Genomic DNA, 57,671 nt, shown 5'->3' on the forward strand with positions numbered 1-57,671 from the left:
GCCCACAGCATAAATCATTTTTTCAAATGGACTGAAAAACCGATCCAGTCCGGTTCTGTCGTAATCGAATGCTTTAGCAATATAAAGACCTGTCGGACGTGCCAGCAAAAGGACCAGCAACAGCGTAACGACAATCGCGATAATAGCGGCCATAAATTGTTAATCCCTCCTGAAACGGCTGATTTAGAACTTTTCCGGATTTACCAATGCAAAGACCAAGTAAATAAACGTAAGCATAATAACAACACCCAGCGCCCACATCATGAGTGTTCACTCCCTTCCTCGACGGTCTTTCCCGCCCAGGTAACCAAACCAATCATAGCGGCAATCAAAACAAGAAATAATCCAATCATGCCAACATCCAACACTTCAGATCAACCTCCCGTTTATCGAAATTGAATTTATTCCAGCAGAAACGACAAATACTCGCTACGGGAATGGATAACATAATTCGCTCCAATTCCTTTGTAGATCATTCTGGCATTGCCGCTTTGCGTAATGACGTAAATCGGCTTGCTGGTCCATGCCCGACAAATCTGGATGTAGCGGCAGCATAATGTCAGGCTATGTTCAAACATAAAGACCTTGCCGATCTCCAAATCTGGAATCTCCCATGTTTTAACTGTAGTATCAACCATAAGAATATGATTTACTCCCAATTTCTCCAGCTGCTTTTTTTCCGACTCGTTGTTCGTTATCGCCGCGAAGGGAATTCGCTTCATTTGAAGCATTCGGATAAACGATTTCCCGGCTAGCGTTGGAGCAGAAACCAAAATAAATTCTTCTTGCGTTTTCATGGCTGATCTCCCTCCTGTACAAGGACGAGAAGCAAACAAAAAAAAGCTGCCGATAGAGGAGCTCTTCGTCAGCTTCCTTAGGCACACGAATACCTTGTGTCTATGGATGACATGGTTGCCTCTCTTGCGACGCTTGCGAGGTTAGCTGACGGATTNNTTAGCTGACGGATTCGGACAGAAGAGTCGCCCTACGCCGGAGTTCCGGCGATTCACCCCACGCAGCCTGGTTGGCTGCTTTGGTTCCCCCGCTCCTTCATATAAGGTGAAGGATTCAGCGTATCTTGATCTTGCAAAAATTTCATGTTTTTTCAAAAAGGAACAAACGAATGCGCCTCAGAAGCGTTTCGCCCTGTGGTCATACATATACATTCCGCTTCATCATCCCTCTCAACCCAAGCAGCTAGGCAAACACAGCTGCAATTACGCTTACGGGGTTAGCTGACGGATTCGGACGGTGAGAGTCGCCCTACCCTTCGCTGATGAGAGCGAAAGGATTCACCCCTAGCTAAAACGGACGGTCTGCTCTCACACAAACATCCGCTTCGCTGTTGGTTCCCCCGTTTGCTGTTAAGCAATTAAGCGAATAAGGATTTCAATATCAATTTGTTTCATGGATTGAATCTTACGCTTTGCTCAAAATACTGTAAAGCAAGTCAGGATGTAAAACCGAGGATATTCGTAACCCTACGATTATTGCCAGTTAACTTTCATATGAAATCTTTCGTTTTCTCGATATATCTCACGTTTTTTATGTATTACTCCATTTTTACGTATTTTTTACGGCCAGTCTCATTTATTTTACTCGTTTTTTACAGTACGCTATAGGAGTAAAGAAATACAGTTGGTATATGGCTAGGAAGTGAAGAGACAATGAAAAAAATGAAGCAACTGTGGGATATTTGGAAACCTTATCTGGTTACAACATCCATCGTGACTCTAATGACTCTCGTATTAAAGCATGTCGGGCTCTCCTTTGATTTGGTGAATATTGCTTTGGTTTACTTGTTTCCTGTGCTGTTAAATGCCGTCTATTGGGGACTCCGTCCCGCATTTTTTGCTGCTGTATTAGGCGTCATGTCATTTGATTTTTTCTTTGTCCCTCCGTTTTTAAGCTTCACAGTCGCAGACTTGCGTTATTTAATTTCATTCGGTGTTTTTTTGTCGGTTGCCGCACTAACAGCTAGCCTGGCGGCAAGACTCAAACAGCAATTGCACTACTCTCAACAGAAAGAGTCGCACACAGCCTTGCTGTATGGACTAAGCAATCAAATAGGGGCGATTTCAGATATCCCGACTTTGCTGCATAATATCTCCTTGCACATCACGCATACAATCGGAACTGAAATTGCCATTTATTTGCCAGATGGACAAAACAAGCTAGCTTTATCCTACAAATCAGCTGCAGCTACAGACTGGGGTCAGGGGGATGCTGAACTTGTCATCGCCAAGTGGGTATTTGAGCACGGGGAAACGGCCGGATTAGGAACGTCAACCTTGAGCAAATCCTCCGGCTATTACGTACCGCTTCGCACCGAGAAGCAAATTGATGGTGTACTGGCACTGAACTTAAAAGAAGGAAGTCATGAAATTTCCTCCGAGCAAAAGCAATTATTCGAGGCGCTGGGCGGCTTGGCCGCTACCGCCATTTCTCGAATAAGGCTAGCGGAAGAAGCAAAGATCGCTCATTTAACTGCGGAATCGGAGCGTCTTCGCACCGCAATTCTAGATTCCGTCTCGCACGAGATGCGCACGCCGCTCGCAGCCATTATCGGATCCGCAACAGGTCTTATCGAAAATGAACACCTTTTTTCCTCCGAAGATCGTCTGGAGCTTCTGACTACGATTCGAGACGGCGCCCTTCGAATGAATCGCCTTGTCAAAAACCTGCTCAGTATGGCCCAACTGGAGAGCGGTATGCTTCAGCTCAAGAAACACTGGTGTGACGCGGCAGATTTGATAGGCGTTGCGCTGTCTCAGGTCAAGGACTTCCAACAGCATCGTGAACTGCTTGTAAAGCTACCAGAGACTCTTCCCATGGTTCTGGGGGATGAGGTGCTTCTGGAGCAAGTACTGGTCAACGTACTCAGTAATGCAATCAAGTACAGTCCAAACGACAGCAAAATCATTTTGGCAGTCTCATCCGAAAAAAACTCCCTTGTCATCTCCGTGTCAGACGAGGGAGTCGATTTAAGCAAGGAAGAATATGCTCGCATTTTTGAAAAGTTTTATCGCGCGGAGGCAACGAAGCAAGTAACGGGCACCGGCCTGGGACTCGCCATTTGTAAAGGGATCGTGGAGCTTCACGGTGGAGTCATATCGGCAGAGCGCAACGAACCGCGAGGGACTGTCGTCACGATTAAGCTGCCGGTTGTACAAGAGAATCAGCCATTCATACAGATAGAAGGAAGGGAGAACGCCATACAATGACTGAGCTGGGAACACATATATTGGTTGTCGATGACGAGCCACAAATACGCAAGCTGTTGAAAGTGAACCTTGGAGCCCACCGTTATGTGATTCATGAGGCCTCAACGGGCGAGGAAGGTGTACGAAATGCGTCCTTGACTGTTCCCGACTTAATTGTGCTCGATTTGGGACTTCCAGATATCCCTGGCATGGAGGTTCTATCCCGCATACGGGAATGGTCGAATGTGCCCATCATCGTGCTGACCGCAAAGGATCGTGATGAAGATAAAATTGCAGCACTGGACAGTGGTGCGGACGATTACGTGACAAAACCATTCAGCATGGGGGAGTTGGTCGCAAGAATACGCGTGGCGCTGAGGCATGCAGCGAAGACAACGAACGAGCCGATCCTGCGAATCGGTGAAATGATCATTGATTTGGCGCAGCGCATTGTAGAACTAAAAGGTGAACGAATTAAACTGACACCTACCGAATACGATCTCCTGAAAGTCCTTGCTTCCAACGCCGGTAAAGTAGTTACACAGCGCCAACTGCTCCAACAAGTATGGGGTAATCAACTTGACGAAAGCAATAGCCATTACTTACGAATCTATATTGGCCATTTGCGTAAAAAGCTGGAGGAAGACGCGATGCAGCCCAAATTTATCGTAACGGAACCAGGGATTGGGTATCGATTTCTACCTCAAGATTAATGCAATAATCAGACTTGCTTAAATCTAGCAAGTCATTTGCTGTAAGTGACGAATACATGCAAACAGCAGTAAACTGAAGCAAATAGGTAGTTCCAATGCGATTTGATCGTATGAATTCGTTTCCAATTCAGATTTACCGTTAAAAAAGGAATACCATTGTTCCGCTTCGATGTTTACTTCCCGTAGGAACAGGCGTAATATTTCCATCAACATACGCATAAGGAGTTTGAGAAGCATGGAGCTGCCAGAAGCTGGGGAACTAATTGATCAAAGCATTTTGAAGGAACATCGGATCAGATCGATGGAAATATTCCGGTACGACTGTAATTGGTTAAAGACATGCGTTGAAGAAAATGTTAACAATTGTGAATGCGGTTTATTTAAAATTTCGTGCGGTCCTTTGCATGGCTATGCAGAGTTTCGTTTACCCAGCAAGCAGCAAACCGGTGATCTAATACGATTCGCTTCCGTTTTCGGATCATTAAAAGGCCGCACAATTGATGAATGCATTCGCCTTATTCAAGTCTATGAGGGCTTGTGGGGGCCAGCTAGAAAAGAACTGGTTGAAACTGCATTAAGCAATTTAATCAATAAAATAAAGCAATCTGGGCTAGTAAAGGCTAAGATTGAATCAAAGTGGGAGTCCTTTATTTTGTTCGATTATTCAGAATCGTATTTCTCGTTTTAAAATGGCACCAAGAAGCCCTCCGACATGGCTTCTCAGCACCAAACTTATTTCCTCGCTTCGTGCACCTTCAGCTGTTTGCCTTTAATCGTCGTGTGCTTCATCCTCGCCAGCACCATCGGCCCTTTGCCGTTCAGGATGTCTACGTACGATGCCGTGTCGCCGATCGTAATAATGCCGATATCCTCGGCAGTCACCCCTTCGAGCTTGGTCAGCGTGCCGACAAAGTCGACGGCGCGGAGCTTCTTCTTTTTACCGCCATTAAAATACAGCTTCATGATGCCCTCATTCAGCTGCTCGTTACGCGCCGGCTTCAGGGCCAGCGCTTCCTGCAGTTTGCGCTCCCAGGCAGGCAACGCTGCCGCAACTTCCGCTGCGGTCGGCAGCGCCTGCCGCGGAATATCGAAACCGAGATACGCCTCGATCTCAGGCACAAATTTTTCCTCGTTCGGCGTCATGAACGTGATCGCCTTGCCCGCTTTGCCGGCGCGGCCCGTCCGGCCGATCCGATGCACATAGCTTTCCTTCTCCAGCGGAAAATCGTAGTTGATCACGTGGGTGATCGCCTCCACGTCAATGCCGCGCGCCGCGACGTTCGTGGCGACGAGGAAGCGGAACTCGCCGCGTTTGAACGCGTTCATCACGAGGAAGCGGTCGTCCTGCAGCATGCCGCCGTGAATCTCGTCGCACGGCAGCCCGAGCTCGTCCAGCCGCCGGAACAGCTCGTCCACGCCTTCCTGCGTGCGGCAAAACAGGATGCAGCTCTCCGGATTCTCCATGACGAGCACATCGTGAAGTGCTTGCAGCTTCTCCGCCGGGAGGACGGCGAGAAGCCGATGTTCAATCTGCGCCATGGCCTCCTCCGGCGCCTGAATCGCGATGTCGACGGGGTTCTGTTGGTACCGGTGGCAGAGCCGCTCCACATCCTCGGGCAGCGTCGCCGAGAACAGCATCGTTCTGCGCGCGGTCGGCAGCTCATCAATGATCGCGCTGACCTGCTCGATGAAGCCCATGCGCAGCAGCTCGTCCGCCTCGTCGATGACGAGGAAGCGCAGCTTCGATACATCCAGCGTTCCTTTCTGGATGTGGTCGAGCACGCGGCCGGGGGTGCCGACGACGACGTGGCATTTTTGCCGCAGCTCGAGCTTCTGGCGGGCAAACGGCTGCTTGCCGTATAGCGCCACCGACTTGATCCGCTTCAGGCGGCCGATGTCGGTGACGTCGCTGCGAATCTGATCCGCCAGTTCGCGCGTCGGCGTCAGAATCAGCGCCTGCGGGCGATTCTCCTCCCACTGGACGCGCTCGCAGATCGGGATGGCGAACGCCGCCGTTTTGCCGCTGCCGGTGCGCGCTCGCACGGTGACATCCCGCTCCTGCAAGGCGATCGGAATGACGGCCTGCTGCACATCCGTCGGCTGCGTGTAGCCCAGGCTCTGCAAAGCGCGCAAAATGTCGGTGCTCAGGTCAAATTGAGTGAAACTTGTTATAGGTATTGTCACGTGCCGTGCTCCTTTTGGGTAATCGTGGTTCCATTGTACTACAATTCGGCATGGGGATTCACGCAGCGTGATCGCGGGCAGGATGTACAGTGAGCGGAGGGTGAGTGGAGGGCGAGGGATCGGACGATGGCGAGCACGCCGCACATATGGCGCCGAGCTGATGCTGCGATCTACGACGCTCAACACTGGCATTCGTTACCGAGCTATTAAGGGAGCAACCTGAACGCGCCAGCGACCATAACCTGCAAATCCTACATCTAATTTGCCTCAAATAACCGAAATGGAGGAAGCACCTGCAAAAACTACAGCAAATCTGCCGCCAATCTTTCCAAACTCCCCGATTTCGGCATCTGCGCAAATTTGACTGCACAAAATACAGGTTCTTCCCTCAAATTGCCCCTCCGCCGCTGATTTTATTGTACAAATTACAGAAAGTTACCGTACAGCCATCTCTATATAAAAAGCCCAGCCAGCATTCGCTGGCCAGGCTCGCTCCACGCACCTTAATCTCGTTAAAACTTCAAACTTAACGTGCTTAACGACCCATGCTCAATCGTGTCGTGGAGCACTTGAACCTCCCGCGCCGGCGATCCGGCACCGAGTGCAATCAAGAGCGGCACGAAGTGCTCCGCTCGGGGAACGCCGCGCCGCGCATGGGGCGCCAGCGCCACGTACTCGCCGAGCGCTTCTACGTCGCGCGCCAGCGCCTTTTCGCGAATCCAGTCGCGAAACTCTATCGCCCATTGGCGGGGCGGCGCCGCATCCGACATATCGATTTCATTGAAGTTGTGCGTCAAAAACCCGCTGCCAACGACCATGATCCCATCCTGCTCCAGCCCTTGCAGCGCTTCGCCAATAGCGATTTGCTGCCGTGCAGGCAGGAACGGATTCACCGAAACCGGCACGATCGGAATATTCGCTTCCGGATAAGCGTGCAGCATAATCGGAAACACGCCGTGATCGATTCCTCGGTATTTCAGCTCAACCGGGATGTTCCGCGAACGCAAGCGCTCCGCCACGATAGACGCCACAATCGTGGAGCCGCGAGCCGGGTACTGTACTTGATAATACGCCGGCGGGAAGCCATAGTAGTCGTAAACCATTTCATGGACTTCGTCCGTCGCGGCGATCGTTGTTACATGATTTTCAAAATGCGCCGAAAAAATCACAATCGCCTTAGGCTTATTCTCCTGACCAAAGCGATTCAAGAATCGCGTAAAGTCCGAATCCTCGAATATCGTCATCGGCGAGCCGTGCGCCAAAAAGACCGGTGAAATCACCGTCCATCCCTCCTAACTTGCCTGTACAGCCAAACGCAACCTCGCGTTTACATCCGCCCAATCGCCACAAAAATCGCAAGTGCCAGCAGCACGATATTCATTGCAACCGCCTGGTTTTCTTTCTGCCTTGCATGCACGCTGATCGCAAGTACCATGATAATTCCCAGCCCGATCGCCGCAATCGGCGTCAACACAAGCGCAATGCCTGTCGCATAAGGCACGATCAGACCGATCGCTCCAAGCAGCTCGGAAAGCCCGATAAAGCGAACATAGCCATTTGAAGCGTTTTTCGCCCACGGCATCGTGGATTTGACTTTCGCGACTTGCGTCGTTTTCATAAGACCGCCCATCAGAAACATAGCGGCGAGCAAAATTTGTGCAATCCATAAGGCAATATTCATTAGCGGCATTCCCCTTTTCGTTATTTTCAACATGCCTGTATGGACGTATAATAATCCCTAGTCACACAAATAAGAAGTAGGCACCTGAAATAAACCTAGTATACAAAAAGATACCGAAGGAGAAATAAAGCGATGCACACGGATTGCAAATTTGAAACCGTTCTGGAAATTCTCGTCGGAAAATGGAAGCCCGTCATTATGTTCCAATTATTTACCAATGGTACGATGAGATTCAGCGAATTGCAGAGAGCGATTCCGGCCATTACCAAAAAAATGCTGACCCAGCAGCTCCGTGAACTGGAGTACCACGATATTGTCCACCGCAAGGTGTACCATCAGATTCCGCCGAAGGTCGAATACTCCATTACGGAGCACGGAAGGAGCATGGGAACGATCATGGAAGCCTTGAACGACTGGGGAAGATTTCACACCGCCCATTTGAATCAACTTTACGGTGAGGACGAGGGGCGTCAGAGCGAGACTTTTGTCGATGCGATCGATAACGCGGCGGAATAACCGCCTATCCCCGCCTTAATCCGCCGCTTCGCGCAGTGCCTCAGCGAACTTCGCGATGCCGGGGCCAATCTCCCTCGGATCCCGTGGTCTTGCGTACGTAAACCGCACATAACCGTCGCTCGAACCATAGACACTGCCCGGCACAAAAACAACCCCCCGCCGGATCGCCTCCTCCAGCAGCTTGCCGTCATGCACCTTGGGAACAAGCTTGCACCAGAGATGCAGCCCACCCTGCGGCGCTACATACGTCAGCAAGCCCGGCAGTTCTTGCCTTACTGCCTCGAGCAGGCTGTCCCGTCGAAATTGCAGCTGCAGGCGCAGCCGTTCCAGATGCGGCTCAAAATAAGCCGACGTCAGAAACTGTGCCACAATCTGCTGCGGAATCACGCTCAGCCCGAAGTCCATCTGCTGCCTGGCGTCGGCCAACCGCTCCACGATGGCATTCGGCGCGACCATCCAGCCGATCCGCATGCCGGAGGCGGCAATTTTGGAAAAAGAGCCGATATATATCACCGAGCCGCCCGTATCCATCGCTTTGAGCGGGGGCGGAACCGGACTGTCGTAGGCAGTCAAGCTGAACGGATCGTCCTCCACGATCGGAATCCCCAGCTCGCTGGCAACATCCAGTAGCTGGCTGCGCCGTGCCATATCATACAGCGTGCCCGTCGGATTTTGAAAATTCGGGTTCATGAATATCATTTTAATGCCATGCTTTTTCACCAATTTTCGGATCTCGTCCACATAGCCCTCGGAACTGCCCACTGGCAGGCGAAAGAGCCGCAGGCCCGCAGATTGGAACATTGGCAGCGAATAGCAGTACGATGGATCCTCAATCGCAACCGCATCCCCCGGCGATAGCAGACACTGGGCGATCAAGAACAACGACTGCTGCGACCCCGAAGTAATCAAAATCGATGACTCCGTCGTCTGAATGTCCCGATAACGCGCCAGATACGTCACCAACGCTTCTCGAAGCGGCACGTAACCTTGCGGATTATCGTAGCCCAAGTACGACGTGTACGTATGTTCGCGCATAAGTTGCTGGATCTCCTCGGTCGGAGCCAACGATCCCGCCAATTCCCCGCTGGCAAAATCAATCAATGCAGGCTGCTGATGCAGTGCTTCCCGGATGCGGCGCAGGAACGGCACATTCGGTAGGAAATTGCCGCCCTCGGCATACTTCCGCCAATTCAGCGCATACTGAGGCGTAACGCCCCATTTGGTCTGACTTACACGCGTTCCGCTGCCGAGCTGGCTCTCAATCAAGCCGATTGACCGCAGCTCAGCGAAAGCCTGAATAATGGTGCTCCGATTCACGCCAAGCTGCTCCGCCAGTTTACGTTCCGACGGCAGCAGACTGCCAGGCGGAAATTCACTGCACGCGATACGCTGCTCAAGATGAGCGGCAATTTGTTCATATATCGGTTTTTTACTGTCCCGGTCGGGTTTCCACATCGGATGACAACCTCTCTTTTCTGGCCTGCCGCGCCGCCGTGCTTGTCCATTTGTAGCAGAATCGACACATTTTCCGCCAAGTGGTTGGGTCAGTTGGCTGAAAAACATGCATTTTCCCTGTATTCTAAGCGAATTGGATGGGTGCTGCAACGAAAAAGTGGATGATGTGTTTTCAATGACCGTTCGCTATAATGAATCTCGTAGTCATCGTTTTCAAACCCTTTGGCAGGATGGTGATTCTTCTATGAACTTGTATACGTATTATGCGATTTTCTTCATTCTTATATTGTTCGGGCTCGTCAGCACCGTGATGATCGGTTTTTCCCGCAAGAACGCCGAAGGCGACCAGACTTACTTTCAAAAAACGGGAACCAAATGGGCTCGGCTAACCGCCCTGTACGTGGTGTCGATTGCGGCTGGTTTGCTCGCTTTAGGGGCTTTTATGTATTATGCGGTGAAATAAAGTTAAACAAACACACCCTCAGCACCTTTTCGGAGCTGAGGGTGTTTGGTGTTGCCGCCTAGGTGGATACCACGACGGCCGTGAAGGCCGTGAAGGCCGTGAGGGCTGCAGCGGCGGCGGCTGGACTTGCGCCAGACACAACGCTACCAGCACAACCATCGCAACCAGGAGTATAGCGATCACCTAGATGAGACGCATCGCGCGCATCGGATTCAGGCCCCGGAAGCCGGCTGCCCAGTACCCGTCATACACTTGCCGCTTGCGGGGATGCCACCTGCGGACGCATATCCGTCCAGTTCTCTTCAATATAAGCAAGGCACGCATCACGTCCCGCTTCATACTGCTTCGTCCAACCTGCCGGCACGTGGGCAAATGCCGGCCAAAGCGAATACTGCCCCAATTCATTTACAAGTACATAAAATTTATCTTTCGCAGCTTCAAAAGGATTGCTCATGGGAAACCCTCCTCTTCCTGTTAGTAGTGCGAACGTTAGGGTGTCGTTCGTTCTGCATCGTTTCGGTTTCGGCGGACTTAGGGAGTCCACTCCGCCTGAGATCGCAAAGCCTGCAATTCAGCAGGTTTTTGGGAAGTTCAGCCGTGATTCAGAAGAAATGCCTGCAATTAAGCAGGTTCTCCACTTTATTTCTTTGAAATCCGGCAGCTTTTTCAAAAATGCCTGCTTAATCGCAGCTTTTACCTCAAATTAAGAAGGTCCGTGAGTGAATTCCTGCTTTTTCGCAGGCTTCAGAAAGGAAGCGGTGGGGAGAATGCCCCGAGGATGCCCCCTTCCCAATTCCTGGGCCATTTGACCGTCCCGCACCTTGTCACCTTTCCCCACCGTGCATCTCCGCCAATTTCCGGGAAATAATCCGACCTATTTCGGTCAGCGGTCCTGGCTGGCACAAATCTTTATGCCGGCAGGCCAGGTCATGCTGCTCGATGGAGCCGGTGATGTAAGGCTGCCACGTACCGGGGGAAATCGGCGTGAACCAGTCCGGAATAACCGTTGAATGGACAAAAAGCAAATCACCCTTGTACTTCCCCGGACGATAAGCGCCAAGAATTCTTACGGAGTTCACATACGTGTCCTTAAGGCTCATGATGACCTCAGGCGCCAGACTCGCCAGCGCACTGCCGTCGCTGCGCAAAATGTCCACTGCAGCGTCCATATCCAGCTTCCGGTCGCCACCTAAGCTGTCCGGGTCATAGCCTCCCAGCGCGAGCAATGCGATTAGCGCCTCTTCCTCGTTCGGCCCTTCGCTGATCGGCAAGAAGTGGCTCGGGAAAGCATCCAGCATCACGAGCAATGCGATTTCCTCGCCGTCCGCTTGCAGCAGGGACGCAATCGCCTGCGCCACGTTGCCGCCGAGCGACCAGCCGAGCAAGTAATACGGGCCGTGCGGTTGTACCGAGCGGATGTGCGCGATGTAGTCCGCCGCCATCTCCATCAAATCGCCCGGCAGCGGCTCCGGTCGCGCAATGCCTCGCGCCTGCAAGCCGTAGATCGGATAGTCCGGTCCGAGCGATTTCATCAGCCCCGCGTAGCACCAGCTCAGACCGCCCGCTGGGTGGATGCAGAAGAACGGCGCGTGCTTCCCGCTGCGACGCAGCGGCAGCAGCACTTCCAGTGCACCCTCGCTGTCGCCGCCTTCGAGACGAGCGGCCAACCCAGCCACCGTCGGCGCCTCAAACAGCGTGCCGATGCTAAGCGACACGCCCAGCGCTTCGCGAATGCCGCTCATGAGCTTCACCGCCAGCAGCGAGTGGCCGCCGAGATCGAAGAAACCGTCGTCGATGCCGACTTTCGCCAAACCGAGCGTCTCGGCGTACAAGTCGCACAGGATTTCCTCCTGCGGCGTCCGCGGGCCTCGGCCCCCTGCCGCCGACGAGAAGTCCGGCACCAGGAGCGCCTTGCGGTCCAGCTTGCCATTGACCGTGAGCGGCAGCTCCGGCATGACGACGAACGCGGAAGGCACCATGTAGTTCGGCAGCGCCTCCGACGCATGCTGGCGAAGCGCGTTCGTATCCAGCTCGGCTCCGGCTTCGGGAACAACGTAGGCGACGAGCCTTTTATCGCCGGGAATGTCTTCCCGGGCGATGACGACGGCTTTGGACACGCCGTCTACCTGAGCCGTAACCGCTTCGATTTCACCGAGCTCGATGCGGAAGCCGCGGATTTTAACCTGGTGGTCGATCCGTCCGAGATAATCCAGCGTGCCGTCTTCGAGCCAACGGGCCAAGTCGCCCGTCCGATACATCCGCGACCCCGGCGGGCCGTACGGATCGGCAAGGAACCGGTCCGCGGTCAGGCCGGGACGCTTCCAATAACCGCGCGCCAGCCCTGCGCCGGCAACGTACATCTCACCCGTGACGCCCGTTGGCACATGCTGCATGCAGCTGTCGAGCACATACACCTGAAGGTCCGGGATCGCCCCGCCAATCAGGCTGCTCGCCTTGCTCTCCGTCAGCGCCCGCGACAGCGGGTAGTAGCTCACGTGCACCGTCGTTTCCGTGATGCCGTACATGTTCACGAGCAGCGGCGCTTTCTCGTCATGCCGATCATACCAATCGCGCAAATGCCCGAGATCCAGCGCCTCGCCGCCAAAAATCACGTACCGCAGCGCCAGCTTTTGTCCGAGCTCCGCATTTTCTTTGTCCGCCTGCATGAGCTGATAAAAAGCGGAAGGCGTCTGATTGAGCACCGTCACGCGCGCCTCGCAGAGAAGCTCCAGGAATGCCTCCGGTGAACGCGACGTCCTGTGCGGGACTACGACTAACTTACCGCCGTACAGCAGCGCCCCCCACATTTCCCAAACCGAGAAGTCGAACGCATAGGAGTGGAACAGCGTCCATACATCCTGCGGGCCAAACCCATACCAATGGTCGGTCGCCGAGAACAGCCGTACGACGTTGCTGTGCGGGATGACGACGCCTTTTGGCTTGCCCGTCGAGCCCGAGGTGTAGATGATGTACGCCACATTCTCCGGCGTCAAAGGCATCACCCGGTCGCCGTCTGCCGGATCTGTCTCCAAATAGCGGCTCAGCAGCTCGCTCGTCTGCGGCTCGTCAATTAGCAGCACCTCTTCTCCGGCCAGCACGGACGCGGTGTCGAGGCAGCCAATGATGCAAGCCGGCTGCGTATCCTCCAGCATGAACGTGAGCCGATCGATCGGATAATCCGGATCTAGCGGCAAATACCCTGCGCCTGCTTTGAGTACTGCCAGCACCCCCACCATCATGTTCGTCGAACGTGGGAGCAGCAATGCGACGATCTGCTCGGGGCCAACCCCCCGCGAGATCAGGAAGTGCGCCAGTTGGTTCGACCGCACATTCAGCTCGGCATAGGTCAACACCTCGCCCTCATACGTCACAGCCAGTGCATCCGGATGCTTCGCAACCTGCTCATGGAACAGCTCTACGAGGTTGCGGCCTGCCCAAGCGTCCTCTATAGGCGCAGCCTGAACCGAACGAGCGGTGAGCTCCTCAGCTGTCAAAATATCAAGCAATCCGATCGGCTTATCCGGCGCCGCCCAAGCTTGCTCCAGCAGGAGCTGAAGGCGGGCTGCCAGCTTTTCAACTGTAGCCCGCTCATACAGATCGCTGCTGTATTCGAACCAGCCGTCAATGCCGTCTGGCGTGCCGTCAGCAAGCTTTCTCTCCCTGAATTCGATGGTCAGGTCGAATTTTGCCCGGCCAACGGTATCCAGCCTTAAGTCCGCCGTCACGCCGCTAAAAGGCAGCTGAGGCTCCGGTGTATTTTGGAAAGCCAGCATAATTTGGAAGAGCGGATGTCTCGCCCGGGAACGCGGCGGATTGAGAATCTCTACCAATCGTTCGAACGGCACATCCTGATGCTCGTACGCAGCCAGATTCGTCGCCCGCACCCGCTCCAGCAATTCTCTGAAGCTCGGGTCGCCGGACGTATCCGTACGCAAGATAATGGTATTGATGAAAAGACCGACCAAGTCGCTGAGCGCATCATCGTTGCGACCGGCAATCGGGCTTCCGAGCGGAATATCCGTCCCTCCGCCCAAACGGGTGAAAAGCGCAGCGAGCCCCGACTGCACGACCATGAACAGGCTCGTGCGCGTTTCTCTGGCAAGCGCAAGCAGGCGAGTGTGCAGCTCGGCCGGCAGCCGCACGGCAATCGTATCCCCGCCATGCGTGGATTCCGCAGGACGCGGATGATCCGTCGGCAGCTCCAGCTGATCCGGCAGCGCCCGCAGCGTCTCCTTCCAGAAGGCGACTTGACGCGCGATCAAGCTGTTCGGGTCGCTCTCGTCGCCAAGCAGCTGCTCCTGCCACAGCGCGTAGTCGGCATACTGCAAAGGCAGCGGCGACCAAGCCGGCGCCTCCCCTTTTACGCGGGCCTCGTAGGCAGCGGTCAAATCGCAGGTCAGCGGGTCCAGCGACCAACCGTCGCCGACGATATGGTGCAGCAGCAGGAGCAGTACATGCTCCTCCGGTCCAAGCACATACAGATGCGCGCGGAACGAAAGCTCCTTTGCCAGATCGAAGCCGTAACGCACGGCGACCGCCAGTTCATCAGCCAGCTCTTCCTCCGTCACTTCGGCGACGAGCAGCTTCACTTCACAGGCGTCTGCATCCAGCACGAGCTGCGCAGAAACGCCATTTTTCTCCGGAAACATCGTCCGCAGCGTCTCATGCCGCCGAACGACATCCTGCAAAGCCGCCGTTAGCGCAGCCGGATTGAGCGGCCCGCTAAGACGAGCGACCAGCGGGATATTATACGTCGGGCTCGGCCCCTCGAGGCAGTTCAAGAACCACAAGCGGCGCTGGGCAAAAGAGAGCGGTACTTCCGCCGGACGCATATCCGGGCGAATCGCCGGTCTCGCCGCAGCAGCGTTGTCGATGCGCTTCGCGATGCCCGCCACCGTCGGCGCCTCGAACAGTGCGGCGATGCCCAGCTCGACCTGCAGCCCTTCGCGGATGCGGCTGACCAACCGTCCGGCGAGCAAGGAGTGCCCGCCGAGATCGAAGAAGTCGTCGTCGATGCCGACTTTCGGCAATCCAAGCACCTCGGCGAATAGTTCGCAGATAATCTCTTCCTGCGGCGTGCGGGCAGCGCGGCCCGCTGATCCCGCCAAGTAATGCGGCGCCGGCAGCGCCTTGCGATCCAGCTTGCCATTCGGCGTCAGCGGGAACTCCTCCATCGCGACGAACGCCGAAGGCACCATGTAGTCGGGCAGCGCCGCCGCCATATGGTCGCGCAGCAGCGCGAGGTCTATCGCTTCGCTGTCGCTGGCTACGAAGTAGGCGACCAGCCTTTTATCCCCCGGGTGATCTTCCCGAACCACGACAGCCCCCTGCACTAGGCAGGGATAGCTCGCCAGCACCGCTTCAATCTCTGAAATTTCGATGCGGAAACCGCGGATTTTGATCTGATGATCGGCACGTCCGCAGTAGTCCACCGTCCCGTCCGGCAGCCAACGGGCCATGTCGCCGGTGCGATACATCCGGGAGCCCGGGGGCCCGTACGGATTCGCCACAAAACGCTCCGCCGTCAGACCCGGACGCTGCCAGTAGCCGAGCGCCAGACCGTCGCCTGCAATGTACAGGTCGCCGGTCACGCCGAGCGGCACTGGCTGCAAGCCGCTGTCCAAAATGTACAGCTGCGTGTTCCAGAGCGGCCGTCCGATGGACGGCCTCGAGACGTTGACGCTCGGTCCGTACGCGATGCTCGTCGACCAGATCGTCGTCTCCGTCGGGCCGTACAGATTCGTCACTTCGCAGCCGAGCGCCTGCAAATCGTGCAGCAGCCCGCCGGACAAGGCCTCGCCGCCAACCAATACGCGGAGACCGCGCAAGCCTTCCGGCGCCTGCTCCACCAAAGCATGCCAAAGCGAAGGCGTCGCCTGCATGAGCGTGGCACCCGATGTCTGAATCAACTGCGATAGGGCTGCAGCATCCTGAATCGTCCGTTTGTTGGCAACGATGAGCTGCGCTCCGCTAAGCAGCGGCATAAAAATTTCGAGAATCGAAATATCGAAAGAAATCGTCGTTACTGCCAACAAGCGGTCCCGAGTCGTCAACTTGAACTGCTCGCCCATGGAGAGCAGGAAATTCGTTAGCGCGCCGTAAGGGATGACAACGCCTTTCGGTTTACCCGTCGAACCGGACGTATACAGAATGTATGCCGGATCGCTCAGGCTTGGCGCCGCCAGCCGCTCCTGCTCCGTCATGTTCGACTCCGCATAGCGGCTCAGCTCAGACCGAACAGCCGTGGCATCCAGCTCTATCTGCGCATGGCGCGCTGTCATAGAGGCAGGCTGCGGCAGCTTGGCGGCCACCTCTGCCGTCGTCAGCGTCACCAGTGCCTGCGCATCCTCTACCATATAGGCGATACGGTCAGCCGGGAAATCGATGTCCAGCGGCAAGTAGCCTGCGCCAGTTTTGTGCACAGCGAGCATGCTGACGATCATGTCCACCGACCGCGGTACCGCAATCGCAACGATACGCTGCGGCCCTGCCCCGCGCGCGATCAGGAACCGCGCGAGCCGGTTCGCACGAGTATTCAGCTCTGCATAGCTGACCGCCTCTTCCTCATGGACAAGCGCAACCCCGCTAGGCGTGCGCAGCACCTGCTCCTCGAACAGATCGACCGTACGCGCTTGCGGCACCAGCCTCGCCGTATCGTTCCAACGCGTCAAACCGTCTGCACGTTCTCCTTCTTCCAGAAGCTCAATAGCGCCGACCGATTCATGAGGCTGCGCAGCGGCAACATTGCCCAGGAAATGAATGAATCGGCGGTGATGCGCGCGCAGCTCTTCTTCTGAATACAGCTCCGGGTTCCCGTCGAAATCGATTTGCAGTCCCGTGCCCTCAGCATGGGGATACACGTTAATTGCCACATCATCGACAGGCCCAGCCGATAAATGATGGTTATAGCCCGGCGACCCGTTAAACTGCAATCCGCTGTCAAAAGGCATCATATTGACCATTGGGCCGAACAATCTGCGGGCGTCGCCGACCCGTTTCAAATCGCGGCGCAGCTCCTCGTGACGGTAGCCTTGATGCTTGCGCACCTCACGGATTTCAAGAGCAATTTGGCGCACCAGCTCCGACAGCGCCATCGCAGGCCTGACGTGCACGCGCAGCGGCACAATGTTCATGACCATGCCCGGTGTGTTGAGCGACACCGAGCCGAGTCGGCTCATCATCGGCAAGCCAAGGATGACGTCCTCCGCGCCCGTCAGCCGGTGCACGTATGTGGCCGCTGCCGCCAGTACGACCTCCGGCCAAGCTGCCTTATGCAGCTGCGCGGATTGGCGCAGGCTCGACGCCTCAGCGGCGGAAAGCTCCGCCGACTGCCGCACCACTCGGTGCGAGCTGCGCGGAGTGCGGTCGGACAAACTGACGGCGTCCGGCTCGTCAGCGAAGCGATCCAGCCAGAACCGGCGGTCGGCTTCCGCTTTGTCCGAGCTGCGGTAGCTCTCATCTTCGTCCAGCACGCGCTGCCAGGAACCGAAGCCCCCATTCAAGTAAGGCTGATGCTGCATCATAGCCGTATACACCTGTGCGACGCGCTTCGTCAGCAAGGAAAACCCATATCCGTCGATGACGATATGATGAATGCGCTGATACCACAGGAAGCGTTCCGGTCCGATTTTAAACAAAGCTTCGGTAAAAAGAGGCCCTTCCGTCAACTGGCGCGGCCGGCTTAAATCGGCGTTCATCCATGCCTTCGCCTGCTCGAAAGAATTCGGATCTCCGCTCAAATCCACATATGCAAGCGTCCATCCGGCATTCGGAGTAAACACTTGCCATGGCCCTTCGTGGTCCTCTTCGAACCGGACATGGAGCGCCTCCGCCTCCGCCAGCACCTGACGAAGCGCGGCCTCAAAGGTCGTAAGGTCCACGAGGCCGTGAACATCGACATATTCGCCCGTGTTATACATCGGATTGTGCGGATCGAGCTGCTGGGCGTACCAAATCCCCGCCTGAGCCCCCGATAACGCACGCCGAATCGTTGAAGCGACTAGCATCGCGGTCATCTCCTTCCCGTTCTAGGCGTGGGCGCCCTCTTTGGTTTTGGCTTGCAAAAGCTCGCTCCAGCTCGCGAGAGTCGGCTGCTCCGCCAGCTGGGCGAACGTCACTTCGGCCCCTTGCTGGCGCCAAGCTTCAACCAAGCTCATGACGCGGATCGAGTCCAGCCCGTGTGCATCGATCAGATGATCATCGTCGCCGAGACTTTCCGGTGCTTCGTACAGCAGTTTTGCCACCTGTTCGCGCAGGGTATCGACATGGAAGTGAGCGCAATCGGCGGTACCCACTGCAGCTCCAGTTTTTGCTCCTGAACCTGCTTCAAATCCAACACCAACTCCAGATTCAGCTCCGGCTCCCAAATGCCCCTGCACCTGCGCCGTCGTCAGCACGACCGCACAGCGGTTTGCCGCATAGGCAATCGCCATCGCGTGGTTCTCCAGCGAGAAGTCCGCCAACGCATCCGCCACCATAAACGCCTGAATATCCTGCATAAACGCCTCGGCCGCCGTCATCATGCAGCCGATATGCGCGTAGATGCCGGTGATGATGAGCTGATCGCGCCCTTGCGCTTTCATCAGGTCAGCCAGATTGGATTTGCGGAATGCGCTGTACCGCCATTTGTCCAGTACCGTGTCGCCTTCCGCCGGCGCCAGCTCCGGTAAGATATTTTTCAGATGAGGCGCTTTGTTGATGCCCTCGCCCCAAAAGTCGAACAGCAGCCCGCGTTCGTCGCGCGATTGCTCACCCGGCTGCGCCGTGTATACGACAGGAACGCCCAGCTTACGGCATTGCTCCAGCAGTGCCTTGATGTGCGCCACTAACGTAGGGATCGGAGCCCGCTGCGTATCGTAGGCGTTTAGGAAATAGGCCTGCATATCGTGCACAAGCAGAACGGCTCTTTGCGGGTCAGGTGTCCAGGAAGCGCGGTTGGCAGGCAGGTCGGCCGCCACCGGCATCGAATAGGATTGAATTGTAGGAAGTGCCATATATGAAAATCCCTTCTTTCTTTTATCTATTGGGATGCTTCAGTCGAGCATTGCGGTCTAATCTTTCGGCTTGAACGGAAGCTACTCCACATTTGGCGGTCAAGCTGCATCACGTGCAGCGGCAATCCGCATAGCGGTTGCCAGCGAGCTTATTTCATCGAATCACCGATATTCCGGGCACGTAACGGTTGCGACAGCGGCTATTCCCTTTGAAATCGGCCCGATTCGCCGGCATTTCGGCAAATAAGCGCTGTGGTAATCGCTAAAGCTGAGATAACGGTTTATTAAGCCAAATAAGCGCTATTATGGGACTGTCGATTAAATGTTTATACTTTGGGAATCTGCGAGAGAACACAAAATGTATACGAAAAATCATATATCATGTGCTGCATTCACATAAAATCAATCAATTCTATTCGAAATATCATACACATTTCGTGATTTGAGGCCTGATTTTGAATATGTATTCGAAAAATCATACACATTCTCTGCGTGTGTCCGTTCACGGATTAAAACTGTCCACAATTAATCGACTGTCTCATTACAACCGTTAGAAGCAGCAGGGGCTTGCGTCAAGCGGCATTCCCCCACCTGAACCACATGGGTACGCACACGGTACACCGCACTTGGCAGCCAGACACGACCGCCGACTTAGCTATTAGTCGGCGTCAGCAAGCGCTCGCGCAGCGCTTTTTTGCTGACTTTGCCGACATTCGTTTGCGGAAAAGCGTCCGTAAACTCGATGCGGTCCGGGATCTTATAGGCGGACAGGCCGCGCCCGCGCAGGAACGTTTTCAGCTCAGGGCCGGTTGCCGCCGCACCTTCGCGCAAAATAATGAACGCGCAGGAGCGTTCTCCCAGAAACGCATCCGGCATCGCCACCAACGCCGCATCAAAAACAGCCGGATGTGCGAGCAGGTGGTTTTCCACCTCTTCGGCGGCAATTTTGTCTCCGCCACGGTTGATTTGATCTTTCGCTCTACCGTCGACGGTGACATAGCCCTGCTCATCCACTTTTACGAGATCGCCCGTGCGGTAAAAGCCGTCTGACGTAAAAGCTTTGGCATTATGCGCCTCCGCCTTATAATAGCCACGAATCGTGTAGGGTCCCCGTGTCAAAAGCTCGCCGACCTCGCCCGGCGCCACCTCGGCATCGTTCTCGTCGACGACGCGCACTTCATCCCAGTCCGACATCGGTCGGCCCTGGGTGTTCACTATGATCTCCTCGGCATCGTCCAGCCTCGTGTAATTCACGAGCCCTTCCGCCATGCCGTACACCTGCTGCAGCTGGCAGCCGAGCACCTGCCGGACGCGCCCTGCAGCCTCGGCGCTGAATTTGGCCCCGCCGACCTGCAGCACCTGCAGGCTCGACAGATCCGGCCGGCGCTGCGCCGCCGCCTCCATCCATACCAGCGCCAGCGGTGGCACCAGCGCTGTAATCGTCACCCGCTCCTTCGCGATGAGCGGGAAGGCATCGTCCGGGCTCGGCCTTGCGGCGAGCACGATGGTGCCGCCGGCGTACAGCGTGCCCAGCACGCCCGGCGAGCTCAGCGGAAAATTATGCGCGACCGGCAGCGCCGCCATATAGACGCTTCGCTCGGTAATGCCGCAGATTTCATTGCTGCGTCGGAAGCTGTACATATAGTCATCGTGCGTGCGCGGGATGAGCTTGGGCAGCCCCGTGCTGCCGCCGGACAGCTGCAGGAACGCGACGTCGCTGGAGTTGACCAGCGGCCATCTAAGTTGCTCCTGCTGATCTCCTACCTCGACTCCTGTTCCTGCTCCCTCTCTTGCTTCCGCTCCTGCTTCGAATCTTGCTTTTGCTCTTGCCCCGCCCCCGGCTCCCTCTCCTGCTTCCGCTCCTGCTTCGACACTTGCTTTCGTCCAGGCTCCTTCTCTTGCTTCCGCTCCCGCCTCGGCCCCGGCTCCTTCTCTTGCCCCCACTCCTGCGCCAGCCTCCGCCAACTGCTCCAACGACAGGAACGCCCCCGGCTCCCCGGCGACAAGCACGTGCTTCAGCGTCGGCACCTGTTCCTGCACCTGCGCGGCAAGCCCGCGATAGTCAAACCCGGCATCCGTGTCCGGGATGACATACGCCTTAGCCTCGCTGAACTCGCACAGGTAGCGAATTTCGCTCAGGCGGTGCAGCGGAAGCGCGAACACGGGCAGCGCCCCGATACGGAACAGCGCAAAAATTACCGTAAAAAACTCGTAACGATTCGTCATCTGCACCACGACGCGGTCCGTCGGCTGTACGCCGAGCTGCAGCAATCCGGCAGTCAGCTTACCGGCCTGTTCATACAGCGCCGAATAGCTGAGTCTCGTCTCTCCGCTGACGACGGCGACCTTCTCACCAAAACGTGCCGCCCGATCCGCCAGCATATCGCCGAGCGTCAAGCCTTCCCAAAGGCCGGCCGAGCGGTATTCCGCCGCCTTGTCGGCAGGCCAGGTCGGACAATCCTTTTTCAATTGGGCATAGGCTTGTTCATTAAAATGCCTCGTCATCCTGTACCCCCATCGCACGCAGCATCGTGCGGAATTTAGCCGATGTTTCTTTCAGTTCAGATTCCGCGCTGGATTCGGCTACGATGCCCGCTCCGGAATAAAGCTGCAAGGTATGGCTTTCCGCCACGGCGCAGCGAATCGTAATGACCCATTCGCCGTCTCCGTTCGCATCGCACCAGCCGACAAGCCCTGTATAGAAGCCCCGGTCAAAAGGCTCAATCTCCTCAATCGCTTCTCTCGCCAGCTCCGTCGGCGATCCGCACACCGCAGGTGTCGGGTGCAGGGCCATGGCAAGCGCCAGCGAAGTCATTTCCGGATCAGCAAGTTCCCCCCTAATTTCCGTAGATAAATGCCACATGGCTGCCGTGCTGACCAGGGACGGCTTCTCCGGTACGTCAAGCGACTTGCAAAAAGGACGCAGCGCCTCCGCGACCGCCTCGATCACTAGCGCGTGCTCGCGCAAATCCTTCGGCGAGACCATCAGTGCCTCCGCGCGCTGTTCGTCTTCGACAGGGTCGCTGCTGCGCGGTGTAGAGCCAGCTAGCGGATTCACATACAGCTGCGTACCGGTTCTGGCCACGAGCAGCTCCGGACTCGCGCCGATCAAGGTACGGGTGCGGTCGACTGTTTTTTCGCCATGCAGACCGCGTCCCACATGTTCCGCCCGCTTCGGCAGATCAACGGCAAATGTGTAGCCCAGCGTGTTGTGCTGCGCAAGATTGTGCAGCAGCTCCTGCAGCCTGATCGGCTGCGGAGAAGTCAGCTTGAGCGTGCGTGCGAGCACGATTTTGTCGAGCTCTCCGGCGCGCATGCGGGCGATTGCTTTGTTGGCCCCTGCCACATACGACTCCGGCGCAGGAACCGGCTCTATCGTATAACTGCTGCCGATCGGGCTGCGCAGCGGGTCATGCGGGTCGAGGTTCAGCTTTTCCAGCTTTCGGACCGTGAGCGGGACCACGAGGTGGGCGGGCTGCTTCGGGTCAAAAGGAATAGCCCCGACCAGCATCGGAAGTCGCTGACCGGTCTGTTTCAGCTGTGCCAGCAGCCTTGCAGCACGATCAGGCAGCGTCTGGAGCTCTCCCAGCCCCGCAGCGCTAGGAAGAACGGCAAGCGTCCCTTGCGCTAGCCAAGTCGCCTCTGGGGTCGCAAAGAAAAAGGATTGGCCCGGCTCATAATCCTTCAATAATTCGGCGGCTGTCGCCTCCGTCACTTGATCTTGTGCGTTCATGGTTTTCATCCTCCTTATAGTCCCGGAATGGCGGATGTATGAAAGCTTCTGGCTGTCTGACTGCCGGGTATTATGATCGGTTTACTCGGTTAAACGCCGAGTGTCGCCCCACCGTCGACGCGCAGATCATGCATCGTCACATGGCCGGCGCGGTCAGACACGAGGAATCGTACTGCGTCAGCAATATCTTCTGGGGTTGCGAGCTTTCTAAGCGGGATGCCGATGCGATATGACGGCAACGAGCCGTCCAGCGTCGCCTGCTTGCCCTGCTCATCCTGCCACATGCCTCGCAGCATGGGCGTGTCGGTCGAGCCTGGCGAGACGATGTTGCAGCGAATGCCGTACTCAGCGAGCTCCAGCGCCAGGCACTTCGTCAGCATCGTCACCGCTGCTTTGGTCGTCGCGTAGGCGCCCATGCCCATGCGGGGTACGGCGGCGGCGTTCGACGACACCGTGACGATGGCGCCCCGGCGGCGCGGAATCATCCGCGTGCCGACCGCACGCGAGAGATGGAACACGCCGCTGACGTTTACGGCGAGCAGCTCATTCCAGTCCTCGTCGGCGTACGAGGAGAGCGCCCCCATGCGCAGCACACCGGCTGCATGGACGAGAATGTCGATGGGACCGAGTTCCGCCTCGACCCGCTCCACGACCTGCGGCACAGCCGCATGGTCTTTGAGATTCAAGGGGTACGCCTTCACAAGCGCACCCTGCCCTACCATCTCGCCGCATAACCGCTGAAGCGGCTCCGCTTGCTTGTCGACAGCGGCGACGGTCGCTCCCTGCGCGCTGAGCGCGCGGACGACGGCTTCGCCGATACCTTGAGCGGCGCCGGTAACCAGCGCGACTCGGCCTTCCAATTCGTTCGTCATTCGCTCATCACATCCCCTCATACCAATCGAAGCATGCGGCTGATTAACGCCGGCAGCACCGTGATGTGGCCCTCTCCCTCAAACTCATGAAGCTTCACGCGCAGCTTCTCCGCAGGAATTTGCGACAACTGGTCATACAGCTCGGTCGTGTTTTCGCTCATATTGCTCGGATGATTCCGCTCCAGTTCCGCAAAGGTCATGAAGAGCGTCAACGGCGTGTGGAGGTTCGGAAGACTCGCCTGGAACTTCTCCTCCTGTTCCTGCAGCAGCGCCTTGTTCCAATGCACGGAGGGACTGCCGGCGATATAGGTCTGAAAGCTTTCCGGTCTTGTAAAAAGTGTCTGCAACACGAACAACCCGCCGAGCGAATGACCGAAAATCGCCTGCCGACTCCGGTTAATCGGATAATCACGCTCGATGCGCGGTTTGAGCGTTTCTTCAATTAACGTCCGCAGCGCATCCGCGCCGCCGACCTCGGGACGAGGTTGCTCCTTGTTCCGCACCGGCAATGCGTCCAGCACTTCCTGCGGCGTCGGCATCGTAAAATCGTAGAACCGGGTCGAATCGAACGGCTGGTTCGTGGGATACCCGATGCCGACGATCACGGCGGGGTGAACGCCTGTTTTGTCCGGGACGCGGGACTGAACCCGTATCGTCTCTACCGTGGTTGCAAACGTTGCGTTGCCGTCTAGCAGATAAATGACCGGAAATCCCTCCGGCGGCGCCTCCTGCATCGGTCTCGCCACATAAATGTGGTACGGTCGCTCGCGCACCGGCGTGTGAAGCAGAAACTGCTCCGTATTTGGCATGTAAAAAGCATCCCGGGCCGCCCCCTCCGAGGCAGTCTGTGCGGAAATGGGGTATGTCATGGTGGTGATTGCTCCTTTCATGTCATGGTGACTGTGAAACTCGTGTCGGGTTCCTCACCCATCCGCCGATGTCTGCTAAGTTGTCAGCCACGTCGATGGACAGGATCGTTGCTCAGTTCAATGAACCGGCAGCAATTCATCTCGAAACAATTGATAATGATTCTCATTATTGATTATAGGAGAATTAGTTAACAGCTTCCATGAACGATTTCCACATTATCGGATGGACGAAATACAGATTTTGGGGTGAAAATAAAAGACCGAACGTATGCATACAGCCATACGCTCGGTCTTTTATTCATCTAGTTAATAGTCGGACACAGGAATCGGATGCTTGTAATATTCCCGTGCCTGGATTGTAAGCTTAGGCATTCAGCTCCCTTGTGTCAAGAACATGCGAAGTAACTGGGTCCTGTTTCCAATTCCGAGTTTTTCATATACCGACTTAAGATGCTTCTTGACGGTTACTTCCGCTATGAATAGATTCGCCGCGATTTCCGCATTCGATTTCCCCTGTGTGACGAGTTGCACAATCTCTTTTTCCCTCGGCGTTAGCAGCTCCGTAAAACTCGGCTCTTTCGGCGCCGTTGATTGGGTGTAGGACAGTGACGTTTCGCCGACTGCCTGTGTGGGCTCCTGCATTCCGCTTTTTTGCAGCAGGTCCTCTAGCAACAACTCAAGCTTATTTCCTCTGGTGTCTAGCACGTAGGTTGATGTCGGCGTCACACCGTCATAATAACAGTGTTTGACGTCGGGAACCTCCTGAAAGCCCATGTCCAGGTGCGGCTGGATAAACAACGGATCGGGCGGAGGGGAAGCAATCAAGAAGCCGCCGGAAATCATAAATGAGAACAATAAAGAGATGGCTTCCATCGTAAGCGTCGCATCCTCCGAGTTGGCAATATCGATGATCCGAATAAACCATCCAGCTGGCCGATGGGCAGGTACAAGGAAATGCTCATAGTCAGATGAAGTAAGGCTTGTGAAATACGGCGATGCCAAAGGGTCTTCCAGCAGGTAAGGCATTGTTGCAGCATGAATCGGGAAAATCACCGATAATCCTACGATCTCGCCTTCATTCGTCCGAAGCAGTTTTACAATATCATGACCTAGTTCGAGATAATTCCAAAGATTTATTGAGTCTAGTTTGGATAAATCGTAACGAACGTCCATTTTCTGTTCGATGATCCGGTTGGATACGGGATCAATTTCGGTTCTAACAACAGGATGAGCCTCGGCATACCTGCGCGCTATGTATCGATCCCCCTCTCTCACATTATCCTTCGTAAGGAGGTCCCAATAATATTGACCTTTGGCAGAAGGCGAGAGAATCCAGCGAATAGTGGCATTGCCGATGTACCAAAAAAGTTCTCCTAACTCCCACGAGCCGCTTCCGTCTCGGGAAGCCTGATTAATGCGTGTCTTATAATAAGACGCACAGCGTACGAGCAAGCTCCTGTAGCGTGAAGGGGAGCGTTCCTTTAACATTTTGCACACTGCATCCCTCATCAGATCGTGAAGCATCCAGCCTCGAGCCGCTTTGCGGACGAACGATAGTCGGCATAGCCCCGTAAACATTTCGGATGATATTGCCCCGTCACTTATGAAAGACAAAGATTCCTGATCAAATTTGCGCAGAACAGACGCAGACTCGACCCACTGTCGAATGTCCGGATCAGGAACTTCGCGAAACCAAAGCTCTACAAGTTGATCGAACCAGTCCTCCCCGCCGGAGTCCTCCCAATCAGCAGCGTCTCCGGAAAATGCCGAGACTGACAAAGATAAGGCCAGCGGATGTCCTTTCGTAAGTGACCACATTTTCTTCTGCTGTTCCAATGAGGAAATTCCACATTTGCGTAGATAGGCAAAAGACTTCTGTCGATCGAAAGAGCCGAGGGGAATTCGTTTGACCCGCTCTCTCCACGCCGGGGACAATTGCCACTGCCCTTTTAATGGGGTGCGGCCGGCGATAACAACCAAGACCTGATTCGGAAGCCACTGGATCAGATGTTCCCGCAGCCACGTATCAAGGTCATCCATTTCTTCATAAGTATCGAAAGCGATGGTCACCCGGGTTCTCTGCGCAAGCTCTTGTATGGTCTGTAAAAAGGACTCCGTCAAATTGCATTCGCCCTTACTTGGCGTCGACAAGAGGGCCTCACATTGCTGCAGCAGTCTTTTATAAAGCTCGTCATGAGTATGATGGAAATCACGGCTATCTACATAAAGAAAAACGCAATCCTGCTGTATAGACATTCTTCGCATGGTATCCAGCAGGGTACTTTTGCCCACGCCACCAGTACCAAATACATTCCAAATGTTTTTATCATCGGGCGTTCCACTTGTTAAAAAACGGAGATATTGCTCGGTCTCACTGTCACGGCCGATAAGAAAGTCATTCTCTTTTTGTTGAACACGGCTCAACAGATCACTCATCTTCGTCCCTGCCTCAGAAGGTAATAGGATTCCAATCCAACTTAAGTATATACCGTATTATCCCTAAGGATAATACCCGGCTGGAAAGAATTTCGGTATAGTTGCCGTATCGACGACAAGATCATAAGAGAGAATTGGCAGTGATTCTTTCCTGAATTTTCCCAGAAAACTTCCCGATGCACATAGGAAACGCTGCTCTCCACACTGGGAATACAGCTTTGTTATGCTTATCGTAATCAAACAACGGAGGAATGATTAGCATGTTGAAAAAAAATCAAAACATTCGCAACGTGATCATCAGTTCGGTTCTGGCCGGATCGTTGGCATTCTCAGGAATTGCCTTCGCATTTGGAGAAACGGCGCCAAGTGGCGTATCCATTCAGGAGTTCAGCCTGCTCGACACGGCTTCAGACGTTGTCGGCGCTGCGGATTTCACGCCAGAGGGCAACAAGGACGGACATTTCAAGCTGAAACTCAGTTTGGCTGAAAAAAAGACAATCAAATCTGTCGTCCTTCGCTCGACGGATGCTTATGGCAAGGACAATTATCAAGGCGTCTGGCGGACGAACCGCGTTACCACCGGATGGCTGCTAGGGATCGTGCAGGACAAAACCGTTACGACATCGTCGGGCACGACCCACGAAAGTGAAATCATTAACCCAGGTTTTCGCAAGGACGTGAACGAGCCTGTCGGCGAATTCAATGGCGAGCTTATCTTTGATTTGTATGCCAGCAACAATGGCACGATCAAGGAAACGCAATATTACGTACTCGAAATTGAGACACCGGAAGGTACGATCGTTTCGAAGCCGATCAAATACCAGAAGCCGATGATCGAAGGCAGCGCTTCATCTACCCCGGCGCCGTCAGCTCCGCCAGCGTCAACGCCAAGCCCGTCAACCCCGACACCGAAGCCGATTCCAACGCCAACCCCAGCCCCTGTGCCGGCTCCGGCGGAAGGGCCGACGATCCATGTATTTTTTGAGGGCAAGGAACTTTCATTTCCCGATGCCCAGCCCATACTGAAAGACGGATCGACACTTGTTCCTTTCCGCAAGCTGTTTGAAGCGCTCGGGTTTTCAGTGAAATGGGTGGATAGCGAACGTAAGGCCGTCGGCACAAAAGAAGGTTTGACAATCGAGCTAACCATAAATAGCAATATCGCGAAGGTCAATGATACTGGCGTCGAATTAGTCGCTCCAGCCCAGATCATTAACGGAAGCACTATGGTTCCCTTGCGCTTCGTAGCGGAAAACAGCGGATACGAGGTGTCTTACGAAAAAGAAGGCGATGTTGCAACAATCCGGATCAACGAGCCAACGCAGCAGCCTAAGCCAACACCAAGCCCGACACCGACACCGAATCCGACACCAACCCCTACACCGAAGCCAACGCCTAATCCGGCTCCCGAACCGGCCAAAGAATCCGCGGAGCCTTACGTTGTCAAAGGCTATGTTCGCGATGCGAACGGCAATCCCCTTGCCGGCGTCTCGATTTTTGCAGATAATACACTGCTCTACGATAGCAATATTTTGGGCGTGACTGATGAGGAGGGGCATTACCTGCTCGAACTGCCCGAGCTGGCAACAACATGGCGCATGGGCGGCAAATACACCACAACGTATAACAACAAAACGTTCAACTTCGACCTGGTTCCCGATGTGGATCAGCCGTTGGCAGGTAAAACCGGGGCTGTTCGAAATTTCACCTGGAAAAATGACAGCGGCAAAATTTATATTTACCCTTCATTCGCCGGCTTCGATGACAGCTTGCCGGAGTTCGATATGAATGATCTGGAAATCACGCTTACACCCGTAGGCCCATTGGTTGGTGGCAGCGCAGGCCAAACCATCGTTAAGCACGCCGGTCCTGTCGCGGGCGGAGCAGGTGTCGACAGCATCCCCATCGGCAAATATAAAGCGACAGCAAGATGGATGCCGGAAGGCCATGCACCGATCGCCATGCAGATTGGTGTGGCCAATGTCAGCAAAGAAACCTATGCCGATTCCGTCGAGTTTGATTTTAAACAAAGCCAATACTCGTCTGCCTACTTGGGCGAACTGAATGTAAGACTTAAGCCGTAGAGGTGATTAGCATGAGAACGTTTATTATTCGTTCGATGCTGCTGCTGGCCCTCGTTCTTCTGGTAGGCTGCGCGCAAGCTAAAGGATCCGCTGAGCTGGAGCAAAGAAGCGCAAGCCCGAAGCAGCAGCAAACGCAAAAGCAAGACCAAATCGAGCCTTATGTCGTCAAAGGGTATGTCCGGGATATGAACGGCAAGCCTCTTTCCGGCGTCTCCGTGTATGCGGATAACACGTTGCTCTACGACAGCAATATTCTGGGCGTGACGGATGAGAACGGACAGTACCTGCTCGAACTGCCCGAGCTGACGACAACATGGAGAGTGGGCGGCAAATATACCACGACCTATAACGGCAAAACGTTCAACTTCGACCTGGTTCCCGATGTGGATCAGCCATTGGCAGGAAAAACGGGAGCGGTTCGGAATTTCACCTGGAAAAATGACAGCGGCAAAATTTATATTTACCCTTCCTTCGGCGGCTTCGACGACAACATGCCGGAATTCAATATGATCGATCTGGAATTGACGCTCACCCCAGTCGGACCGCTGCTTGGCGGCGGGGAAGGCCAAACGATCGTGAAGCGCGCCGGTCCTGTCGTGGACGGAGCTGGTGTCGAGAGCATCCCCATTGGCAAATATAAAGCCACAGCCAAATGGATGCCTGAAGGGCATGATCCGATACCGATGCAGCTCTGTTTGAACATCTCCGGCAAATATGCCGATTCAGTCGATGTTGAATTCAACAAGAGCCAATACTCGTTCGCCTACTTGGGCGAGCTCAATGTGAAACCTGCGAAGTAAAATAAGAGATAACGTTAATCAGCCGTCGTCACTTATGCGAGGCGCTGCCAAACGCGCAAAAGCCAGCTCCCCAAGGAGCTGGCTTTCTGCCTTACACCTGCCGCTGCTTATTCCGATAGAGCAGCAGCACAAAATACGGTACGCCGATAATCGCGATGACGACGCCGACGGGCATTTCCATCGGCGCGAACACCGTTTTCGCGATGAAATCCGACATCATGACGAGCAGCGCGCCGATCAGGCCGCTCATCGGCAGCAGCTGCCGGTGCCCGTGCCCGACGAGCCGTCGGGCCATGTGCGGCGCCATGAGGCCGATGAAGCCGATGCCGCCGGACACCGAGACGCAGGCGCTGACGATGCCGATGGCGCTGAGCAGCAGCAGCGCCCGCTCTCTGTCGACCTCGGCGCCCAGGCCGCGGACGCTCGATTCGCTGAGCTGGAACACGTCCAGCATGCGGGTTCGCAGGAACAGCACCGGCGTCAGCAGGAGCAGCCAGGGCAGCATCGCCACGATATACGTCCAGTTTGCGTTATAAATACTGCCGGACACCCAGACGGCGACCGTCTCGAAATCTTTGGCGTTCATTTTCAGCGTAAGGAACACCGAGACGGCCGATAGGCCCGAGGCCATGGCGATACCGGTAAGCAGGAGCCGCTGCGCCTCCAGCCGCCCGTTGACGCGGGAGAAGAAATAGATGAGCAGCGCGGCGCCCAAGCCGCCCACAAGGCCAACGGCCGGACCCGCTAGAATCGCCGCCAAGGAGGTGCCTTTCATTTTACCCTGAAAAAAGAACAGGAAAATGACCATCGCCACGCCCGCCCCCGCGTTGATGCCGAGAATGCCGGGGTCCGCTAATGGATTGCGGGTCAGGCTCTGCACGACGGTGCCTGCCATGCCAAGTCCCGCGCCGACCAGCAAAGCAATAACGATGCGCGGCAGGCGAAACTCCAAAATGACCAGATCATAGTCGTGCTGAGGATTCATGCGCAGCAGTGTCTTCACAACGTCCCGCAGCGCCATATCGAAAGCGCCGTTTGTCAGCGATATGTAGGCCGTCGTCAGCAGCAACGCCACGCTTACGGTGACCGCCAGCGTAAACTTGACTCCTTTACCGATTGGACTCGCCCCCTCTCGTGCGAATGAGATAGAGGAAGAACGGCACGCCGAGCATGCCCGTCACGACACCGATCGGCATCTCGAAGGGATTGCCCAGATACCGGCTGGCCACGTCGCACAGCCCAAGAAACACCGCGCCGAGCACCGCCGAACAAGGAACGACCCACTTGTAGTCGATCCCGACCAGGAAGCGCGTAATATGCGGCACGATTAGGCCGACGAACCCGATTTTGCCCGCAATCGCCACCGAAATGCCGGTCAGCAGCACAACGCTTAACGTTGTTAATAGTTTAACCTGTGTCGTTTTCTGCCCAAGCGATACGGCCACTTCATCCCCCAAGGAGAAAATCGTCACCGATTTGGACAGCCAGATCGCCAGCGCAAGTCCCACAACGGCAAAAGGAACCGCCAGCCAGATCAGCTTAGGGTCCAATTGATGCAGGCGGGAGTTGTACCAGAAGGAGACATTTTGCGAGACTTGAAAATACATGGCTATCGCTGACGACACACTGCTAAGAAACGTGCCGATGAGCGTGCCGAGAATGGCCAGCCTTACGGGCGACATGCCGCCTGGCAGCAGCGAGGCAAGACCGAATACTATAACAATGGCCAGCGCCGAGCCGGCAAAAGAAGCCCCGATCATCGCCATCATGGACGAATACGGCGCGACAACCATCATGACAGTTACGGCAAAGGCCGAGCCGTCCGAGATGCCCATAATGGAAGGGGATGCCAGATCATTTCTGGTCATCCCCTGCATGAGTGCGCCCGATACCGCCAGGAAGGCGCCGACGAGCAGCGCTCCGATCACCCTGGGCAGTCTTGCGTGCCTAATAATCTGATGATCCACATTCCCCGAATCCCAGTGCATGAAGGCATCCGCGATTTGGCTGAACGAGATGTTTTTCGTTCCATAACTGATGGACAAGATCAACGTCAGCAGCACCGCAATAGGGGCTGCCGCAAGAATGATCGCGGGTAGTGCAGCGCTCCGTTTCATTCATCTACACTCACTTTGCTTGAACGATTTTCGAAGCGCTCAGTGCTTCCAGGAACTTGATTTTGCTGTAAGCTGTACCGCCTTGCAGCATGGGGTCTACGATGTTCGTGTACAATTGACCGTTCTTAACCGCGTTAATGTTTTTGAAAATCGGGTTGTTTTTCAGATCTTCAAACACTTTCGGCGTATCTTTGTTTTCGTCTTCAGCAAACTCAATGAACAGGTAATCCGGGTTCATTTCGGACAGCTTCTCAAGTGAAATTCCTGCTTGCGCTTTCGCCGCTTTGACTTCCTCCGGTACCGTCGCGCCAAGCTCTGCATACAAAGACGGGTTGAAGAAGACGTCTTGCGGATAAATGAACAAGGAACCGGAACGCACGCGAAGCGCAAGCACTTTCTTATTCTTCAGAACTGGACCGATCTTCTCTTTCAGCGCGGCGGAATCTTTCTTGTATTTGTCCAGCACTTCTTTCGCTTTCGCTTGTTTGCCCGTCAGCTCGCCGAGCAGCAGCAGGTTGTTCTCCCAGTCCGTCGCCAGGTGCGATACCGGAATCGTCAAGCCGACCTTGGTCAGCTTCTCATTCGTCTCTGCCGGGAACTTCGTGGAGCTCAGAATAACGTCAGGCTTCAATTTCAAAATCGTTTCCAAATTCGGCTGCGTTTTCTCGCCGATCCCTTCTGCTTTATCCGTAATCGGAGCGAACACGGCAGGGAATTTACCGCTTACCGTCAAGGCGCCGACAGGTTTCACGTCGAGGAGCAGCGCATCTTCGAGCGACTCGACTGCGCCTGTAATAACGACTTTGTCAACTTTGGCAGGGACTGTGTAGTCTTTGCCTACATATTTAATCGTGTGAGGTCCAGTCGATGCTGCAGGTGTCGATGCTGCCGTTGCCGCCGGTGTCGCAGCTGCCTTCTCCGGCGCTGCCGTCCCCGATGTTGTTTCCGATTTGGCGCCGCATGCCGTCATGGCCAAAAGGGCTAAGGCAGTCATGCCGACCGTTACCAATGTTCTCATTTTACTTGTTTCCCCTCTCCATCCGTTACGAATGATAATCATTCTCATCGAATTATAAAAGAACTTGCCCCTAGATGACATGGACAATAGTCGGATTTTATCATGTACGATTTTCACATAGCCGCTCGTACACCTCTTGCACCATCCGCTCGATCGCATGCGCCGAATACTCTCTCCACGGGTCCGACGATATCTGGTACACACGCCCTCTGCGCACCGCCTTGACATCCTGCCACACCTCGGTCGTGCGCAAATGCTCCCAATGATTGAGCGTCACGGACTCTTGACGGATGTTCAGCAAAATATGATCGGCGTCAAGCAGGGTCAGCTCCTCCAGCGAAATGCATTGATTGCTGCCGTACGCAGCTGCTCCAGTCGGCGCTTCCAGCGCCAAATCTGTGAATACGTCCCGCATCCCAATGGATGGGAATAGGAAGAAGCGGTCATTGAACAGGCTGACGATAAGCACGGTTTCGCCTTGGAGCACCTCGTGCAGACGCTCACGTACCAGCTGCAGCTTGTGGTTGTAGCGCTCCAGCCACACGCTCGCTTCTTCGGAAGCGCCAACGATCCCGGCGATCGCCATCAGCTGATCCCGCCAATGATGCTCGTATAACGGCACCACGTGAACGGGTGCGAGCCGCGTGAGGCGCTCTTTTTCCAAAGGCTGCAGCTGATCGGTCGAAATGATGCAGTCCATCTGCGCCTGCTCCAGCACGTCCACATTGGCTTCCCAGTCCTCGTTGAAGCGGTAGCCGCTCAGGTGCAGCGGGATATCGTGACGGTACCTTGTGTAGTAGTACGCCGTCCATTTGGGGTGAAGCGGCGCGGCGTATGGCATAATTTTGAGCGCCAGCAGCTGTCCAAGCACCGTCGCGCTGTAGGCGACGATTTTTTGCCTCCGGTTTTTCAGATACACCGTGGGGGAAACGCCGACTTCCTTTTTAAACATCCGGCTAAAATAAAACTCATCATTATACCCGACCTGATAGGCAATATCCTTGAGTCGCACCCCTTCTTGGAGCATAAGCTGCTTGGCCCTATTGACGCGGACCTCGGTCAAGTAGTCGATGGCGGTTTTGCCGTACGTTTTTTTGAAAAGAGAGACGTAGTACTTCGGAGAAATCTCCGCCATGCGGGCGAGCTGTTCGATCGTGATGCTCTCGGTGTAATGCGACGCCATGTAACTGCGGGTGCGGTCCATCGCGGCGCGGGAATCGTATTTGCCCTCATGCCGGGTGTGGTGGAGAATCCAGGACATAAGCTCTTGAAAATACGCCTGCCCCCGGAATCGCTCCAAAGCCATCTCGCTGCGGCTGCAGCTGCACAGGTGATCGGTTAGTTGAATCAGCATATTATTCCCTTTGATGCCGACCTCACCCTGCAGCGGAAAGGTGTGCCGGTCTTCCGCCACATCTTCATCCCACTGCACATCGAAGGTGATCAAGTACGCCTCCAGCTTCGTTCGCGGCTCCTGACTGAAGCCGATCGTTTGACCGGGTGAGACAAAACGCACAGCCTCGGGGTACAGCCGATGCGTGCTCAGATCGAGTGTTATGTGCCCCTCGCCCTGCCGAACCACGATGAGCCCATGCGCATATAAAAGCTGCGGCTTGAAATGCTCCTGTTGGAGCGCCCGCGCCGTTCGGAATTTGAGCCAAAGATGATCGAGACTCAGGAAAGCCTCCTCTTGCTTCTCGGTGAAAGTCACAGGCAAGGTGGTGAACCTCCCTCTCTTTTTATGAAAATGATAATCATTATCATTATAAAATCTAACATAGACAAAGAAGACCTGTCAACAATTGTCAGGCCTTTAGTTGGGTCAGGATGGTTTCGGCCGTTACCTGCTCGGCGCCGTTCCAAACAGCTTGGGGCTTGCAGCAGACCGTGAAGCTGTAACCGAGATCGAGGGACGGCTCGCGGAGCTGCCAAGTGCCGCCTTCCACGTCGACGAAACCTAGACCGTCGCTTGAGATGGCAGGCACGACGGAAAAGCTGTGCAGCGGCAGCGACAAGCCTTTGCCGACGGCTTTGATGCAGCTTTCTTTGGCGGTCCACAGCTGAAAAAAGCGATGCTGCCGCTCTTCAGGGTGCGCCGGCTCCTCGAGGAACCGTACCTCCGCCTCGGTGAAAAACGAATGCGCGATTTTGGGATCGAACGGCGCGTGTTTTTCTACGTCGACACCGACGGGAAGCTCGTCTGTCAGACAGACGACCCAGCGGCCGGAGTGCGACACGTTGAAGTGCAAGCCGACATCCGTCGCCAGCTGCGGCTTGCCGTAGGCGTTCGTGACGAACGCAATGCTGCGGTTCGCGATGCCGAGCTGGTTGCACACAATGCTGCGCAGCAGCAGCTCCGCCCACAGCCCGCGCTGCCGGTCCTCCTCCCGGCGAAAACGCAGCAGCTTCGCGCGCTTCTCTTCGGTGAGAAACTGCCAGCCTGCATCCGATGCAGAAGCTGGCAGGGCGTCCACCGATAGCATCCATAGCTTCGCGATGGGAAGCACCTCCTTGGGATAGATTGACCTCTATCCCAATTCGTGCCCGAACCGTGGAATCCTGCTGAGGGGGAGTGGATGCAGTGAGGGGGCTTGGGCGAGAAAATAGCTTGGTTGGCCCGGGGAGTGGCTCAGGCGGGAAAGTAGCTTGATTGGCCCGGGAGTGACTTGGGCGTGAAAGTAGCTTGTTTTGTGTGGGGAGTGACTTAGGCGGCAAAGTAGCTTGTTTTGTGCGGGGAGTGGCTCAGGCGAGAAAGTAGCTTGTTCGGGCGCACTCCCTCCCACTTCACGGCTGGCGGCGCTCGTTAAGAGGGGTTCACCACCCTTATTTGGCCGGATTTGACGATCTGCATGGAAATAAGAGGGGCTAACCACCTCTATTTTCAGCGAATCCCCGTTTTTTCAGGCCCACAGCGCTCGTTAAGAGGGGTTCACCACCCTTATTGGGCCGGATTTGCCGATTTGCATGGAAATAAGAGGGGTTTACCACCTCTATTGCGCTAGGGTTCACGCCGGTTCCGGCTATCTCCAGGCCGAAGCTGCAGCAAGGGCACCGGCGCCTCCGTTAGGCCCGCGGCACGCCAAAAAGCCGCTCCCACACCCAGGAGCGGCTTCCATGCGCTTTTACTCGCCTGCTTCAAAAAAACGAATCGCACGCTCTAGCTGCGCGCTGGCCTCGCTGTTCGGCGACAGCGGCTTGTTGCCGCGGATGGCCTGCACGACGTGGTTCAGCAAGTTTTCCGGCATGTCTACATCGGCGGAATTTGCTGTCATCGCGACGACCAGTTCCAGGTCCGGCACGTAGAAGATGCGGCGCCCGCCCGAGCCCGACGCATAATGCACGTCTATCGGCTTGCGGCTGCCTCTCACCAGGCCAGGCGCCAGCGGCTTGGACCACCAATAGTACCCGTAACCGCCTTGGGTGCCGTTGCTATAATTGAGGAACACCCGCTTCGTTACCGCGGTGCGAATCCAGGCCTCGGGAACGATCGTCTGACCGGCCCACTGGCCATTTTTCAAAAACAGGTACCCCAGCTTCGCCATATCGCCCAGCGTCAAAGCAAGCGCCCAGGCACCGATCGTCCGCCCTTGCGGATCGTCATTCCAGCTGACCTGCGTGATGCCCAGCGGTTGGAAGAGCCGCTTTTTCGCAAAGTCCAACATGCTCTCCCCGGTCGCCAACTGCAGAACAACCGAGATCAGATGCGCATCCCCGTTGCTGTAGTTAAACACGTTCCCCGGCTCATGCAGCCCCGGCCGATTCAAAATATAGTCCACCCAATTGTCCGAATGCATCATCTCGGTGGAGGATTGTTCATTCACGTTATCCCAGTCAAGCCCTGAGGTCATGTTCAGGAGGTGTTTCAAACGAATCTTGGATTTGAGCGGGTCCTGCTCCAGTTGCGGGAAGAAGGATGCGAGCCGTTGTTCCGGGCTTTTCAAATGGCCTTCCGCCAGCGCGATGCCGAACAGTGCGGACACGATGCTTTTGGTGACAGACTTCATATCCTGTACAGCATGCGCACTAACATGAGACTCATAAGCCTCCGCGACTAGCACGCCGTTCCGAACCACCGCTACGCTATGCACGCCTTGGTTGTGAAACACTTCAAAAGTTTTGGCGAGTGTTGCTGAGAATAGACCTTGTGCCTCAGGCGTTGATGACGGCCATCCGTTCGTTGGCCAGTCGATAGATGGATGTGCCGTTCCGTTCCCATTTCTGCTGGCTGGCTTTATTGTTAGTGTCAACGCTCATCGACCTTTCCGGCTAAGTTTTTACTTGTCGCATGAATTGTACATGACATTTGTGAAGCAAATATGCCGCAAACCTTAATAAAACCTTAAAATTAACTGAACATTGGCTGAAATCCCGAATGGGAACCGCTCTTATGGTACAATGGAAGAAATTTTTTTGAACCGGGGGATTGAGATGCGGAAACTGCTATTTTTCATCGGGCCTGCGGGTGCAGGCAAAACGACCCTCGCAGCCGCTTGGGCGCGGCGCTATGGCGGGGCTTTTTTGGACATGGATACGTTACTGCGCCCTGCAGCCGAAGCCATCATGACACTTGCGGGGCAAGACCCGACCGACCGGGACTCCCCTTTTTATAAAAAACACTGCCGGGATCTCGGCTACCGGATCACGATGGACGCCGCGCTGGAGAACCTGAAGCTTGGCCTGGATGCGCTGGTGATTGGGCCTTTTACCCGGGAATCCGAAGACCGGCTGTGGCTGGAGCGCGAATTGGCGCGAATCGGGGCAGACACGGAAAGTGTGCAAGTGCGCGTGCTTTTTGTGCATTTGCCAGACGAGGCGGCCTATTATGAACGGATTCGGGCCAGAGGCTCGGCGCTGGATGTGTGGAAGCTGGACAATTGGGCGCAGTTTCGCCCGTCGCTTGCACACCGAACGATCAAATGGGAGCTCGACCCCGCCCATGTCTGCTATTGGGATAATTCGGCGCCTTTGTCGGAGGAGCGACTTGCGGAGCTGGCAGCTTTTATCCTGGGCGAAGAGCCTTCGGGTCTGTAGAATGAAACGTGGAACCTTTGAAATGAAGCGACGGCAAAAAAAGAAAACCACAAGCGAGAGGTTAGTTTCGTTTGTGGTTTCTCGTCTTTATTTTAATTCAAAAAATAATACATCAGCTATAATTGTAAGAATCGCAACGTCTCCCTCATATAGAACAACGAACTTTACCCCACCTATGATGGGTTCGGTCGTGAGAATGTCATTATAATTTGGCACAAAATTCTCCGGGTCTATCTTAAATGATTTCACCCTTTGAAAATTTAGTTTAACATCAACCATCTCTGGCTCATTTTCAGTGTATCCGGCCTGTTTCCAATTGCACAACTCTAGTTCTAAAGTCAGCTTGCCTTCAACAATTGAAAATACATATCCCTTAACTAAACTGTCATGAAGTTGATAATTCTCAATAAATTCTTTGGTTTTCATATCATTCAGACCCTTCATTTGGCAGTACATGGGATGGCTTCGAACCTTTAACTACTGGGTTACCATTCTTATCTAAATAGTAATCTAGTCTACCCGTTTTATTTGGATTATCAATGTGATAATGATCCTTGCCCTCAAATCCCGGTGCCCCTTCTTTACCAGGGTCAAACCTAACTCCGCTCGTCATCCTCCATCCAGACCATATGCTCTCCGGAAACATAGGCTCGTGCATCTGGCCCTTCTACAGAGCTTGGCTCATCGCTAGCCTTGTAGTACACTTCCCCTAACGCATGGGCTGGAAAAGCCATAAAGCTCATCCAGGCTATCGACATGACTAACATAATTTTTAATAACGGCTGATGTAACGTTTTATTTCCCATGTGTTCTTCTTTCCTTTCTTAAGCCTCCGGCTTTCCCCATCTGAATCGCATTTTTTGGCAACAAAAAAACAAGCCCCTATAGGTAACCCGGCGATCGTCTCATGAAGGTGCGCCTCATGACTTAGACCCGTGGCTTTGCGTCTCCGCCTTTCGACGGATTTGCCTTTGTTCATTATTGCTTGTTCCTAGGCGATTCTACTTATTCGTGCTAGTCTGATAGACCTTACATTTCCCTATATTAATCCACGAAATTCCATTTTCCAACAATTTTCAGCATAAAAAAGGAAGGTAGGTATCAGAAACAGCCCTCTCCGGTCGCTTGACCAGCTAGCTGGGCTGAGCCCCGAAACAATCAATTAGAAAACATTTGAATTGTTTAATTAATTAAATGGTTATACAATAGAACTATCTAACTTCACGGAATGAGGTCTGCACCCCTAATGCAAATTGACGTCTCTACGAAAAATATGGCGTTTCTCGAATGCTTTTCCTCGGAAACGCGCGTGAAAATGATTGAACTCCTGAGCGAGGAGCCGCTCAATATCAAGCAGCTGTCCCAGCGTCTCGACATTTCGTCGGCGATCGTGACGAAGCACGTGCAAAAGCTGGAGCAAGCGGGCATCCTCCGCGCCGAGAATGTGACCGGCATCCGCGGCACGCAAAAGATTTGCTACCTGCAAATGGACCAAGCTGTGCTGCAATTCCGCGCGAAAAAGGCCCATGAGCTGCCTACGACGTCCATCGCCATCCCCGTGGGCCAATACGCCGCGTACGATGTGCAGCCGACCTGCGGCCTGGCATCGGCCTCGCAGTTGATCGGCGTGCTGGACGATCCGCGGTATTTTGCCGATCCGCAGCATGTGCAGGCAGGCATTCTCTGGTTCGGGAGCGGTTATGTGGAATACCGCATCCCGAACTTCCTGCACAGCAACCAGCGCCTCCGCTCCCTCGAAATTTCGTTCGAAATTTGCTCCGAGGCGCCGGGGTTTAACGAGAATTGGCCTTCGGACATCTCGTTTTCTTTGAACGACAAGCCGGTGGGCATGTGGACGTGCCCCGGCGATTTCGGCAAGCAGCGCGGCGTGCTGACGCCGGAGTGGTGGGGCGCCGGCAACACGCAGCACGGCCTGCTCAAGATCATCACCGTGAACAGCCAAGGCTCGTTCCTCGACGGCACACCCCTGTCCTCCTTCACGACGGAGGACCTCGCGATGTCCTTCTCGCAGGACATCCGCTTCCGCATTGCCTCGCCGGCAACCGCCGACAATCCAGGGGGCGTTACCCTCTTCGGCAAGGCGTTCGGCAACTACGCGCAGGACATCGTCGTGACAATGTATGCTGAGAAGTAAATCGCTTTACAATTCAAATTGCAAAGTGACAAAAATCCAATGCTGATTCACCCCGAGCAAATAGAATCAGCCGAGGTCGCAGATGGCCGGGAGAAAAAAGCCTGCCAAAAAGCAGGCTTAAGCCCCCAAATCCCGGCCAAATCAAAAAATGCCTGCGAATAAGCAGGCATTCCCGACAAATCAGCCCGGTTTCGAGAAACCGGACCGAAAAAACTGCTTTTTCGCAGGCTTCCCTCCGAAAAAGCCATAAACAACAAAGAAGCCTGCACATTTGCAGGCTTTTTAGCGCTATAACCACAGATCAAGCCAAACAGCCGCCGGAGACGAGCCAACTCAGGCCGAGCATGCCCTTCGCCTACCTCAGCATCCATTCACCGACGGAACGCCTACCGCCCACTCCCGGCCAACGCTGTCGAACGCTCTCGAAAATCCATGAAAACCGCCTGTTTTCATAAAAGAGGGAGGAAGGCACCTAAGAAATGGTACTTTTCCCCCTCCAAAATATGTTGTCAGACATTCGCATAGGACAGCAGCCGTCCATCGTGTACCGGGATGAAATGATGGCGTGTTGCCAGAATGGCATCCAGCGCCTGGCGCATGTCGGCCTCCCGGCGAATGCGCCGCGCGTTCTCGCGCAGGCTTTGCAGCATGGACTGGTCGGCAACGACCTCGGACAAGCCGCGTCGCAGCCCCGCGGTATTTTTCACTTGAATCGCCGCGCCATACGCTTCCAAGTAAGCAGCATTCCCCTGCTCTTGCCCGGGAATCGGCTTATAGAGCAGCATCGGCAATTCCTGCGCCAAGGCTTCGGACACTGTGAGCCCACCAGGCTTCGTCACGATCAGATCCGACAGCGCCATCAACTCATGCACATGATCCACGAAGCCGGTGACCATCAGCCGGTGATGCGTCCGCGCCTCGGCAATCTCAGCTTCAAGCTGTGCCTTCAACTTCTCGTTGCGTCCGCACACGAAGACGAACTGTACAGGTTCGGCCAGCTCCCGGGCCTGCAGCACGGATTTGAACGATTTGCCGATCAGCCCGTGGCCGCCGCCCATCACCAGCACCGTCGGCAAGTCGCACGCCAAACCGTATTTCTCCCGCAGCGCGTCGCGGTCATACGCCTGCAGGAACGGCATCCGAATCGGGATGCCGGTCACGACGATGCGCGCCTCGGGCACCCGATGCCGCAGCAGCGCTTTTTTGACATGCTCGGCGCCAACCAGATAGCGGTCCGTCCCCGGATGGACCCAATAGCTGTGGTCCGTATAGTCTGTAATCACGGTGACGGTCGGTACCGTCGTGTAGCCGTTTATTTTGAGATAGGACATCGCCGCGGCCGCTCCGGGAAACGTGCACACGACTTCCGTCGGCGCCTCCTGCTCCAGCAGGGCCAGCATGCGGTCTGTGTTGAACGATTTTATTTTTTTAAACAACTGGGATAAAGCATTGTCCTGACGCGTTCTGCGATACAGGAAACCGTAGACCGCCGGCAAACTCTTGACCCACTGCATATAGCAAAACGTGCCTACCCCATGCAAATGCGGATGCGCCCACGCCAAATAGTCCACAATCCGAACCTCCACGTCCGGCCTGTACACCCGCATCCCTTCCATGATTGCCTTTGCCGCCTGATTATGCCCGTCCCCCAAGCTGCCTGTCAGAATCAAGATTTTTTCTTTTGCGCCCATTATCGCCTTAGCCCCTTTCGCTTCTCCTTCTGTTATCTCTATCTTAAAGGAGTTCGCGCCGCCGCCCCACCCACCAAGGTACGAATTTGCATTAGCCCTTGGTCGTGACCGAACCTAGACTTAAGGCGAGGTTGCCGTGTAGCAGCCCGTCACGGAATGAGCTTCGTCCGCCTCGCTTTCTCAGCGACACGGCTGGTGTAGCCGCTTAGCGGCTTTTTGAGCAGAACCCCGACCCCATAGCACAGCAGCGCGAATATCACTAGCATACCCACATCACGCCATACCACAGACATCAGCATCCCACCGACCGCTTCACGAAGCAGACTGACTGCATAAGTAAAAGGCACGATCGGGTTCAGTTTCTGAAAAAACGCCGCCGCCGTACTGACCGGAAACGTCCCGCCGGAGCTGGAAAACTGGAGCACAAGAAAAATAATCCCGAGCCCCTTCCCGATATTGCCGAACACCGAGACGAGCGTATACGCGATCGACATGAAGACGAGGGAAATCAGGATCGCAAACAGGACGAACCACAGCTTGGCCACCACATACGTCCCGAGCAGGAACATATCCCCCATCGTTACAATCACCGCCTGGGCAATGCCGATCGTCAGGAAAATGAGCAGCCGTCCGAAGTAGACATGGTACGACCGATAGACGCCATCCGCGTCCTCCACATCCACGCGCAGCATCGACACCAGCAGCATCGCGCCCACCCAGAGCGACAATGTTGTGTAAAAAGGCGACATCGCCGAGCCATAGTTCGGGATGGGGAAACGTTTCTGCTCCTTCATCAGGACGGGATTGGCGAGAAAATCGCTCTGCTTCTGAATATCCGCCTGCAAAAGCCGAAGCACCTCGTCCAGGCTGCCGCTGCCCTGGGCTTTACGGATTTGGTCGGCAGCCTTGCGCACGGCGTCCTCAAACGCCGGCAAGTCATTCCTCACCAAATTTGCCGCCAGATGCACCGCACTCTCGACCTCCGGGAATTTGGTCTGATACAAGTCTGCAACCTTGCGGAGCTCGTCCTCCGCCGCAGGCAGATCGTTTTGCACGAAGTCAGACGCCTCTTTCAGCTTCTGCCCAACCTTCGGCAGGTCGTTCTTCACGAACGGCGCCGCTTCATTGATCGCCTGGGTGAAGGCGCCCATTTTCGCTTGCAGCGTCGTAGAAGCTTCGTGCACTTTGGCGCGAATGTCCGGCATCGCCTTTTGCAGCTCGTCCAGCCGGCCTTCGGCGAACTGAACCCCCTGCTGCGCATCCGTCAGGATCTGCTTGATGTTCGGCAGCTGCGCCTGTAGGTTATGCAGCAGCGAAGCGGACGACTGCGCGGCGGACTGCAGCTGGGCGAGCGCTTTGGTCAGGTTCGGCACAATCTCCGTGTCGTACCGGGCGAGCATGCTGCCGATCGCTGCGCTTGCGGACTTGGACAGCGTGTTGAGGCCGGTCACAAGGTCTTTGACCGGGGTCTGGCCATTTTGCAGCGAGGTTTGGATTTTCGTCAGCGCCGCGAGCTGCTGCGTCAAATTCTGCTTCAGCGTGTTCAGCTCCGCGATCTGGCCCGCCATCGGATGATTCGGCAGGTACGTATTTAACCGCGTAAATAAATCGATGGTGCCGTCCACGACGGTGATGCCCGCCGTCAACTGCTTCGCGAGCACGTTCGCGATCGCCAGTGCCTGCTTCGGGTCGACGTTTACGCCCTGCAGCAGCTCCGTGAGCTGCGTGACGGCATTCGCCGTCTGCTGAAGCAGAAGGAGATTCTGCTTTACGACGGGGATCAGCGCCTGGAACGCCGGCTCGTTCTTGGCCAAGTACGCCGCGAGGCTGTCGGCGAAGGCGCCTCCCTGCGATGCGATGGTCTCCAGCTTCGGCAGATCTGCGATGGCGGACGTGACGAGCTGGTCCGTCTTATGCACAGTATCGACGGCCTTGTTCAGCGCCCCCTCGACCTGGTCAAAGTGCTGGTCGAGCTGGGCGACCTTGTCGGCTGCTTTTTGCAGCTCGGGCAGCTTCTGCTGGATGACCAGCACCTCCTGCGCAGCGTCCTGGATCTGGGGCCAGCGCTGCTGGATTTTCACCAGTGTATCCGCTGCTTGATTGATTTCAGGGATACGCTGCTCCAGCTCCACAATCTTCTGGCCTTTCGCTGCAATCTCCGGCAGCTTCGCCTCGATCTCCAGCGCCTTGTTCCCCATCTCCGTGATGTCAGGGAGGCGCTGCTCCAGCTCCAGGATTTTGCCCTCCATGTTGCGAATCGTCGGCAGCTCGCGCTGGACGTCGATGCCCAGCTCGTGCATGCGGGTGAGGATGGACGTGCTCACGGTTTTAATAAAATTCGTGGCAATCTGCTCCGTCACGCTGGAAGCGCCCTTGCTCGTGATTTTCGGAGCAACGGCGTTAATTTTTTCATTAACGGTATAAATGATTTCGGGCTTCTCCATTTGGCCGTCGACGATGCTCGTAATTTTACGCGAAAAATCAACGGGAAGAATCAGGCTCGCATAATACTCCCCTCTCTCCACGCCGTCGAGCGCCTCTTTCTGATTCACAAAGGTCCAGCCGAGCGTATGGTTGCTCTTCAGGCTCTCGATGACTTCGTTGCCGATGTTGATGGACTGCCCCTCCACCGTCGCGCCGACGTCGTTGCTCGTCACCGCAATGCGGATGCCCGACGTGTTGGCGTACGGATCCCACATCGCTTCGAGATTGACCCATGCGTACACGGACGGCAAGATCGAGAGCGCCACCATCAGCAGGAGCCCCGTGGGCACACGCCATAAATTGAGAAGATCTGTCCGATAAATGCGAAAAATTTTCCTCATGCTGCCTCCGGGAAAAAGTGGATTTGGTTCTTAATGTTGCCACGGAGGGGCTTTGCCATGCATCGTGAATTGAATGGCAAACAAATGTCAGATTTCACTACATTGAATTTTGTAAATTTACAATTGAAACCGTGTTTTTTTCAAAAACCACAATCCTCCCCGGCTTTCATTGACCTCATTTTAGAAATCGCTCTATAATTCGGGTAAGCGAAAGAAACATGTGATGAAAACTAACATTAAAAGAGGATAATCACAATGAACCCAACTCTCAGGATTCAACGCTTTACCAATCCCGGCTATCCCCATGCAATGGACGCCGTCATTCAAGGAGGTCGCATCGCATCTATCCAGCCCCACCAAGATCTCGCTGATGACGACGCAACTTCCATCGATGCGCGAGGACGACTCCTGCTCCCTGGTTTGATCGAACCGCATATCCATCTCGACAAAGCGTTCCTGCTGCCTCACATGAAAGAGGATGTCTCCTCGATTGCAGAAGCTATCGCCTCAACGGCTGTACTAAAGCGTTCCTTCACCAAGACAGATATCGCAGAACGCGCGAAGCAGACGCTTTATCAGGCTATTGCCAACGGGGTTACCCACATGCGTTGCCATGTTGAAATCGATCCGATCGTACGACTGCTCGGCATGGAGGTGATGCTGGAGCTCAAGGCGCAGTTCCAAGACCGGATCACGCTGCAAATCGTCGCCTTCCCGCAAGAAGGCATCGCCAAACAACCTGGCACCGAAGAGCTGCTCCGGCAAGCAATGGCGCTAGGAGCCGATGCGATCGGCGGCATCACGTACCAGGACGAAGATGTGGAGATGCACCTTCGCACCGTGTTCAATCTGGCTCGCGAGTTCGGAACACCGATCGATCTGCACGCCGACTTTTCCGACGACCCTCAGATGCTTGCCATCCGCACCATCATCCACATGACTGAAGCATACGGCTTGCAGGGTCGCGTAAGCGTCGGCCACTTAACCTCGCTTGGTTCGCTTCCCCCGGCACAAGCTGAACCCATTTGCCAAGCCATCGCCAAGGCAGCCATTCATGTGATGACCCTTCCCGCCACAGATCTGTATCTCAACGGTCGCAACGACACTCACCGTCTCCGCCGGGGACTCACACCCGTCGCCATGCTGCTGAAGCAGGGAGCTAATGTCATCTATGGGAGCAACAATATCCAGAATCCTTTCACCCCATTCGGCACAGCCGATCCGCTCGACACCGGCTTACTGCTTGCCCAAACCGCCCACATGGGCTCCAAAACAGATGCGCTGACCCTGCTTGACATGGCTACCACGCGCGCCGCCAATGCGCTGGGCATCCGCAATTACGGTCTTCGCGTCGGAGCCGACGCCGATCTCGTTCTGTTCGAAGCGACTGACCCCCGCAGCGCTTTGTATGAACGAGCCCCCCGCAGCTTCGTATGGAAACGCGGGCAGCTCGTCGCTTCGACGAGCAAGACAACGGCTTTTTACCCGGTTCAACACTGATTCCACTAACGAAGGGAGTTCCATTCACATGCACTTGACCGTCGAGGAAGCCCTGACCATTTACCCCTTATCTCATGCCAAGCTTGTTGCCGGACACCAGGGCGTAAACCGCATGCTGCGATCCGTCAACGTCATGGACGCTCCAGACGCCGGAGACTGGATCAAAACCGGTGAGATGCTGCTCACCACCGCGTATGCGATGAAAGATCAACTCGACATCGCGCTATCCCTTTTGCGAATGCTTGATGAACGAGGAGGAGCCGGTCTCGGCATCAAGGTCGGCCGCTACTGGTCAGCGATTCCGCAAGAGCTGTTTGACGAAGCTAACCGCCTGCACATCCCGATCCTGGAGCTGCCTTTCGAGTTTACATTTTCCGATCAGATGGATGCATTATTCAGCGCAGACCATACCAAGACGACGAAGAAATTGCAACTTGTCCTGGAAAAACAAAAGCAGCTTATGCAGTACGCCCTTCGTCAGAAAGAAACCGGCAGTTTATTCCCGATGATTTCCGGCATTCTCGGCTATCCGCTCGCTGTGTTCGGGCAAAGCGGCCATCTCCTGTACAATAACACAGCACTCACAGACGAGACGCTGCTGGATGGGTGGCCCTGGCCGGCTGCCCCCCGATGGGAAGGCTTTGGCGACAGCCGCTGCTTCCGCCTTCCGCTGATGCAAGGCCAATCCTGCGCTGGGTGCATGAAGATCTATCTCAATGCGCCCCACATGCTGAAAGAGGAAGAAGCACTGTTCCATCAAGCTGCGGAAATTGTGACCCACCACCTCACCCCCCATGTCGAGCAACGTAAAAACACATCTCGCCAACATCAGTTGAACAGCGCTTTTGCCGGTTTTTTCAATCGCGAATTTTCGTTTCACGACTTGATGCGAAGCTGCGACCATCACGAGGTTACGGCACTTTCAGGAACATACCAATGCGTCTTCACGACCGTATCGCTCCAGCATCCGAACCGAAGCCGGCTATTGAATGAAACGCGACAACTGCTGATGTATCACTCGCTTATGCAGGCCTATGAGTCTGAGCATCTTTACCTGGAGGATGGTCTTCTCTCGATTTTCAAACTCCCGGAAGAGCAGCCCTTCCATAAAAAAGATTTTACTTCCACGCTCAGCGCCTGCCTGTCCGGTTCCGCCAGTTTGTCGCGCAACCCGAATTTATCCGGTGTACAATGCTGGGTAAGCCGCACCAAATCGAAGCCCGAGCTTTTGCACAACGCTTATCGGGAGTGTCTGGAGACGAAACAGGCGGCAGAACGACTGCAAATCAAACATACTTTGCTGCATTATGAATCCATTGAGCTGTTCTCCCTGTTCCAACATCTGTCTGAGGAAGCGATGATCAATTACGCGACCCAAATTCTTGAACCCATTTACAGCAAAAACAAACTAATCGACCCCGAACTGGTACTAACGCTTGAGATGTACTTTGAATACGACGGCTCGATCAACGAAACAAGCCGCTATCTGTTCGTTCATCGCAATACCGTATCCTACCGTTTGGAGAAACTCGCAGATATTCTTCAAATGGACTTCAAAAAAATGAACGACCTTCTTCGCCTCAAGCTTGCTTTTCTGTTCCGAAGCTACTTAAAACATCGCGATTCGCATGAAATGTATCGCACATAAGGAGGGTTCTTCGTGGATCAATGGCTTTGCAACGTACAAGTGAACGGCACCCTCCAGGATGTGCATCTGCTCAATGGCGTCATCCACCGCATGGTCCCCGCCGGCTCGGTCTCAGGGTGGGACGCCCGAGAAATGCTCATGCTCCCTCTTTTCAAGGACGCCCACGTGCACCTGGACAAAGCGTTTCCAGATCAGACCTGGATTTCGCGCCGCCGCGTCACTTCCTTATTCGAGCAATTTCAAATGGAGAAGCATCTCCTTGCCGAGATCCGAACAAGTCAGAAGGAACGGGCACGCGCCATTTTACAGGATATGCTCGAGAACGGAACGTCTTCCCTTCGGGTCCATGTCGATATCGATCCCGAAATCGGCCTCTCTCATCTCGCTATGGTGCAGGAGCTGCAAGCGGAATATCAAGGCATTCTCACCATGGAAATCGTCGCTTTTCCCCAGCAGGGGTTGCTTCGGTCACATGCAGCTCCCCTGATTGAACAAGCGATGCAGGCCGGCGCTTCAATCGTCGGCGGCGTCGATCCTGCAGGCGTAGACCTTGACATCGAACGATGCTTGAAAACCATTTTCGACATCAGCACAGCCTATGACGCTGAGGTGGATATTCACCTGCATGATCCCGGCCATCTCGGCCTCTTCACAATCAAGCGCATCATGGCGTACACCGAGCAGTATGGCAAGCAGGGGCAAGTCACCGTGAGTCATGCCTACTGTTTAGGCGAGGTATCTGCACAGGAATCCCTCGAAACGGCCAAACAGTTGGCGGAGCTGGATATTGCCATCGTCACGAGTGTGCCCATCGATTCCGCCATGCCTCGCATCGAACAGCTTACAGAGGCGGGCGTCCGTGTTGCGCTCGGTTCGGATCATACCGGTCTCGATGCTTGGACGCCGTTCGGCTTCACCGATCTCCTTCAGCGTGCACGGCGCTTGGCGGATATGCACCGTTGGCACGACGACGCGCGCCTGCGCAGCGTTTTCACTTATCTCGGCTCGACAGCTTCATCCTTCCGCGTCGGGGATTCAGCCGACTTTTCGCTGGTCCGCGCCCTGAACTGCGAACACGCCGCCGCCATCGCTCCGCCGCGCGAAATCGTATGCATTCGCGGCGTTCCTGTCGCCGGCCGTCAGCGTCATCTAGCATGGCACTCTGAACAAAACAAACCAAATATTGAGGAGAGATTTCAATGAACACTTCAGGACTACTCAAAGCAAGCAGCGCCGCCATCATCACCACCCTTGTACTAACCGCCTGCGGTTCCAGCTCCACAACTGCGCCTGAAGCTTCCGTTAACACGGCAGCTCCTGCATCGGCGGGTACCTCTAAAAAAACGGATAAGATTACGCAAACGATGAGCTGGTTCGCCCAGCCGGAGATGGGTGGACATTACGCCGCGCAGATCGCTAAAATCTACGAAAAGGCCGGCTTGGACGTGACGCTTCAGCAGGGCGGTCCTCAGGTGTCCAACGTGCAGTTGGTGGCAAGCGGCAAGATACAATTCGCGATGGCCAATGCCGACGAAGTCGTGCTCGCCAGAGAACAAGGGATTCCCGTCAAAGTCATTTACGCCAATCTTCAAACGAACCCGCAGAATCTCATTTTCCACAAAAACTCCGGCATCACGAAAATTGAAGACCTTAACGGACGCAAGGTTTACACAGCCGTCGGCTTCCCATTCTGGCAGTATATGAGCTTCAAATACAAGCTGGACAAAGTTCAGATCCAGAGCTATACAGGATCGTTAGCCGGCTTCTCCGCAGATAAAGATTCCGTAACCCAAGGCTTCGCCACCAACGAACCGTATGTGCTGAAAAAGCAGGGCGTAGACGTCAGTTGGTTCCTGAACGCCGATCTCGGATATAACCCGTACGGAAACGTCGTCATTGCGACAGATGCGTTCATCCAGAAAAATCCCGACCTCATCAAGCGTTACTTGAAGGCCACGACCGAGGGCTGGGATTATTATTACGCTCATAGCGACGAGATCAACAAAGAAATTAATGGCGTTAATAAAGATTATGATCTTGACCATCTCAAGGATGCGCAGGAGGTGGCAAAAGACTTCATCTTTGGCGGCGATGCCAAGACTCACGGTGTCGGCTACATGTCCGAAGAACGCTGGCAAACGCTTGTCAGTCAAATGAAAGAAGCCGGCATGATTAAACAGGATATATCTCCGAAGGATTTATTCACCAACGATTTTTTACCCACCAAATAGATAAAAAGCTTCCGCCTTCGCGCCTCTGCACGAATGGACGGAAGCTTGCTGCGTTGGCAGCCTATCATCTATCATTTATTCATGCCCGGGCTGCCTGCATGAATGCCTCCGCCATAGGAATAGGCGATTTCGAGTCCGTCAATGGTAATCTAATTGGCCGTGATCGTGGTGGAGACATAAAAGGTAGTTGCAGCCGCATGGACTTCTGTCCATGGATGATTCCAATTGCAATCAGTAAAAAGGCCATGGCCAAAACCACTGAAAACACAAATGAACCTCTTTTCATCCGAACCACTCCTTCATAATTAGAAGAGAAGCAGAAGACCAAACTGCATTAAAACCCGTTTTTCTGCATGCCGAGCGGGAAAGGCTCCGGCTTTTTACATGTACTCTTGGTTTCATAGTACTTGCCTTCGCCCGAAGAGATGAAAAATCCGTGCATGAGCTCTAAAACGTGATAGGCCAATTCGCCGTCCGCCCGATGCTCCGTGCCGTTTCTGATGGCGTAGGCCATATCCATCAACCCGAGACCGCGACTATTGGACGTAAAGCCATGGGTGAGAGGAACCTCTTTAAACTCTGCATAATCGCGTCTTTTCAAATAAACCGTACCGCCGAACTGATTCGGATCCGGCACGATTAACGAGCCTTCCGTTCCGTGAATTTCAATATTCGGTGTACGCGTTCCCCAGACGTCAAAGCTGGTCGTAATCGTGCCAATCGCACCATTTTCAAATTCTAACGTACCGCTAATGTGTGTCGGCGTCTCAACAGGGAATTTCCTGCCGTAATTGGGCGCGCAGGTCACTGTTCTTTCGTGGAACGTCGTCTGCGTAGCACCTGTAATTCGGCGCACAGGTCCGATTAAGTTCACGAATGCCGCAAGATAATATGGCCCAATATCAAACATGGGTCCCGCTCCCTTTTGATACAAGAAATCAGGGTTTGGGTGGAAGCTTTCAGGTCCACGAGACATCATGCAGGCGGATGCAGCGATTGGCTTACCGATCCAGCCGTCATCAATCAGCTTGCGGCAGGTTTGGATGCCGCCTCCCAGGAAGGTATCCGGTGCGGAGCCCACCAGAAGTCCCTTGGACTTCGCGAAGGCTAGAATTCGCTGGGCGTCTTCCAGTTCAATGGCTAACGGCTTTTCCCCGTAGGTGTGCTTCCCCGCTTCCAATGCTCGCATATGAACTTCTGCATGCGCGCTAGGAATCGTAAGGTTCACGACGATCTCGATGTCAGGGTCTGCCAGCAGTTCCTCTACGGAGCATGCTTTAGGAATATGGAACTCCTCCGCTTTAACTTGCGCTCGTGCCAAATCCAGATCGGCACACGCCACGATCTCGAGGATCTCAAATTTTTCCCCCGCTTCAAAATAAACCGAACTGATATTTCCGCAACCAATAATGCCTACTTTGACTTTCTTCACTTGTACCCCTCCTACGTTATTCTGTACTTGGGGTCGCACGAGTAGAGCATCTACTTGTGCGACCTCCTATTTATGGAGCTGCATTCACCACAACATCGTCAAAATAAACTTTCGACAGATGGGTGTAAACACCGATTTTCCCAGCTGTGAACGTATTGTCTGTTGCAGTAAGGATCAACTGCCCGTCGATATAAGCTTGCAGCGTATTCCCGTTTACGGTGAATCGAAGCGTATGATAGGTACCTGCGGCAAGCGGCGGGATCGCTGCTGATATGGCGAGGTCAGATTGAACACCATTTTGCAGCTTTGAGATGTATACTTTCTTGTTGTAGTTATCGTAAGTCATGCTGTAATAATTGTTGTAGTCTACGTACCTGGCTACCAAACCCATTCTACCGCTCGTCGTCTCCATTTTCCCCTTCGCCTCTACGTTGTAATTGGTCCAGGATGGTGATCCCGCTACGGATTTCACCCCGCCCTTATCCGCATTATTAGACAGGTACGCTTTGGACCCATACACGTCGGATACAACGGAGAACGTTCCCCATCCGGAAACCACCGACCAACCGCTGACGCTGCCGGACTCAAAATTATCTTCCAGCAGTGTGCTTTTCGTCGTGACCACGGCTTCACTGCTCGCTTCGGAGAGGTTATTCGCCGCATCTTTCGCTTTGACGGTGTAGTGATAAGTCGTCGCCACATTCAAGCCTGTGTCTTTGAATGTATACACCGCGCCCGTCACCGTGCCCACAGATTGCCCATCCCGATAAATGGTGTAGCCGGTTACCCCGGTATCATCGGAGGCTTGCGCCCAAGACAGCGCAACTTCCGCAGACGAGAGCGCATCAGCCGTCAATCCGGTTGGGGCAGTAGGCGCTGTGACGTCGGGATTCGGCAGGGGATTCACAACAATATCGTCAAAATATGCTTTGGACAGGTGCGTATATACACCGACCTTCCCAGCTGGGAAGGAACTGTCCGTAGACATAGCCACTAGCTGCCCATCCACATACGCTTGCAGGATATTGCCTGATACCGTGAATCCAAACGAATGGTACGCTCCAGCGGTAAGCGGCGTTATCGGACCCGAAATCGCTAAGTCGACAGTCGTACCGTTCACCAGCTTAGAGATGTATACTTTTTGCGTATAATTCTCATAAGTCATGCTGTAATAGTTGTTATAATCAACGAATCTCGCCACCAGCCCGATTCGGCCGCTCGGATTATCCATTTTCCCCTTCGCTTCCACACGGTAGTTGGTCCACGAGGAGAGTCCAGCTACGGACTTTGTAGCCCCTTTACCCGCATTATCGGACAAGTAAGCCTTCGTGCCTCCGTCATCCACCACGCCGAAAGTTCCCCATCCAGAAACAACGGACCACATGCTTGCACTCCCCGACTCGAAATTATCTTCGAGCAGTGTGCTCTTCGTCGTAGCTGCCACCTCTTCACTTGCTGCGGATACATTATTTGCAGGGTCAGTGGCTTTGACCGTGTAATGATAGGTTGTACCTAAGCTCAAGCCCGTGTCCTTATAGCTCGTGGTTACGCCATTTATGGTCGCAATTTGTTGACCATCCCGATAAATGCTGTAACCAGCCACGCTGTCATTATCCGTAGACGGGGTCCAAGACAATGACATTTCATAAGAAGATAGCGCCGTTGCCGTCACATTCGAAGGTACGGAAGGAGGTGTGATGTCGTGATAGGCCACCAAGAAATTATCATAGGAGACTGGGCCCTTAACCCGCTTCAGGAATTCGGTTAATTCAATTAGGAATGCCCCATTAGAGCCAGGGGTTGCATTAATTTCACTTTTCACCGCGCTTCCTAGTGCAGCTATCCATTGTTGTGTTGCTGTCCCCCACGGGAAGCCTGCCGGCAGTTCAAGATCCTTCGTTAGGATCCCAGCGGAGCCGCTTGCAATCGAGTTGTCTGTTGCTGTGACCACCAATTGACCATTGATATAGCCATATAGGTTACTGCCTACCACTTCAAACCTCAGCTTGTTCATAACATCCAACGGTAATGTCACACCGGTCGCTGTTTGAAGCACAACGGATGTACCATTGATTCGTTTCTCGATGACTGCCTTTCCAAATAGCGCATCATAGGTAAAGCTATAATACTGGTCTGGATTCACATACCGGGCGAGGAGTCCTACCGTATCTTTATGACTGACAATCCTCACATCTGACTCTACGAAATAGTCTGTACCTACAGTCTGCTCAACCACAGCTGTCGATGACTTCGTCGACTGATACACATGATTGCCACTACTCTCTGTTTGAAGCGCAAAGTTCCCTTTAACGGAGGTCCAATCCGCCGCACCTGACTCAAAATCATTCGTGTACAATGGATTGTAAACCAGTTCAAAGGCGAAACCTTTATCCGTTTCAAGGGTAACGGAAAGCTCCTGACCGTTCACGGTCACTGGTATTTCCTGCAACCGTACACCGTTTGTCGCCAGCTTGTAAGCTTTGTATGCTGCTGGGATGAGTGTCGTCTTCAGATGGAATTCCATGGTCTCGCGTTTGGCAAGTGTCGGCAATTTCCCTCTTACGTAGGTCCTTTTGTTGGCATCCGTCGGATCTTGAATCGTATCTTCCCCTGTCGCCGCTGCATCGGTTGTATAGATGACCAGCATTCTCTCGCTTTTGTCTAGCGTTTTATCATCAAGCGTTGCTGCGGATACGGTTCCTTTATCCACACTTGCCTTCAGGGATACAGGACCAAGCTCGAATAAGTTGTTATTCAACGTGCCTACAGCTCCAATGGCGTAAGGGGTATTGATCAGATAGGTATTTAAATTAAGATCAAATATAAGCTCACCCGTGTCCGAAACCAGCTTATTTTGATTCAGATTAGAGAGCATATTGTTTTTCAGATTGACATCATCAATAGCATTAATAAACGTCTCCGCAACCTGCTTTAAGGTCATGCTATTCGTAATGGATATCTTATTCTGGGCAGGAAGATTACCGCTTGCGATTTGCTCAGGTGTAAGCTCAGGCGTGATTTTATAGATGGCATAGGGTTCACCAGGCTTATCTGCGTACACGGTAACCATCTTGAACAGATGCGGTATATACATGCGATTGATCTCTAAATCTTCATTTTCCGTTGATGCCGCATGCGTCTTAACCGATGTCTGGTCCCTGACAATGACAAATTTAGGTTCGCTTGCCGTGATGTGACCTTTACGGAAAAGAAGGGTGCTTTGATATTCGGACATCGTTACCAAGGTATCGGTTAGGGTATCAAATGAAGTAAAACCACCCAAAGTTGCACTTTGTTGAGTTGCCTCTTTTACACGGGAAACATATTGAAACCTGTTCAGCATATCCCAGCCATTGAAAGCGCCGGTCGCGGCCACCATCAATCCAAGGTCGTCTCTGCCTTTGGTCGGAAACTCCTGATTATATTCCGTTAATGCAAAAGGCTTCTTGTACAGCTGCCCGAGGGCAAGGCCAGGAATATAATTTTTAAATACAGTCCCTCCAGATTGCGGCACATAATTAGCTGCTGATTCTGGAGCAAATATCATACTGTAACGAGGATGCGACGCCGGGGTAAAAGAGAATGTTGCTCCCCTTCCATCCACAAGCCCATTATATAAGTGTGTTTCATGAACATCTGTCTGTGTTCGCCAGTAGTTGGCCAAAGCATCATTAATGTAGTTAATTCCTCCAATGGGTGCCTTTACTCCGATTACATCTTTAAGGAAATTTTTCATTTCATTATGGGAAGATAACGTTTTTTCTGTGAAGTATTCGGCAAGATCATCACGAATGCTCGCAGGTGCAGTCCAAAATAGATTTGGAAATGTTGTGATAGGCGGACGTGCTTTACCAGCCAGAAACGTATTGAAGTCTGCTTTTAACCATGCATTTACATTTTCGTTTGAAAAATTAGCATTATAAAGCATAGTTTCATTCATGGGAGACAGCCCCATCAATATAGGATCATCCTTCAAGGCAAGTCCGGTGTAAGGATTAACATGCGTAAGCCACTGCTGAGCAAATGATCGCCAAATCGCTTTACCGTCCGGAAAAAGCGTTGCCATATATTTGGCAGCGAATGAGCCGTAGGCGCTTAAGCTTGGTACACTAGAGTAATCCGCATAAGCCAGAAGGTCGAGATCGATATAAATACCTCGATCCTTCAGCAAAGAAACGAAGTACTCAAAATTATCCAGTTTGACCGGATTTAATGTTACCGTCGTGGAAGTAGGTTTCACCATAAGTCCTACTGCCCAGTCAACATTATCATCATTGTCATGGAATCGCACCGCATTATAACCCATAGCAGCAAGCCGGTCGGCGATAATAACCATTTCTTCCCGGGTTGGATCCGTACCATAGCTGCCGTTAAGATTGGTACCAAAGAACTTTACTTTCTTATTGGGCTCATCCGTAAAATAATAATCGCCATCCGCATCAATCTTTACGAAGCCTTTCGTTCCGGCTGGTGTTTGATTCAAGTAGGACAAGTCCAGCGCACTTCCAGGTGCTACCGCTAATGTCGTATCAATAGCTTTCCATGTGCTGTCAGCAACGATGGAAGCTGCATTTGCGGTAGGACCCGCCATACCTGCAGCCCCCACGATTTGCAGGAGTAAAGCCATAACCAGCGTTACTGAAGCCTTAGTAATCGTTCCTTTTCTCATTTTACAATCCTCCTGTACACTTTGATCAATACCCATTCATGTTTTCTTGGCAGAGTCGCTGATCTGCGCGACATAACCACCTCCTTTCAACCCCTAAGTAATTTATATTGGGATTTCGACCCTGTTTATAGAAAAAGTCCGGATTATCAAGTTTCGCAGCCCAATCGGGCGCGCCAAAGCCGGATAATAGCTATTTGTACACAAAAAGGCATATGCAAGCGTGTGAAGAAAGTATCCACTCACGATCGTTGCATATGCCATTGTGCCAGCTTATTTCTTGAGATTTGTCGGCCAGACGAACTGGACGCCTAAAGCTTTCTTAGCTTCCTGGAACTTCTTGTTCTGATAATCGAAGAGCTTCTGGGATCCCAGCTTCTCTTCCTGATCAATGCCTTCTTTATAAAACTTCTCAACATCCTCCGGCGTTTTCGCCAAGATCATTTTCGCCCTCGTTTTTACGCGGACTTCCTCCCGCTTCGCATTAATCCCCGCTTCTTCCGTCCCGCCAAGCGGAGCAGTCGACTCGAATGCAAGCATATCATAGGTGTATTTACTGAAATAAATATTCGATTTGGTTCTTTCGGTTTCCAACTCACCGTTCACAGGAAGCGTCCGTTGTACAGGCACATAGTTAATGAGCCAGTCCAGCGTTCCATTTCCGTATTTCAATTTGGTTTTCGCAGCATCTTCGGTTCTTGCCTTAATAAACTCATCGGCTAACTTCACCTTGCCATTAACGTCATAATCCCACGTAATCCCTTTCGGGCCATACGTCACATTCAAGCTCATTTCATCCGAAGAGAGATAGTGCATCAGCTTCGTAATGCGATCTTGATTCTTCGCTTTGGAGCTGACCATCGTCAGCGTCCAACCGGAGGCTGCGACAGGATCGATGACCGGCTGCTTGCCCTTGTCGCCGATTACCGGACCGACAGATACGAAAATGGCTTTCGGGTCCTTGGCATACAAAGCATCCCATTTAATGGCTTTGTTCGTGAGCGCGAAGACAGCGCCGTTATTGACCTTCTCGGTAAGCTGCGATTGATTTAACGTCTGGCTGTCTTCCGGCATCAAACCTTCACGATACAAGCGATTAAGGAATTGATAGGCTTCCAGGGATTCCGGCGTTCTCTCACGATCAATAAGATTGCCCTGAGCATCTTCACGCGGTGCGCCGAAGAAACTGGAGATCACCCAGCTTTCGAAGTAAGCAGGCACCACGTCAAAGCCGTTGTACTTGGTTTTCGCATCTTTCACCTTTTTCAACGCAGCGACCAAGCCTTCTTTCGTATTGAAGTCTTCCGGCTTGATCCCCAACTGATCCATGATATCCTTCCGCGCATATAAGCCCT

General features: G+C 54.0%; 43 protein-coding genes and 3 riboswitches (1 of these 46 running past the window's edge). Of the genes, 15 read left to right on the forward strand and 28 right to left on the reverse strand.

Annotated elements, in window-relative coordinates; translation table 11 throughout:
* Nucleotides 1-183 precede the first annotated feature (183 nt).
* Nucleotides 184-264, reverse strand: a complete 81-nt coding sequence (gene kdpF / locus EJQ19_RS33105) for a K(+)-transporting ATPase subunit F (RefSeq protein WP_126143600.1) — start codon at nucleotides 262-264, stop codon at nucleotides 184-186.
* Nucleotides 265-401: 137 nt separating this feature from the next.
* On the reverse strand, nucleotides 402-797 hold the full coding sequence (locus tag EJQ19_RS22785) for a hypothetical protein (protein ID WP_126143543.1): 396 nt from the start codon (nucleotides 795-797) through the stop codon (nucleotides 402-404).
* Between the two features lie 114 nt (nucleotides 798-911).
* Nucleotides 912-1,084: riboswitch (cyclic di-AMP (ydaO/yuaA leader) on the reverse strand.
* A gap of 121 nt (nucleotides 1,085-1,205) precedes the next feature.
* Nucleotides 1,206-1,389: riboswitch (cyclic di-AMP (ydaO/yuaA leader) on the reverse strand.
* 278 nt (nucleotides 1,390-1,667) lie between these two features.
* Between EJQ19_RS22785 and EJQ19_RS22790 the strand changes: the two genes are divergently transcribed.
* From EJQ19_RS22790 to EJQ19_RS22800, 3 genes are all read left to right on the forward strand, one after another.
* Entirely contained in the window at nucleotides 1,668-3,224 is a 1,557-nt protein-coding gene (locus tag EJQ19_RS22790) for an ATP-binding protein (RefSeq protein ID WP_126143544.1), read from the forward strand.
* Nucleotides 3,221-3,916, forward strand: a complete 696-nt coding sequence (locus tag EJQ19_RS22795) for a response regulator (protein WP_126143545.1) — start codon at nucleotides 3,221-3,223, stop codon at nucleotides 3,914-3,916. Before EJQ19_RS22790 ends, EJQ19_RS22795 begins: the two co-directional genes overlap by 4 nt.
* A gap of 235 nt (nucleotides 3,917-4,151) precedes the next feature.
* The gene (locus EJQ19_RS22800; protein WP_126143546.1) at nucleotides 4,152-4,604 is read left to right on the forward strand and encodes a hypothetical protein; all 453 of its coding nucleotides are present in this window, start codon (nucleotides 4,152-4,154) and stop codon (nucleotides 4,602-4,604) included.
* A gap of 44 nt (nucleotides 4,605-4,648) precedes the next feature.
* Here EJQ19_RS22800 and EJQ19_RS22805 read toward each other — a convergent pair whose 3' ends face one another.
* The 3 genes from EJQ19_RS22805 to EJQ19_RS22815 form a co-directional block, all read right to left on the reverse strand.
* Nucleotides 4,649-6,094: a DEAD/DEAH box helicase gene (locus EJQ19_RS22805; protein ID WP_126143601.1), complete on the reverse strand. Its 1,446-nt coding sequence runs from the start codon at nucleotides 6,092-6,094 to the stop codon at nucleotides 4,649-4,651.
* A 518-nt stretch (nucleotides 6,095-6,612) separates the two neighbouring features.
* Complete coding sequence (locus EJQ19_RS22810; protein WP_420901697.1) at nucleotides 6,613-7,344, reverse strand: DODA-type extradiol aromatic ring-opening family dioxygenase; 732 nt, start codon at nucleotides 7,342-7,344, stop codon at nucleotides 6,613-6,615.
* An 83-nt stretch (nucleotides 7,345-7,427) separates the two neighbouring features.
* Nucleotides 7,428-7,781: a DoxX family protein gene (locus tag EJQ19_RS22815; protein ID WP_126143548.1), complete on the reverse strand. Its 354-nt coding sequence runs from the start codon at nucleotides 7,779-7,781 to the stop codon at nucleotides 7,428-7,430.
* 132 nt (nucleotides 7,782-7,913) lie between these two features.
* Here EJQ19_RS22815 and EJQ19_RS22820 point away from each other — a divergent pair, with 132 nt between their 5' ends.
* Nucleotides 7,914-8,297, forward strand: a complete 384-nt coding sequence (locus EJQ19_RS22820) for a winged helix-turn-helix transcriptional regulator (RefSeq protein ID WP_126143549.1) — start codon at nucleotides 7,914-7,916, stop codon at nucleotides 8,295-8,297.
* 15 nt (nucleotides 8,298-8,312) lie between these two features.
* Here the strand turns inward: EJQ19_RS22820 and pdxR are convergent, their stop codons facing one another.
* Nucleotides 8,313-9,752, reverse strand: coding sequence for a MocR-like pyridoxine biosynthesis transcription factor PdxR (gene pdxR / locus EJQ19_RS22825; protein ID WP_126143550.1), 1,440 nt, complete (start codon nucleotides 9,750-9,752; stop codon nucleotides 8,313-8,315).
* Between the two features lie 244 nt (nucleotides 9,753-9,996).
* On the opposite strand from pdxR, the gene EJQ19_RS22830 reads away from it, so the two are divergent.
* Nucleotides 9,997-10,215: a hypothetical protein gene (locus EJQ19_RS22830; RefSeq protein WP_126143551.1), complete on the forward strand. Its 219-nt coding sequence runs from the start codon at nucleotides 9,997-9,999 to the stop codon at nucleotides 10,213-10,215.
* Nucleotides 10,216-10,459: 244 nt separating this feature from the next.
* Here EJQ19_RS22830 and EJQ19_RS22835 read toward each other — a convergent pair whose 3' ends face one another.
* The 3 genes from EJQ19_RS22835 to EJQ19_RS22845 all read right to left on the reverse strand — a co-directional run bounded on the left by EJQ19_RS22835 (nucleotide 10,460) and on the right by EJQ19_RS22845 (nucleotide 19,208).
* Nucleotides 10,460-10,669 (reverse strand): MbtH family protein, encoded by a 210-nt coding sequence (locus EJQ19_RS22835; protein ID WP_126143552.1) that lies wholly within the window; start codon nucleotides 10,667-10,669, stop codon nucleotides 10,460-10,462.
* A 370-nt stretch (nucleotides 10,670-11,039) separates the two neighbouring features.
* A complete protein-coding gene (locus tag EJQ19_RS22840; RefSeq protein WP_126143553.1) occupies nucleotides 11,040-18,221 on the reverse strand; it encodes an amino acid adenylation domain-containing protein in 7,182 nt (2,393 codons plus the stop codon).
* A gap of 21 nt (nucleotides 18,222-18,242) precedes the next feature.
* Nucleotides 18,243-19,208, reverse strand: coding sequence for an isochorismatase family protein (locus EJQ19_RS22845; protein WP_126143554.1), 966 nt, complete (start codon nucleotides 19,206-19,208; stop codon nucleotides 18,243-18,245).
* Between the two features lie 70 nt (nucleotides 19,209-19,278).
* On the opposite strand from EJQ19_RS22845, the gene EJQ19_RS31955 reads away from it, so the two are divergent.
* Nucleotides 19,279-19,455, forward strand: a complete 177-nt coding sequence (locus tag EJQ19_RS31955) for a hypothetical protein (protein WP_164716676.1) — start codon at nucleotides 19,279-19,281, stop codon at nucleotides 19,453-19,455.
* A gap of 404 nt (nucleotides 19,456-19,859) precedes the next feature.
* Here the strand turns inward: EJQ19_RS31955 and EJQ19_RS22850 are convergent, their stop codons facing one another.
* The 5 genes from EJQ19_RS22850 to EJQ19_RS32245 form a co-directional block, all read right to left on the reverse strand.
* The gene (locus EJQ19_RS22850; RefSeq protein WP_126143555.1) at nucleotides 19,860-21,713 is read right to left on the reverse strand and encodes a (2,3-dihydroxybenzoyl)adenylate synthase; all 1,854 of its coding nucleotides are present in this window, start codon (nucleotides 21,711-21,713) and stop codon (nucleotides 19,860-19,862) included.
* Nucleotides 21,697-22,941: an isochorismate synthase DhbC gene (gene dhbC / locus EJQ19_RS22855; protein WP_126143556.1), complete on the reverse strand. Its 1,245-nt coding sequence runs from the start codon at nucleotides 22,939-22,941 to the stop codon at nucleotides 21,697-21,699. The genes EJQ19_RS22850 and dhbC overlap by 17 nt, the downstream gene beginning before the upstream one ends.
* A gap of 89 nt (nucleotides 22,942-23,030) precedes the next feature.
* On the reverse strand, nucleotides 23,031-23,834 hold the full coding sequence (locus EJQ19_RS22860; protein ID WP_420901696.1) for a 2,3-dihydro-2,3-dihydroxybenzoate dehydrogenase: 804 nt from the start codon (nucleotides 23,832-23,834) through the stop codon (nucleotides 23,031-23,033).
* Nucleotides 23,831-24,682: an alpha/beta hydrolase gene (locus EJQ19_RS22865; protein ID WP_126143557.1), complete on the reverse strand. Its 852-nt coding sequence runs from the start codon at nucleotides 24,680-24,682 to the stop codon at nucleotides 23,831-23,833. Before EJQ19_RS22865 ends, EJQ19_RS22860 begins: the two co-directional genes overlap by 4 nt.
* A 372-nt stretch (nucleotides 24,683-25,054) precedes the next feature.
* A complete protein-coding gene (locus tag EJQ19_RS32245) occupies nucleotides 25,055-27,118 on the reverse strand; it encodes a LuxR C-terminal-related transcriptional regulator (protein ID WP_206438471.1) in 2,064 nt (687 codons plus the stop codon).
* A 260-nt stretch (nucleotides 27,119-27,378) separates the two neighbouring features.
* Between EJQ19_RS32245 and EJQ19_RS22875 the strand changes: the two genes are divergently transcribed.
* Both EJQ19_RS22875 and EJQ19_RS22880 read left to right on the forward strand, forming a co-directional pair.
* Nucleotides 27,379-29,202: a stalk domain-containing protein gene (locus tag EJQ19_RS22875; protein WP_241243046.1), complete on the forward strand. Its 1,824-nt coding sequence runs from the start codon at nucleotides 27,379-27,381 to the stop codon at nucleotides 29,200-29,202.
* A gap of 11 nt (nucleotides 29,203-29,213) precedes the next feature.
* On the forward strand, nucleotides 29,214-30,002 hold the full coding sequence (locus EJQ19_RS22880; protein ID WP_241243047.1) for an Ig-like domain-containing protein: 789 nt from the start codon (nucleotides 29,214-29,216) through the stop codon (nucleotides 30,000-30,002).
* A gap of 91 nt (nucleotides 30,003-30,093) precedes the next feature.
* Here the strand turns inward: EJQ19_RS22880 and EJQ19_RS22885 are convergent, their stop codons facing one another.
* From EJQ19_RS22885 to EJQ19_RS22910, 6 genes are all read right to left on the reverse strand, one after another.
* Nucleotides 30,094-31,119: a FecCD family ABC transporter permease gene (locus EJQ19_RS22885; RefSeq protein ID WP_126143558.1), complete on the reverse strand. Its 1,026-nt coding sequence runs from the start codon at nucleotides 31,117-31,119 to the stop codon at nucleotides 30,094-30,096.
* A complete protein-coding gene (locus EJQ19_RS22890) occupies nucleotides 31,112-32,119 on the reverse strand; it encodes a FecCD family ABC transporter permease (protein ID WP_126143559.1) in 1,008 nt (335 codons plus the stop codon). Before EJQ19_RS22890 ends, EJQ19_RS22885 begins: the two co-directional genes overlap by 8 nt.
* Before the next feature lie 10 nt (nucleotides 32,120-32,129).
* Nucleotides 32,130-33,137 carry an ABC transporter substrate-binding protein gene (locus EJQ19_RS22895; RefSeq protein ID WP_126143560.1) on the reverse strand — a complete coding sequence of 336 codons (1,008 nt, stop codon included), beginning with the start codon at nucleotides 33,135-33,137 and terminating at the stop codon, nucleotides 32,130-32,132.
* A 100-nt stretch (nucleotides 33,138-33,237) separates the two neighbouring features.
* On the reverse strand, nucleotides 33,238-34,848 hold the full coding sequence (locus EJQ19_RS22900; RefSeq protein ID WP_241243052.1) for an AraC family transcriptional regulator: 1,611 nt from the start codon (nucleotides 34,846-34,848) through the stop codon (nucleotides 33,238-33,240).
* Between the two features lie 94 nt (nucleotides 34,849-34,942).
* A complete protein-coding gene (locus EJQ19_RS22905; RefSeq protein ID WP_164716677.1) occupies nucleotides 34,943-35,611 on the reverse strand; it encodes a 4'-phosphopantetheinyl transferase family protein in 669 nt (222 codons plus the stop codon).
* A gap of 648 nt (nucleotides 35,612-36,259) precedes the next feature.
* The gene (locus EJQ19_RS22910) at nucleotides 36,260-37,384 is read right to left on the reverse strand and encodes a serine hydrolase domain-containing protein (protein ID WP_126143563.1); all 1,125 of its coding nucleotides are present in this window, start codon (nucleotides 37,382-37,384) and stop codon (nucleotides 36,260-36,262) included.
* A gap of 181 nt (nucleotides 37,385-37,565) precedes the next feature.
* On the opposite strand from EJQ19_RS22910, the gene EJQ19_RS22915 reads away from it, so the two are divergent.
* Nucleotides 37,566-38,168, forward strand: coding sequence for a P-loop nucleotide/nucleoside kinase family protein (locus EJQ19_RS22915; protein ID WP_126143564.1), 603 nt, complete (start codon nucleotides 37,566-37,568; stop codon nucleotides 38,166-38,168).
* Nucleotides 38,169-38,255: 87 nt separating this feature from the next.
* On the opposite strand, the gene EJQ19_RS22920 is transcribed toward EJQ19_RS22915, so the two are convergent.
* Nucleotides 38,256-38,594, reverse strand: coding sequence for a hypothetical protein (locus EJQ19_RS22920; protein ID WP_126143565.1), 339 nt, complete (start codon nucleotides 38,592-38,594; stop codon nucleotides 38,256-38,258).
* Nucleotides 38,595-38,764: 170 nt separating this feature from the next.
* Complete coding sequence (locus EJQ19_RS22930; protein ID WP_126143567.1) at nucleotides 38,765-38,974, reverse strand: hypothetical protein; 210 nt, start codon at nucleotides 38,972-38,974, stop codon at nucleotides 38,765-38,767.
* A 78-nt stretch (nucleotides 38,975-39,052) separates the two neighbouring features.
* Nucleotides 39,053-39,148: riboswitch (cyclic di-GMP riboswitch) on the reverse strand.
* Nucleotides 39,149-39,414: 266 nt separating this feature from the next.
* Between EJQ19_RS22930 and EJQ19_RS22935 the strand changes: the two genes are divergently transcribed.
* The gene (locus EJQ19_RS22935) at nucleotides 39,415-40,323 is read left to right on the forward strand and encodes an ArsR/SmtB family transcription factor (protein ID WP_126143568.1); all 909 of its coding nucleotides are present in this window, start codon (nucleotides 39,415-39,417) and stop codon (nucleotides 40,321-40,323) included.
* A gap of 47 nt (nucleotides 40,324-40,370) precedes the next feature.
* On the opposite strand, the gene EJQ19_RS22940 is transcribed toward EJQ19_RS22935, so the two are convergent.
* From EJQ19_RS22940 to EJQ19_RS22950, 3 genes are all read right to left on the reverse strand, one after another.
* On the reverse strand, nucleotides 40,371-40,694 hold the full coding sequence (locus EJQ19_RS22940) for a hypothetical protein (protein WP_126143569.1): 324 nt from the start codon (nucleotides 40,692-40,694) through the stop codon (nucleotides 40,371-40,373).
* A gap of 138 nt (nucleotides 40,695-40,832) precedes the next feature.
* Nucleotides 40,833-42,014, reverse strand: a complete 1,182-nt coding sequence (locus EJQ19_RS22945; RefSeq protein ID WP_126143570.1) for an MGDG synthase family glycosyltransferase — start codon at nucleotides 42,012-42,014, stop codon at nucleotides 40,833-40,835.
* Nucleotides 42,015-42,163: 149 nt separating this feature from the next.
* Complete coding sequence (locus EJQ19_RS22950; protein ID WP_126143571.1) at nucleotides 42,164-44,839, reverse strand: YhgE/Pip domain-containing protein; 2,676 nt, start codon at nucleotides 44,837-44,839, stop codon at nucleotides 42,164-42,166.
* 309 nt (nucleotides 44,840-45,148) lie between these two features.
* On the opposite strand from EJQ19_RS22950, the gene EJQ19_RS22955 reads away from it, so the two are divergent.
* From EJQ19_RS22955 to EJQ19_RS22975, 5 genes are read left to right on the forward strand one after another with little or no spacing between them, the layout of a single operon-like run.
* On the forward strand, nucleotides 45,149-46,339 hold the full coding sequence (locus tag EJQ19_RS22955; protein WP_277600978.1) for an amidohydrolase family protein: 1,191 nt from the start codon (nucleotides 45,149-45,151) through the stop codon (nucleotides 46,337-46,339).
* A 28-nt stretch (nucleotides 46,340-46,367) separates the two neighbouring features.
* Nucleotides 46,368-47,987 (forward strand): PucR family transcriptional regulator, encoded by a 1,620-nt coding sequence (locus EJQ19_RS22960; RefSeq protein WP_164716678.1) that lies wholly within the window; start codon nucleotides 46,368-46,370, stop codon nucleotides 47,985-47,987.
* Between the two features lie 12 nt (nucleotides 47,988-47,999).
* Entirely contained in the window at nucleotides 48,000-49,190 is a 1,191-nt protein-coding gene (locus EJQ19_RS22965; RefSeq protein WP_126143574.1) for an amidohydrolase family protein, read from the forward strand.
* Nucleotides 49,187-50,218: an ABC transporter substrate-binding protein gene (locus EJQ19_RS22970; protein ID WP_126143575.1), complete on the forward strand. Its 1,032-nt coding sequence runs from the start codon at nucleotides 49,187-49,189 to the stop codon at nucleotides 50,216-50,218. Before EJQ19_RS22965 ends, EJQ19_RS22970 begins: the two co-directional genes overlap by 4 nt.
* Nucleotides 50,219-50,271: 53 nt before the next feature.
* Nucleotides 50,272-50,523, forward strand: a complete 252-nt coding sequence (locus tag EJQ19_RS22975) for a hypothetical protein (protein ID WP_126143576.1) — start codon at nucleotides 50,272-50,274, stop codon at nucleotides 50,521-50,523.
* 29 nt (nucleotides 50,524-50,552) lie between these two features.
* On the opposite strand, the gene EJQ19_RS22980 is transcribed toward EJQ19_RS22975, so the two are convergent.
* From EJQ19_RS22980 to EJQ19_RS22990, 3 genes are all read right to left on the reverse strand, one after another.
* Nucleotides 50,553-51,650: a Gfo/Idh/MocA family protein gene (locus tag EJQ19_RS22980; RefSeq protein WP_126143577.1), complete on the reverse strand. Its 1,098-nt coding sequence runs from the start codon at nucleotides 51,648-51,650 to the stop codon at nucleotides 50,553-50,555.
* A 70-nt stretch (nucleotides 51,651-51,720) separates the two neighbouring features.
* Nucleotides 51,721-56,319, reverse strand: a complete 4,599-nt coding sequence (locus EJQ19_RS22985) for a fibronectin type III domain-containing protein (RefSeq protein ID WP_164716679.1) — start codon at nucleotides 56,317-56,319, stop codon at nucleotides 51,721-51,723.
* Nucleotides 56,320-56,589: 270 nt separating this feature from the next.
* A protein-coding gene (locus EJQ19_RS22990; RefSeq protein ID WP_126143579.1) for an extracellular solute-binding protein crosses the window boundary here: on the reverse strand, nucleotides 56,590-57,671 show its 3' portion. Its footprint extends 541 nt past the window's final position; the window shows 1,082 of its 1,623 coding nt (coding positions 542-1,623); its start codon lies beyond the right edge, outside the window — the gene reads right to left on this strand; it ends in the stop codon at nucleotides 56,590-56,592.

The sequence above is a fragment of the Paenibacillus whitsoniae genome (assembly GCF_003955665.1).
Taxonomy (GTDB): Bacteria; Bacillota; Bacilli; order Paenibacillales; family NBRC-103111; genus Paenibacillus_E; species Paenibacillus_E whitsoniae.

What these genes read in the sequence shown, in the direction of transcription:
- EJQ19_RS22920 (WP_126143565.1), bottom strand. Translation starts at nt 38,594, where the DNA reads ATGAAAACCAAAGAATTTATTGAGAATTATCAACTTCATGACAGTTTA.
- EJQ19_RS22970 (WP_126143575.1), top strand. Translation starts at nt 49,187, where the DNA reads ATGAACACTTCAGGACTACTCAAAGCAAGCAGCGCCGCCATCATCACC.
- pdxR (WP_126143550.1), bottom strand. Translation starts at nt 9,752, where the DNA reads ATGTGGAAACCCGACCGGGACAGTAAAAAACCGATATATGAACAAATT.
- EJQ19_RS22815 (WP_126143548.1), bottom strand. Translation starts at nt 7,781, where the DNA reads ATGAATATTGCCTTATGGATTGCACAAATTTTGCTCGCCGCTATGTTT.
- EJQ19_RS22945 (WP_126143570.1), bottom strand. Translation starts at nt 42,014, where the DNA reads ATGGGCGCAAAAGAAAAAATCTTGATTCTGACAGGCAGCTTGGGGGAC.
- EJQ19_RS22915 (WP_126143564.1), top strand. Translation starts at nt 37,566, where the DNA reads ATGCGGAAACTGCTATTTTTCATCGGGCCTGCGGGTGCAGGCAAAACG.
- EJQ19_RS22790 (WP_126143544.1), top strand. Translation starts at nt 1,668, where the DNA reads ATGAAAAAAATGAAGCAACTGTGGGATATTTGGAAACCTTATCTGGTT.
- EJQ19_RS22865 (WP_126143557.1), bottom strand. Translation starts at nt 24,682, where the DNA reads ATGACATACCCCATTTCCGCACAGACTGCCTCGGAGGGGGCGGCCCGG.
- dhbC (WP_126143556.1), bottom strand. Translation starts at nt 22,941, where the DNA reads ATGAACGCACAAGATCAAGTGACGGAGGCGACAGCCGCCGAATTATTG.
- EJQ19_RS22800 (WP_126143546.1), top strand. Translation starts at nt 4,152, where the DNA reads ATGGAGCTGCCAGAAGCTGGGGAACTAATTGATCAAAGCATTTTGAAG.
- EJQ19_RS22935 (WP_126143568.1), top strand. Translation starts at nt 39,415, where the DNA reads ATGCAAATTGACGTCTCTACGAAAAATATGGCGTTTCTCGAATGCTTT.
- kdpF (WP_126143600.1), bottom strand. Translation starts at nt 264, where the DNA reads ATGATGTGGGCGCTGGGTGTTGTTATTATGCTTACGTTTATTTACTTG.
- EJQ19_RS22880 (WP_241243047.1), top strand. Translation starts at nt 29,214, where the DNA reads ATGAGAACGTTTATTATTCGTTCGATGCTGCTGCTGGCCCTCGTTCTT.
- EJQ19_RS22890 (WP_126143559.1), bottom strand. Translation starts at nt 32,119, where the DNA reads ATGAAACGGAGCGCTGCACTACCCGCGATCATTCTTGCGGCAGCCCCT.
- EJQ19_RS22895 (WP_126143560.1), bottom strand. Translation starts at nt 33,137, where the DNA reads ATGAGAACATTGGTAACGGTCGGCATGACTGCCTTAGCCCTTTTGGCC.
- EJQ19_RS22795 (WP_126143545.1), top strand. Translation starts at nt 3,221, where the DNA reads ATGACTGAGCTGGGAACACATATATTGGTTGTCGATGACGAGCCACAA.
- EJQ19_RS22940 (WP_126143569.1), bottom strand. Translation starts at nt 40,694, where the DNA reads ATGGATGCTGAGGTAGGCGAAGGGCATGCTCGGCCTGAGTTGGCTCGT.
- EJQ19_RS22835 (WP_126143552.1), bottom strand. Translation starts at nt 10,669, where the DNA reads ATGAGCAATCCTTTTGAAGCTGCGAAAGATAAATTTTATGTACTTGTA.
- EJQ19_RS22845 (WP_126143554.1), bottom strand. Translation starts at nt 19,208, where the DNA reads ATGGCACTTCCTACAATTCAATCCTATTCGATGCCGGTGGCGGCCGAC.
- EJQ19_RS22830 (WP_126143551.1), top strand. Translation starts at nt 9,997, where the DNA reads ATGAACTTGTATACGTATTATGCGATTTTCTTCATTCTTATATTGTTC.
- EJQ19_RS22810 (WP_420901697.1), bottom strand. Translation starts at nt 7,344, where the DNA reads ATGACGATATTCGAGGATTCGGACTTTACGCGATTCTTGAATCGCTTT.
- EJQ19_RS22960 (WP_164716678.1), top strand. Translation starts at nt 46,368, where the DNA reads ATGCACTTGACCGTCGAGGAAGCCCTGACCATTTACCCCTTATCTCAT.
- EJQ19_RS22930 (WP_126143567.1), bottom strand. Translation starts at nt 38,974, where the DNA reads ATGGGAAATAAAACGTTACATCAGCCGTTATTAAAAATTATGTTAGTC.
- EJQ19_RS22840 (WP_126143553.1), bottom strand. Translation starts at nt 18,221, where the DNA reads ATGCTAGTCGCTTCAACGATTCGGCGTGCGTTATCGGGGGCTCAGGCG.
- EJQ19_RS22955 (WP_277600978.1), top strand. Translation starts at nt 45,149, where the DNA reads ATGGACGCCGTCATTCAAGGAGGTCGCATCGCATCTATCCAGCCCCAC.
- EJQ19_RS22850 (WP_126143555.1), bottom strand. Translation starts at nt 21,713, where the DNA reads ATGACGAGGCATTTTAATGAACAAGCCTATGCCCAATTGAAAAAGGAT.
- EJQ19_RS22985 (WP_164716679.1), bottom strand. Translation starts at nt 56,319, where the DNA reads ATGAGAAAAGGAACGATTACTAAGGCTTCAGTAACGCTGGTTATGGCT.
- EJQ19_RS22860 (WP_420901696.1), bottom strand. Translation starts at nt 23,834, where the DNA reads ATGAGGGGATGTGATGAGCGAATGACGAACGAATTGGAAGGCCGAGTC.
- EJQ19_RS22785 (WP_126143543.1), bottom strand. Translation starts at nt 797, where the DNA reads ATGAAAACGCAAGAAGAATTTATTTTGGTTTCTGCTCCAACGCTAGCC.
- EJQ19_RS22950 (WP_126143571.1), bottom strand. Translation starts at nt 44,839, where the DNA reads ATGAGGAAAATTTTTCGCATTTATCGGACAGATCTTCTCAATTTATGG.
- EJQ19_RS22820 (WP_126143549.1), top strand. Translation starts at nt 7,914, where the DNA reads ATGCACACGGATTGCAAATTTGAAACCGTTCTGGAAATTCTCGTCGGA.
- EJQ19_RS22875 (WP_241243046.1), top strand. Translation starts at nt 27,379, where the DNA reads ATGTTGAAAAAAAATCAAAACATTCGCAACGTGATCATCAGTTCGGTT.
- EJQ19_RS32245 (WP_206438471.1), bottom strand. Translation starts at nt 27,118, where the DNA reads ATGAGTGATCTGTTGAGCCGTGTTCAACAAAAAGAGAATGACTTTCTT.